The following is a 57,671-nucleotide window of genomic DNA, read 5'->3' on the forward strand; positions in this document are numbered from 1 at the left end:
TGGAATAAAAGAATTAGAAGAGAAATTAAAAGTTCCAGTATTAGGTGTAATACCTTATGAAGAATTGAACATAGAAGATGAGGTAATTATAACTAAAAGGCTTAGAAATAATAAAAGAAGTGGTCTTAATATAGGAATAATAAAATTATCACATATATCTAATCTTACAGATTTTTATCCATTAGAGCTTGAGAAAAATGTTAATATAAGATACGTAAAAACACCGAAGGAATTAGAAGGGGCTAATTTGATAATTTTACCAGGCAGCAAGAGTATAATTTATGATTTAAATGAAATCAAATCAAATGGGTTATATGATAAAATTATAGAGCTATATAAAGAGGGAGCTACAGTTATGGGAATTTGTGCTGGTTTCCAAATGCTTGGTAGAAATATAATAAATAATTTAGATTCAAATAATAGTAGAAAATGTATAACTGGATTCGAAATGTTACCATTAGATACTAAAATATCTTTTGAAAGAAGGACAGTTATTTCTAAAGGAATTACATGCTCTATGGAAAATGAATTAAAGGATCTTTCTAATATAAGAGTATATGGGTATGAAATACAAAATGGATATACTGAGATATTAGATAAAGATGGAGAGGTCCTTATAATAGATAAGAATAATAACATAACAGGTCTTTGCAACGAAAGAGGAGATGTTTTTGGCACCTATGTGCATGGTATATTTGAGATAGAAGAATTTAGGAAGAAGCTTATAAATCATCTAAAAGAAAAGTATAATGTTGTTATTGAAAACAGTAAAGAAGAAAAAGAAAATTATAAGAAATATAAACTAAAGCAATATGATAAATTATGCAAAATACTAGAAGATAATATAGATACAGAAAAAATTCTTAATTTATTTGAAACTAAAGAGGAGGAATCTGAGGAGAGACCCTTAGAGTAATAATATGAATCATATACTAAATGTTCTAGCAATAGCAGTTTGTTTTTATGTCTTTGATTTATTATGGAGACATAGCAATTTATATAAGAAATTAACTTTAAATAAAGTTTTAAATAATAAATCTACGAAAATTATATTGTCCATAATTTCAATACTTTTAATAGGTGTATGTATAATTGTAGAAAAAATATTTAGTGGATATTTATTTGGAGAAGATAATATTAAGATATTAATTAAAGGAATAAGTTTATTAATATTATATATTACAACATCATTTATCTTTATGGATAAGTATATAGAAACAAGCAATACAAAATAATGTATTGCTTGTTTTTGTTTCAAAAAATTAGAATGTTCTATATATTCATACCTTAAATAAAATACTCGTAAATGATAAAAAATAAAATACAAAAAACACATATCAAAGTTAATAAATATATAATTATTTGTAACTAATCAATACAAAATACATATTATGTACTATAAAGCAGATAACAGTTAAGAGTGTGATAAACAAAAGAAAATATATCCTCAAAAAACAAAAGCCAACTTTAATAAAAAGAGGGAAATGATGATAGAGTTTATAAAAGCAAAATAGTAATATGTATAATTAAAAAGTAGTGCAATAATAATAAATTCTATCATCTTTTTATAATTATTATAGGCTATATATACATAATTAAACCCTAAGAGAAATTTTCGCTTAGGGTTTAATTTACTTATAATCTTTTGATGTAAAATAATCGATCAATGATAAAATGAATGATATAAAACATATTATAGCTACAATAATATAAACTTCTTTCATTCCATAAACAAAAATTTCAGGTCTTCCTGGTATTGATCCAAGAACTTTAAAACCTGCAGCTTCACTCATTTTAAAATATAAGTATGACGTTGAAGCAGAAACTCCAAAAGCCAACCCTAAATTTCTAATTAAGGCATTAGTACCACCAGCTATACCAAGCTTTTCTTTTGGAACTGATGACATAATTAAATTTGTATTTGGAGATTGGAATAGACCATTACCAAATCCTAATAATACAAGCATAGATATTAGAGATAGCTTAGAAGTATGTTCTCCAGCAGTTGAAAGTAAATACATACTTAAAGTAGTAATAAATAATCCAGCAAGTGTTAATTTTTTACTACCAATTTTATCTGATAGACTTCCGCTTAAAGGTGCAACTACAAATAAAATTAATGGATAAAATAACATTACAAATGAAATTTCTTCAGCCGTATATCCTAACACATCATTAAGATAAAAGGGTTGTATTATATTAATTGTATTGATAGCTACAAATGATACAAAAGCACAAAATAGATTTAAAGAAAATGTTCTTTTTTTAAATAATGCTAAATATAGCATTGGTGATTTTGCCTTTTTTTCAACTAATAAGAAGAAAATGAATAATATAATTCCAACAATAAATCCGCCTAATATATATATACTAGTATAACCTAAATGCTGTCCAAGCATAATACAAGTGAAGATAAACAGTGTTGATGATGAGAATAATAAAGCTCCTTTACCATCAAATCCTTCTCCGCTTGATTTATTTTCTTTAGGTAGATATTTTCTTGCAAAGAAATAAGCTACTAACCCTATTGGTATATTAATTAAGAAAATAAAATGCCAGCTTAGATAAGTAACAATAAATCCTCCTAATGCAGGTCCTAAAAGTGAACCTAATGCAACAAAAGATCCTGATATACCAAGAGCTTTTCCTCTTTCACTTGGTGGGAATATATCTGTTATAATTCCTTGATTAGTAGACATAATCATTGCAGCACCAATTGCTTGAACTACTCTTGCTAAAACTAATAAAACAATATTAGGAGATAGTGCGCATAGCAAAGATCCAAGTACAAAGCCCAAAATTCCTTTATTAAATATAAGACTTTTACTTTTTATATCTCCAAGACGGCCAAATATTAATATAGCAGCAGATATTACTATTAAATAAGCGCTAACTATCCATTCAGCGCCAGACATTTGAACATTTAGTTTTTGGCTTATGGTGGGAAGTGCTACATTTACAATACTACTATCTAAACAAGCCATAAAGGGCTGGGTAACAAGAACCCCAAGGGCTAGCCATTTAGTTTTGTTAATTGATTTGTTGTTCATAAAGTTTCCTCCAAAAAATTAATACTTCAATATTATAAATTAATTTTTTTAATAGAAAATGAACAAAATATTTATCACTATATTATTAAAAAAATGTACATAAATATTGTCTAGTTATTATTTAAATAAATATAAGAGGAAATAGTACTTAAGTAAATATTATGATAAATATACACTTAAACAAGATACTCGTAAATGATAATAATATAATATAAAAACTTACAAAAATATTTAAAACATAAAAATTTTTAAGCCAAAAACCTGTTAGTGAAATTATAAAACAAGGACAAAGTGAAAAATTCATTGGGTTAGATAAAGAAAAAAGGATTTGAATGAGGATATTGTGATTATAAATGTGAGCTTAAGGTATGTATTTTAAAGACATAGAAAACTTTGTATAGTAAAAAAAGGTAGCAGATTTATCTAGCTACCTTTTTTGATATTCAATATATAAAATTTTATTATCTATTTAATTTTAATTATCCAATCATCATGTTTTGGTTCTATATCACCAAATTGAATACCTACAAGAGTATCATATAATTTTTGAGTAACAGGTCCTACTTCAGTTTCACTGTAGAATACATGAAGATTATCGTTATAGAATATTCCACCTATAGGAGTTATTACAGCTGCTGTTCCGCATGCACCTGCCTCTGAAAACGCATCTAAGTTATCTACAAATACATCTCCTTCTATAACATCCATATCAAAATAATCTCTAGCTATTTCAAGAAGTGAGTATTTTGTTACGCTTGGTAATATTGATGGTGAAAGAGGTGTTATAAATTTATTATCTTTAGTAATACCAAAGAAGTTTGCAGAACCAACCTCTTCGATTTTTGTATGAGTTGCAGGATCTAAGAATATTGCATCAGCAAATCCTAACTTCTTAGCTTTCTTTTGAGCTAAAAGACTTCCTGCATAATTACCACCGACTTTTTGAGCACCAGTTCCATTAGGAGCAGCTCTATCATAATCAGATACCATGAAATTAACAGGTTTCATACCCCCTTTAAAGTATGGGCCTACTGGTATACAGAATACAGAGAAGATAAACTTATTAGCAGGTTTAAGTCCAATATTATCTCCAACACCAATCATAAATGGTCTTAAATATAAAGTAGCGCCAGTTCCATATGGTGGAACATAATCTTCATTAGCTTTAATAACTTGAATACATGCATCAATAAATTTCTCTTCTGGTATCTCAGGCATAAGAAGTCTATCACAACTATCATTCATTCTTTTAGCATTTTTATTAGGTCTGAATAATTGAATTTCACCTGATTTTGTTCTATATGCTTTTAAGCCTTCAAAGCATTGTTGTCCATAATGTAATGCAGGTGCACCTTCTTCGATAATAAGTGTATTATCTTCAACTAATTTACCATTATCCCATTTTCCATTTTCCCAAACTGATATATAACGGAAATCAGTTTTCATGTAATCAAATCCTAAGTTTCCCCAATCGATATGTACTTTACTCATAATTGTCATTACTTTAAGTAGACTTAAAGTAATTTCCTCCCTTCGATTATTGCTTATTATTATTTACTAATACTATAAAATTTATAAAGATAATTAGTATAATAATTATTATAGTACAAAGGGAATGGTAAATAAAGAACTAAATTCAATTATATGTATCAAAATACAGTTTAGATTAGCTATTTATTATTAATCTAACAATTTGATTACTATTTATTAATAGGGTGTATATAAAATTTAAGTACAATAAATATAAATTTATTATTTTATTAAAAGAGGAACATAAAAAATGAATACAGAGAAAAAAATAAGTATAGAGAAAATTAAAAATACACTAAAAGTAGCCGTACCTCCTGCATTGGTATCTACTATTATATTATTTATAAATATATTGTTTTTTGGAACAAACAATATAATAATTGCACCTTATATGACATTAACCTTTATAAGGATGAGAAATTACTTAACTATTGAAAAGAATATTATAAAACCATTATTTATTCATTTAATTATTGGAATTCTATCATCAATAGCAAGTGAAAGTTTATATAGCACATTTATAATCAATTTGTTAGGTGTTGGGATATTGGCTTATTTTTTAACAGATGAATATAATCCAAGTAGCTATTTCCCATATTTAATGGCATTTGTTTTTCTACAACTTTTCCCAACAAGTATTGAAGAAATACCAAAGAGATTAGTAGCAATATTAATATCATATATAGTTGTTTTTATAGCTTTAATAATATTTTCACCTAAAGGGGTATGCTCTAAAATATCTACTTTAATTGAAGACGGAATTAATAATATTAGTTTTCAATTAAAGGCGATATTAGATGGAAATGAAGAAGAATTAGAAAATAAAAGGTTTGATTTATTTGAGATATGCAAAGAATTAAATAGATTTGTTTATTCAAGTGGAAAGAAAAGATACTATCCCTTTGTTATTGTTTTTCAGCATATGAATAATATAATTGATGAAATTGAATCAAATAAAAATTCAGTAAATTTTAATGAAAACTATTTGAAAAATCTTAGAGAATTATTTTTAGTCTATAATACTTTTAATAGGAATAAATATATAAATAATATAGCTGAGTTTATTTCAAAGAATTCTTTTAAAGATGAGAATACTAATTTCTATATTGTATATGTTTTAAATTACTTTATATCTGCTATAAAAGGAACTATGAAACCTAATAAGTTTAATCTAAAAAAATATTTAAACTTTAAAGATTCTAAAGAATATTTTCAGAAATATAGTAAGTATACACTTTCATTAAATGGATTTAAGATTAGATTTGCAATAAGAATTTCAATATTGCTATCCGTATCTTTTACAGGTATTAGATTATTCAATATTCCAAAAGGATATTGGATTCCTATGACAATATTCTTATTAACTTTACCTTTTTATGAGGATAGTAAAACAAGGGTTAAATTAAGATTTAGAGGAACTATAATTGGATTAATAATATCATTTATACTTTTCTCTATTTTTAAGAGTAATATTTCACATGTAATAATACTTATAATATGCACATTTTTCATGTATGCATTTAGTGATTATGGAACTATGACAATATATATAACTTGTTATGCTCTCGCAATGACTACTATACATATGGGAGATGATGAGGCAATAATTTTAAGATTAATATATACTTGTATATCAGCATTAAGTGTTTTATTTGCGAATAATTTTATATTGCCTACTAAAAATCATATTGAACTTATAACTATGATTGATAAGTTAGTAGAATTGGATGAAGTAATAGTAGATAAAATCAGAAGTATATTAGATTCAAGCTTTAATAAGTGTGAAATCAGAGATATTATTTATTCTTCATATCTAATAAGTGGGAAATTACAAATGCATTATTCAAAGGTGGATAATATTAATTTTAAAAATTTACTAGCTAGAAATAATCAACTTACAACATTATTAACTCATTGTTGTATTATATTATGTAATGAGAAGAATTCAGAACTTGATAAAAGGTATATTTATGAATGTCTAAATAATATTGATCATATATTAGAAAATATGAAAATTAACTCTCCTAAAAAAACAATATTAAGAGATATATCTTGCGTTAATGTAAATAACTTAAATCATAAAAATAATTATGAAAATACATTATTATTAAAATGTCTAAAAAAAACAAGTGAAGTTAAAGAAGATTTAGATAATCTAAAAAATGATATATAAAAAGATATAGATTTTAATCTATATTTTTTTATATTATGTTTCTTAATAATATTTTGTAATTGAAATATTAATTATTTATATCTCACACAAATAGACTGACATTCTTTGACTTTTGGCGTATAAAACTTAAATTAATAAATAATGAATTTTTAAAAGATAGTTTTAACTAATTTTGCTATTTTAAATATATAAATTTATTTGTGATATACTTTAGTCAGGTTATAAATAATAAAGAAAGAGGTTGATAATATGAACGATATAGTAAAATCATATTGGGGAATGAATTTAAAACCTTTAGTTATAGGAAAAGGAAGCGATACTTTAGCGGTGATATTACCAGGTATAGGCTATACTTTAGATAGAGTTACTTTAGAATATTCATCACAATTATCATTAGAATTAGGATTCGATGTATTAAAAATAGAATATGGATTCCAAATAGGTAGAAGGGAGTTTCATCCAGATGAAGAATTTAATATTATTGCAGAAGAATCCTTTAAATTACTTAAGAGTACTTTAGCTAATAAATACAAAAACATTGTTTTTATTGGAAAGAGTATTGGAACTTGCGTACAGAATGTTTTAAATAAAAATGTTAAGGGATATAATGTAACGAATATTTATTTAAGCCCTATAAATAAAACAGTACAAATGGAAATAGAAGAAAATTCATTAGTAATTACAGGCAGTAGTGATCCACTGTTATCAAAAGAAAATTTAGAAATTCTTGAAGAGGTTAATGGCACAAAATTAATAAGTATTGATGGTGCAAATCATGCTTTAAATATTGAAGGTAATGCAATAAGAAGTTTAGAAATACAACTTAATATAATTAAGTGTATGAAAGAATATTTAAGTAAATAATAAAAAAGACTTATAGTTAGATACTTAACTATAAGTCTTTTTTCATGAAACACTGTATATTAGAAATTTTTATATACATTGAAATAAATTATAAAATAAAGTATTGTTTATATAATAATACTATAAAGAAAGGAGATGATATAATGACTTTAGATAAATCATATTTTAAATCTGATGCTATAACATTAGCTAAAAGTCTATTAGGTAAGATATTAATTAGAGAAATTGATGGTAAAGTAATAAAAAGCAAAATTGTAGAGACAGAAGCATATATAGGAAATTGCGATAAAGCATGTCATGCATACAATGGAAAGAGAACTAATAGAACAGAAATTCTTTATAGAGAAGGCGGAGTAGCATATGTATATCTTATATATGGAATGTATAATTGTCTCAATGTAGTTACAGGAATGGAAGAAGAGGCGGAAGCTGTATTAATAAGAGCTGTAGAACCACTTAATGAATTTGAGTATATTTCAAATAAAAGATTTAATCAAAGTTATGGTGATCTAAGTAATTTAAAAAAGATTTCACTTACTAATGGGCCAGGAAAATTGTGTAAGGCTTTGGAGATTGATAGGGACTTAAATGGATGCGAGCTTTATAAAAGAGGTGCATTATATTTGAGCGAAGGAAATGATGAGGAGTTTAATATAGTTTCTACTAAACGTATAGGAATAGATTATGCTGAAGAAGCAAAAGATTTTCTATGGAGATTTTATATAGATGGAAATAAATATATATCTAAAAAATAAAAAAATATATAATAAATACAAATGAAAAGGAGTATACAAATGAATTCAAATTATTTTATAGAAAAATTACATATGGAAAAGCATCCTGAAGGAGGATATTATAAGGAATCTTTTATATCAAAAGATATTTTAGATAACGGAGATGGTGAAAGAAAGCTATGGACTAGTATATATTTCCTGTTGCATACAGGAGAAGTATCTAATTTCCATAGATTAAAATCAGATGAAATGTGGTATTTTCATGCTGGAGAGGCACTTACAATATATATGATATCACCAGAAGGTGAATTTATTGAAAAGCAACTAGGATTAAATATATCAGAAGGTGAAACACCACAAGTATTAGTACCAAAAGGATATATATTCGGATCAGCAATGAATAATGATGGATTTTCTTTAGTTGGATGTATGGTATCGCCAGGTTTTGAGTTTAAAGACTTTGAATTATTTAAAAGAGAAGAATTAATATCAAAATATCCAAACTATGAATCTATAATAACAAAATTAACAATTGAATAAAAAAGACACATCAATATTGATGTGTCTTTTTTATTCTGATTTTTGCATATGTAAGTCCATTTGAGGATAAGGAATTGATATGTTATTATTATCAAATTCTATTTTTACTGTTTCTAACAGATCAAAGTAAATTATCCAATAATTCTCAGTATCACACCAAGCTCGTACAATAAAATTAATTGAACTAGCGGCATGTTCACTAACTGCTACAAATGGTTCTGGATCTTTTAGAATTAATGGATTGTTGTCGATTATTTTATTTAAAATAGTCTTTACTTTTAATATGTCATCATTATATCCAACACTAAAAGTTAAATCTACCCTTCGTAATGGTTTAGAAGAATAATTTATTAAGCTCCCATTTGCAAGAGCACCATTTGGTATTAGTATTTCCCTATTATCTGCAGTAACTAAGTGGGAATAGAATATACCGATTTTTTCTACTGTTCCTTGATATGATGAAGTTTCTATATAATTTCCAACTTGTACAGGTCTTAATAATAGTATTATTACACCTCCAGCAAAATTTGAAAGACTTCCTTGAAGAGCTAGTCCCACTGCTAAACCAGCAGAAGCTAATAATGCTGCAAATCCAGCAGTTGGTATTCCTACAAATCCCATAAATACAATTACTAATAAAACTTTAAGTGCAATATCAGCAAAAGCATGGAAAAAAGAAACTAAAGTTAAATCGATATTTTGTTTCTTTAGTAATGTATTTAAAGTTTTAAGCCCTTTATTCACAGCTTTCCAACCTATCCAAAGTCCAATTAAACCAAAGACAAGTTTTACTCCACTTGTAGATATCCAATGAAGTATATTATCAAAGATAACTGTTATATCCAAAAATACACCCCCTTTCGCGAAAAATATTATTTAATTATAACTTTTATAAAAATCAAAAGCAACAGATTAGTTTTAATTCATCAATTGGTAAAATTAATATCAAATCTATAAATATAGAATTACTTTCAAGTATTGTTAATTATAAAGTGAAATACTAAGTACTAAGTACTGGTTTTAATGAGAAAAGGTACTGTATTTAAACAATATAAATAATCTTTAATGGAGATGATAGATATTATTAAATATATAATAAATAATTCATACTCAAGTGTGAAATCAAAGTTGAAAACTCTATATATGTTGAATATAACAGATATAATATTTACTATCATACTACTAAAAACTGGGCTATTTAAAGAAGTAAATGGTATTATGTTTTTTATAGTTGACAGTCTAACTTTAAGTATATTAGTTAAGATCTGCTTAGTGGGAGTATTAATTTATTATTTAATTAAGAGAATGATGAAAGCTACATATAAACAATTAAAAATAAGTAATATTATTATAATAGTAGCCATATTTCTATTTTTAATAGTAAATATATCTCATATAATATATAGTATTTTATATTTGTTTATAGCAAATATGATATAAGTTATAAAAAATTATATACTCTATAATTCTAATTATTAATAGGTATCTCTTCTATGTTTTTAAACTTGATTAATTTATTAATGAAGTATATAATATCTAATTGTAAAATTTAATTGACAGTTCGTAAGCCGCCTGTCATTAAACAAAACTAAGGCATTTTCTAATAAATAAGTATTTAGAGGATGGCTTTATGTCGTCCTTTTTTATTTTTATTAGTTTCTATGCCCTGAAAAAGGAGAAATATAAATGGAAATGCAAAGATATAGCAAAATATTAGGAAAAAATCCAAGAGAAATGGTAATGCTTAAGGGGTTTCCTTGTAAATGGGGAAGATGTAGTTTCTGCGATTACATTGAAGATAACTCTACTTTTGAAGATGATATTATTAAATTTAATAAAGTTGTATTAAGCAATGTAACTGGTGAATTAGAGGTATTAGATGTAATAAATTCAGGAAGTATTTTCGAGCTACCAGAAGAGACATTAAAAGATATAAAAAATATTGTAATTAAAAAAAATATAAAAAAACTATTTGTAGAATGTCATTGGTTATATAAAGATAGATTAGATGAAATTAGAAATTATTTTAATATTCCAATAATATTTAGATGTGGTATAGAATCCTTTGATAACAATTTTAGAATGAAAGTGTTAAATAAAGGTGCTGGATTTAAATCATATGAGGAAGTAAATAAGTATTTTGATTCAATATGCTTACTTGTTGGAATAAAAGGACAAACTAAGGAAATGATAAAAAATGATATAAGTATATTAGAAAACCATTTTAAATATGGATGTGTGAATGTTTATATAGAGAATACAACTCAAATAAAAAGAGATGATGAATTAGTTGAATGGTTTATTAAAGAGTATAGTTATTTAGAAAAAAATAAAAATATAGAAGTTCTTATAAATAATATAGATCTTGGAGTTGGGAGTGAAATAGATGATTAAAAATAGTTCACTAGATATTTTCGTTAAAATAGCAGTAGTTGCTGCAATTTATGTAGTTTTAACTGTTGCAATAGCTCCAATAAGTTATGGACCAATACAAGTTAGAATATCTGAGATATTAGTACTTCTAGCTTTTTATGATAAGAGATATATAGTAAGTTTAACAATAGGATGTTTATTTTCTAATATATTAAGTCCATTAGGAATGGCAGATATAATAGTAGGTACCCTTGGAACATTTTTTTCTGTATATGCCATTAGTAAAACTAAGAACTTATTTATTGCAACTCTTTGGCCAACGATTTTTTGTATTCCAGTAGTAGGTACGCTACATTTACTAATTGGATTACCATTTTGGATATATTTATTTGGATTTATGATTGGAGAATTCATTTCGGTGACTATTGTTGGATATCCGATAGTAAACTTTATTAGTAAGAATTCTAAATTAATTAGTATTATACAATTAACTTAGTCTTACCATGCATTAGTCTGACTTTAACTGACTAATATCATAGTAATATATATTAAAATATTTTCTTAAAGCTTTTATATAGAAATTTATATGTAACTAATATAATATTATATTAAAAGGAAAAGAGGTGTATTTATGATTTCTCATGAAATTGATTTTAATATTTATGGAGATGATATGCAATTTGTAGAAATAGAATTGGATCCACAAGAGTCAGTAGTTGCGGAAGCTGGTGCTATGATGATGATGGATAACTCTATATCTATGGATACTATTTTTGGAGATGGAAGTAAACAACAAAATAATGGGTTATTTGGTAAATTAGGTGGTGCTGCAAAGAGAGTTGTAACAGGAGAAAGTCTATTTATGACTTTATTCACAAATAGAGGAGTAATGAAGGAAAAAGTATCCTTTGCATCACCTTATCCAGGTAAAATTATACCAATTAACTTATCAGATTATGATGGCAAAATAATTTGTCAAAAGGATGCATTTTTATGTGCTGCAAAAGGAGTTTCAATTGGTATAGACTTTAGAAAAAAACTTGGAGCTGGATTCTTCGGTGGAGAAGGATTTATAATGCAAAAATTAGAAGGCGATGGATTAGCTTTTATACATGCAGGCGGAACTATAATTAGAAAAAGATTATTACAAGGTCAAAGGTTAAAAGTTGATACAGGATGTTTGGTGGCTTTAACTCAAACTATAGATTATGATATAGAATTTGTTGGTGGAATAAAAAGCAGTTTATTTGGTGGAGAAGGATTATTTTTTGCTACGTTAACTGGTCCTGGAGAAGTATGGATACAAAGCTTACCATTTAGTAGATTAGCCTCTAAAGTTTTTGCAGCAGCACCAGAGCTTGGTGGTAAAGATGTCGGACAAGGAAGCGTATTAGGTGGGCTAGGAAATTTATTTCAAGATTAAAAATAGAAATTATAATAAGACACTTTTTAATATTAAAAAGTGTCTTATTTATTAAACTTAAATTTTTATTGTATATATTTACAGAAGATGAACAGAATTAGCATATATATGTTAATTTTGGAGGCGAATACTAAGTGAAAAATAAAAAAAAGATTATAGTAGTTTTTAGTATTATCATAGGCTTATTAATAGTTATAATTTTATATAAAAATCAGCAAAGTAATAAAGAATTATTAAATAAGCAGCAATATTCTATTGTAAAAAATGAGAGAAATAATTATACTGTCTTATTTGTAGATAATGATAGAAGTACTTATATGTATAATAATGAAGATAATAATATATATAGTGTAGATAAAGAAGGTAGTAAACCAAATAAATTGTATGATAATGTAACTCCATTATTAAATGAATTTGATGAGAATGGATGGATTATTAGCAATAATACAAAAGAAAATTATTTAAAGTGTATAAACCTTTTAACTAAGAAGGAAATTACAATTCCATGTAACTACTCAAAGTTTGTTGATGATAGCCTAATACAGATTTATCAAGATAATGTTGCATTAATAGAATCTGATGGAATAAAAAAATTTCTAAAGGTATATGATTTAAATAATGGAACTTTAATTAAGAGCAAAAATCTAGATAATAGAATAATTAGTAATTTAGATTTCTATGAAAATAAAGTAGTTTACAATGTAGTTAAAGATAAAGAAATATTAAATGTTTATTATGATATAGATAAAGATGAAGAAAAAATAATAGCTACTGGATATGATGATTTATTTTTATATAAAGATAATATACTTCTTTGTAAGAGTAATCAGTCTGAAGAAATTTATGATGTTTATAATGTTGTAAATAATAAAATTGACAGCATAGGAAAATTTGAAAGTGAGAAGTTTGATAATAAATATGTAAAATCAGGGAAATATATATATTCAACTATTAATAGATCAAAATATATGAATTTAGAAGATTTTAAATTAGCGTTTATTAAAGATGAAACAATAAATACCATTCTAAATAATAGCATTATCTCTACGAATAATACTACAAAAGAAATAAGTTTAAAAACTTTATAGGAAAATTTATCATGTTAATCTTTAAATTTATATTATTTCTTGGTAAGATAAACATATGTATTTTATAAATGTACAAAGGAGTAATAAGTATGATAAATAGAGAGAGAGTTTTGGATAGATTTATTGAATATATTCAAATTTCAAGCGAAAGTAAGAATGAAAAAGTTTTTAGTGAAAAACTTACAGAAGATTTAGAAAAAATTGGACTAGAAGTTTCTAGAGATAATGCAGGAGATATTATTGGAGGAACAACTGGTAATATAATAGCTAAATTAAAAGGAGATGAATCAAGAGAGCCTTTATTATTTAGTTGTCATATGGATACAGTTACACCTGGTATTAATATAAAACCTATAATAAAAGATAATATTATATATTCAGATGGAACAACAATTTTAGGTGGAGATGATAAGGCTGGAATTGCAGCTTTAATAGAAGCTTTAATTAATGTTAAAGAAGAGCAAGTTAATCATCCTACTATAGAAGTTATATTTACAATAGCAGAAGAAATCGGATTATGTGGTTCTAAGAATCTTGATTATTCAAAAATAGAATCAAAAAGAGGATTCGTTTTAGATACTAGCGGCGAGGTTGGAACAATTGTAAATAAAGGACCTGCTCAAGACAAGATTGATATTATAATAAAAGGAAAGCCGGCACATGCAGGGGTTGCACCTGAAAATGGAATCAGCGCTATTAATGTAGCAAGTAAAGCTATTGTAGCGATGAATCTTTTAAGAATAGATGAAGATACAACAGCTAACATAGGAACAATTAAAGGAGGGACAGCTACTAATATAGTTTGTCCAGAAGTAGTTATAGAAGCTGAAGCTAGAAGTACAAAGATAGATAAATTAGATAAGCAAACAAAACATATGGTAGATACATTTAATAAAATTTGTGATGAAGAGAATGCGGAATGCCAAATAAAAGTAACTAGAGTATATGGCCAATTTGTTGTAGATGAAACTGATGATATAATAAAATTAGCTTCAAAATCATTTGAGAACTTAGGATATAATGTTGAAATTAAATCTTCAGGTGGTGGAAGTGATACGAATATATTAAACTGTAATGGAATTAAAGCAGTTAATCTTGCTATAGGTGAAAGAAGTCCTCATACATTAGATGAGCATTATCATATAGATGATTTAGTAAAGGTAAGTAAATCTATTTGTGAGATAATACAAAATGCATAGAAATTAATAAATAAAAGAACTGAAGTATGCATACTTCAGTTCTTTTATTTATTTATTAATTTATTTTAGTTTTTAAAAAATCATCTTTATAGTGAATACCATAGGAGATAAAGGTAATAATTAATAATAAGTTTGAAAGGAGAATTATATGAAAATTAATAATTGTATTTTGTGTAAAGGAAAAGGTGTTATTGAATGTGAATGTATAGAATTCTTCAATAAGCTAGACAATTGCCCAGTTTGTAATGGAGAGGGCGAGCACTATTGTCCTATTTGCAGTAGCAGTAATTTATCAGATTGAAATTTATATAAAATAAAAAACTGTGTATTAAACACAGTTTTTTTCTATATTTCCATCCCATGATAACATTCCTCCACGAATATTAACACCGCTTTTTATATCTAAATCATCTAATAAAGATACTGCATGAGCACTTCTATTTCCACTTTTACAGATAAAATAAATTGGTTTATCAGTTGGTAAATTATCACTATAATCTTCTATATCAGATAATGGTATATTTTTTGCAGATGGTATATGTCCTAGCTCAAACTCCTCTTTTTCTCTTACATCAATTAATAATGTAGAAGGGTCATTTGATAATAATGCTTTTAATTTATTTGTTGATATTTGTTTCATAATTTAAGATCTCCTTATTAAGTCTAATAATTTTTAATTATACCATATTATTAAAAATTATTAGACTTAAATTTTATTATATATAAATAAATTAGTGAAAATAACTCTTGAATAGTTGCATTATTATGTAAAGTTATTATAAAATCATACTTAGGAAAAAAATTAAGGAGTTATAATTTATAATGCAATATATATGTAATAAAGATGAAGATTTAAATAAAGATATAAAAGTACTAATAGAAGAGTATATTAAAAAGTATTTAAGTAAAGATGACACTTATTTATTTATGAATGCACTTGATATATTAATTAAATTAAATGATATTGATATGAATAAAGGTAAGATTGAGTCATGGGCATGCGGAATAGTACATGCTGTATGTAGTCTTAATGATTTAAATATTAAAGTTGGAGATATTTATACGTTTTTTAATGTTAGTAATAGCACTGGATTAAAGAGATCGAAAGTAATAAGAGAATTACTAACAAAACATAATTATAATGAAAATAAATCTAGTAATAAAGAAATAAAGAATAACTTAAACGATATAAACTATATAAATGCGCAAAAGAAGATAAAGGAAGCTTATGAACAAAAAAATTTTAGTAAAAAAGTTATTTTAGCTAAAGAGGCACTAAGTATTTGTGAAAATTGCTCAGATGCATATATCATTCTTTCAAATGATAAAAGTTTAAACAATCAAGAAAAGGAGCAATTATTGAGAAAGGCCGTAGAGGCATCAATAAATATATTAGGAGTTTCTGCTGATATTAAAGATTTATATGATGTAACTGATTCCTCAAAAGAGATTAGACCATATTTAGGTGCTCAATATAGATTAGCAAATCATTTATGGGTTAGCGGAAGTAAAAAAGAGGCAGTAGATATATGTATGCATTTATTGGAGTGTGACCCTAAAGATAGGCTCATAATTAGAAGTATCTTATTAAGCTGGACCTTATTAATAAATGATGATGATAAGACAAATACTATATTAAACAAGTATAATAATGATTATTTAACTGCAACAGTGTATAGTAAAGCGTTATATTTAATAAAATGTGGTGAGCTAGAAAAAGGAAAACGCGAATTAAGAAAAGCAATAAGATATAATAGATTTGTGATACCTTATATATTAAAAATGAAGAGAATACCTAAAGTATTGCCTATAATAACTAGATTTGGTTCAGAGGAGGAGGCTATACATTATATGCTATATGGTTACGATGCTTGGAATAATGTTCCGAAAGCTATAAGTATAGTGAAAGAAACATATAAAGAAATACAAAGGGATTGGGCTTAAGTCCAATCCTCTTTTATTTTTACGAATTATTTTATAATATTATTCATATTAAATTTCCATAGAAGGATAAAATATATAAGATTATTCGTTTATATATATTAATTATTTTAAATACTCAGAGTTCTTTCTTTTAGCTATACTAGGTAGTATTAAGCCTAATCCCAATAATACAAAAATAGTTGCTATATTCATAGATACTTGGAATATCCATGATGTAGAAAATGCTTCAGCATTTGTTGGGAAGATACCCATTATACATGCAAATGCAGTAAAAATAAAGCACCATACACCAAAGCCTAATGCTAACTTATTGTTTTTAACAAATTTATAGTCTGAATGAAAAGTTCCTTTTACAGCTTTTCTAAGCATTATATAAGCTAAGAATACCCATAAATATCTCATAGGCATAACAACAGCATTTAATTTTAATAACCAAGTAAATAGAGAATTAACATCACCAATCCCTAGTGCTGGAACTATTATTAAAATTGAAACTAATATTGTTGTCATTATATAACCGTTTGTTGGAACACCTCGTTTATTAACTTTAGCCAATGATCTTGGTACATATCTATCATCTGTATCAGCTAATAACACTTTTAAAGGAGCATCTATTGAGAAGACTAAAGCAGAAACTTGTCCAGCAAAATTTGCTAAAGCATATAGTATTAAGAAGAAATTACCAACACCATAGTAGTCGCCAAGCATTTGAAATGCATAATATGCTCCGTTCATCATTAAATCATCGGGGATATTTGTAGCATCAAACATTATTCCCATTGCAAAAGATCCTAATATTGCACAAATAGCTACCATTACTGCAAGAGCTATCATACCTCTAGGAAATCCTTTCTTAGGATCTTTCATATTATTTACATATGGAGATATTTTTTCAGCACCTCCAACTGCAAAGACAAGCATAGCTAATGTAGTAAAGTATGTAAAATCAAATTTAGGTATGAAGGTTTGAAAATTTATATTAGGAGTTGCAATATGTACTCCTCTTATAGATGGTGCTGCTATAACTAATAAAATATATAATAAGGACATAATGAAGGTTGCTATACCAGCTACTGTACCTATTTTACCTAATGAATTAATTCCTCTTGATGCAATCCATACAAAAAATAAAAAAACTACCAAACATATAGACTGTAACACTATAGGGTTCATATTATTTAATGTTGTACCATCTTGAAATACAGCCCATCCTAAAGAAATAGCAACAGCTTGTGGCTTTTGAGCAAGATATGGTATATGAACTACCCAATATGTCCAACCTGCCAAATAAGCTATTTTAGGACTTGTTGTTTCTCCAATCCAAGAGCTTACTCCACCTTTACTATCTTTAAATGTTGAACCTAACTCACCAACCATAAGTGCATATGGTATAAAGTAAAGAGCTAAGATTAAGATCCAAGAAGTAATTACGGTAAGACCTTGATTTGCAAAATTGTTAACTATATTACCGAAGCCCCATACAGTAACGAAGGCCATAAGTCCTAAGTTATACCACATAAGTTTTTTAGAATTGTTGTTATCCATGTTGTTTCCTCCTTTATGAATTGTAATTTGTTAATTACAAAATAGTATAAATTTAGCTAAGATTAAGATATATTTTATAGTTAATTGAATCTTGTAACTAAAAAATATAATTCGAATTTCAATGTGAAATATTAATAATATTTTCAAAATATTACAAATATACAATATTATATTAACAAATTTTACTATAGAAGTTGTGTACTTTTTGAAAACATTTTATTTTCTATAATTTCTATGAATAGCATTACATTTAAATATATAAAGAATTATAATGAAAATTTAAATGTGTATAAAATGTATATATTAATAGTGTATGGATAATAATATTAAAAACATTAGATATGATATAAAGTGATTTTAAGATTGGAGAATTATATGTTTGATATTTTGACTATAAATGATCTAATAAATTATTTATCAGAAATGGAAAGAAAGTATGGAGATGAGTTAGTATTAACTAATAGTACAGGATTAATACAAAATATTGATGACTTAATACAGATAAATAATGAAGTTGGAACTATATCGATAAAAGATAATGAAAACTAAATAATAAAGTATTTATCATATATAGTTAGTAAAAAGTAAAGATAATAACTAGGAACGTTATTCTATCTTATTCGTGAATGAAAAATATAAAGGTTTTAATCTTTTAAAAAATATATTTATAAAATGCTAAAAGTATTGAAAGTATGGAGCTTGTAATATATAATAAGAAATGCGAAAATAGAGATGACAGTTCGTAAGCCTCCTGTCAAGAAACAAAACTAAGGCAAAATTGTTTTTTACTTGGATAATGAACTGAAGTCTTGCTTTTAGGGGGAGATTTCATGGATAAAACTATAAGGAAAATAATATTTACAGGTATTATTGCCGCATTATATGCAGCATTAACATTAATTCTAGCACCTATAAGCTATGGACCTGTACAATTTAGATTTTCTGAAATACTTGTATTACTAGCATATTTTAACCCATTATATATAGGTGGACTTACTTTGGGATGTTTTATTGCCAATTTATTAGGGCCAAATGGATTAGTTGATGTAGTCTTTGGTACACTAGCTACTTTTATAAGTGTATATGCAATTTACATAAGTAGTAAAATTAAAATGAAAGATCAATATAAATTATTTATAGCATCAATATGGCCAACAGTAGTAAATGGAGTTATTATTGGATTAATGTTAAGCTATGTATTAAATATTCCTTTTATAATAGCTATGGCAGAAGTTGCAGTAGGAGAGTTTGTAGTTGTTACAATTATAGGAGTTCCATTAATTTATAAGTTAAGGGATAAGATTAGAGGGATGAATATATAAAAGGCTATCATATGATAGCCTTTTTTACTTATGGAAAACTTTTTGTTCCTAAAGAATCACTTCCTATAATTCTTTTTGTATCATTAAGAGATCGATTTAATTTATTTATAGAATTGCCAGATAATTTATATTTTGAACTATTATTTAAAGCATCTACAACTGGAATTACTCTATGGATAAATAGCCCATTATCTTTTGGTTCTCTATACACCCAAGTAGGAATTATATCATAGTTTTTAAGATAAAGTTTATTGTTTCTTAATCCAAGTGTAAATTTTATTAAAAGCCCATCTTCAGTTAAATTTTTTTGAATTTCCTCATAACATTGATTAGATAAAAAATTACCCTGTGAATAGGCAACAAAAGTTGAATGGCCAGAGTCATTTGTTAAAATTTCATATGGCTGTATTACATGTGGATGACTTCCTAAAACAATATCTACTCCAAGTTCATTCATTTTTTTTGCTATATTCCTTTGTGCTTTATTTTCTTTTGTTACATATTCTTCTCCCCAATGAAAGGAACCTATAAGAAATTCAACACCTTGTTTTCTCATCTCTTTTATAGAATTTTCAACATCTTCGTATAATGCAGATAAATTATTATAATCAAATGTATTAATCAATGAATAAACATCTTTAGGTATTTGTATTCCGTTTATAGTATTAGGGCCAGTTTTGTATGTATAAGCAAACATACCAATTTTATGACCATCTATTTCGTAAATAATGTAGTTTTTATCTTGCTTGTCTCTTTTTACACCTATATTGATTAAATTTTTATTTATACTCTTGGTTATAGTATTTTTAACTCCAGAAGAACCTTTATCAATAATATGATTAGATGCATAGTTAATTATATCAAATCCAGTACTTTTTAAAGTGTCTAAAAATTCATCAGGAGAATTGAATGTTGGATAGCCTTGAGGTTTTCCACCATTAAATGTACCCTCAAATACTCCAATAGAAAGATCAGAATTATATATGCTATCTTTTACATACTCAAAATTTTTATCAAAATTATAAGTTCCAGAAGGCTGTTTTGCGCCTGATATTTGAGCATCATGAACTATAAGATTTCCTACAGAAGTTATAGTATATAATTCTTCATTTTCAATTTTATCCTTTTTCTCATCATCAGGTGTATCTTTATTATTAGATATCTCTTCAGGATTACTATAACTATCATTTCTATTTAAAATATAGTTCACAGAGTATATTCCTATTCCTAAAAATATAAAAAGTATTAGCAAAGCAAGGAATCGTCTTATTATATATTTTCTTTTTTTGTTTTTTTTCTTCATTAAACACCTCTAATCCATAGTTTCTAAATCATTTTTCAATAATTTTATTTCAGCATCGAGATCATTTAAGTATTCCTCTAAGCAGAGATCATTCTCAGTTATTTTAGTAGCATGTGATATCCCCACATATCTATAATGCCATGGCTCATATGAATATTTAGTAATATTGATTTTATCTTTAGGATATCTTAGAATGAAGCCATATTTATAAGAATTTTCTTTTAACCAAGTAAATGCTTTAGTATTTTCAAAGCCACTGTCTAATTTCGTATAATCTTTACTAACAATATCTATAGCAAATCCAGTTTCATGTTCACTAGCACCTGGTGGCGCAGAATATTTTAATGCAGCTTCTTTTCCTTTAGCTTTTACATTAGTATTAAACAAATTAACCTGAGTTTGGTGAGTACGATATCCAGATGCACCCATCAAATCTATTCCAGCAAGCTTGGCATCATTAAACATAGCTTTGGCATGTTCAGAAACTGTTTTATTTAATTTTGTAGTAGTAATATGAGATAAAAATGGTAAATTAGATTCTGTAATATCATTAGCGACATAATTATCAGAAAGTAAAGTATCTTTATTTACTAAAAAGATATTTGGATCCTTCCTTTTTTCTTCTAGTGTGCTAAGTTTGTTCTTTAAAGAAGTATTATTACTTGTAGATACACTTTCGATATTAGAATTAATTTCATTTTTTGAAATTAGAAATCCTGATAATGCTATTAATACAAATGCAGTAGAGCATATAAGAATTCTTTTAATAATTTTCTTTCGCTTCATTCACAAATCCTTTCTATATTTAACAATCTTTTTACTTAATATTACCACGTAAACATTATACATACAATAAAATATAGTTTAATTACAAAAAAATGGGTATTTACATTTTAATATTTAAGTAATGAAATTAAATAAAATTTTTGAATTATAATTTATGGGAAGATAAGTTTAAATTAGGATTAAAAAATTAAAGGGCGGAGAATACGCCCTTATTTTTTTGATGTAAAAGAAGTGAATTCAAATTTATCATATCTATGTCTAGAGAATGAATATTCGAAAGCTTTACCATTAGATAGATAAGCTATCTGCTCTACTTCAAGAACAGGCTCATTTTCAGCTAATAGTAGATAATCTCTGTCTGATTTATTACTAGGAGATGCCCTAAGAATCTTTTTAGAGCTAGAAATATTTAGTTTAAGTTCCTCTTCTATATATTTGTATATAGATTTTTCAAGAATCTCTTCTGTTATACCGGATATTATAGTTGCATTCATATAAGTTTTTTCTATTACATATGGAGAATTATTAATATATCTAACTCTAATTATCTCGTATACAGGATCATTTAATTTTATTGATAAAGCATTTTTTATTAATTCTGTTGCAAATATAAGCTTAAATGATATTAATTTATTAACGATATCATATTCTATAGAATGAGTTAATCCAGATATTACTTCATTATTTAATTTAAATACTGGAGAGTATTTAGATGATGTATTATCTCGTATAAAGCTTCCTGAGCCTCTTCTTCTATATATGATTCCTTCTTGAACTAATAAATCAATTGCACGTCTCATTGTCATTCGGCTACAATTAAATTCTTTTGATAATTGTATTTCATTTGGTATTGAATTATTTAAATTATTATAGGTACCAGTATTAATCCTATTTAGTAATTCTTTATATATGGCTAAATATTTATTCATATATCCTCCGTATTAAATTAAATTATATATTATATATTATCATATTAAAATGTATATTCAAATAAGAATATGTATAGACAAATTAATAAATGTAATTGTATAATAAAAATATAATATTTAGGAGGGGATAATATGAGAAATGTAAAATTTCCAGAGAATTTTTGGTGGGGAGCAGCTACATCAGGACCACAGTCAGAAGGAGATTTTAATAAGTTAAATAAAAATATATTTGATTATTGGTACGAAATAGAACCAGATATATTTTATGATAAAATTGGTCCAAAAGTAGCTTCTAATTTTTATAATGATTATAAAGAAGATATAAGTAAAATAGCTAGTATAGGATTAAATTCATTCAGAACATCAATACAATGGACTCGACTAATAAAAGACTTTGAATCTGGTGAATTAGATGAAGATGGAGTTAGATTTTATAATAATGTTATTGATGAATGTATAAAAAACAATGTAGAGTTAGTTATGAATTTGCATCATTTTGATTTACCAATAGAATTATATGAAAAATATGGTGGTTGGGAATCTAAATATGTAGTAGATTTATTTGTGTTATATGCAAAAAAAACTTTTGAGTTATTTGCTGATAGAGTAAAGTATTGGACTACATTTAATGAGCCAATTGTAATCGTTGAAGGTCAATATTTATATCAATTCCATTATCCTAAGATAATTGATGGTAAAAAGGCAGTACAAGTTGCCTTTAATTTAAATCTTGCATCAGCTAAAGCAATAAAGACTTTTAAAGAATTAGGGTATGATAAAAATGGTGGTAAGATTGGTACTATACTTAACTTAACTCCAGCTTATCCAAGATCTGAAGAAAAAGAAGATCTTAAAGCAGCAGAATTTGCAGAGAATTTCTTTAATAGATTATTTTTAGATCCTGCAGTTAAAGGTACGTTTCCTAATGAATTAGTAGAGATATTAAAGAGTGATAATGTAATTTGGGATAGTACTGAAGAGGAAGAGTTAGTAATAAAGAATAATACAGTAGATTTCTTAGGGGTTAATTACTATCAACCATCAAGAATAAAGAGTAAAGAGAGTTCTTTTGATAATACTAAATGGATGCCTGATAATTATTTTGATAGATATGATATGCCAGGAAAGAGAATGAATCCTTATAGAGGATGGGAGATATATCCTAAGTGTATGTATGATATAGCTATAAATATAAGAGATAATTATAATAATATTCCTTGGTACATATCTGAAAATGGTATGGGAGTAAAAGGAGAAGAACAGTATATAGATAGTGATGGAATGATAAATGATGATTATAGAATAGATTTTATACAAGAGCATTTATACTATCTAAACAAGGGTATAAATGAAGGTAGTAATTGTTTTGGATATCACCTATGGACTCCTATAGATTGTTGGTCATGGTGTAATGCTTATAGAAATAGATATGGATATATAGCTTTAGATTTAGAAACAGGGAAAAAAACAATTAAAAAATCAGGATACTGGATTAAAGATGTCAGCAATAAGAATGGATTCGAGCTAACTATAGATATATAATAAATTTTGAATTAAGATAAGAAGATAGATAAAGGAAACTATTAAAGTTTCCTTTGTTGGGTTTTAAATATTTATTTTATAGTAATATTTTAATGATATAATAAGCTTATTAAAGGAGGAGTAATTAGATGAAAAAGTTAATATCATGGAATGTAAATGGAATTAGAGCTTGTGTTAAGAAAGGCTTTTTAGATTTTTTTAATGAAATTGATGCAGATATATTTTGTATTCAAGAAACTAAACTTCAGGAAGGACAAATAGATTTAGAATTAGAGGGATATTATCAATACTGGAATTATGCTGAAAAGAAGGGATATTCTGGAACAGCGATATTTACCAAAGAAGAACCTATAAATGTATTATATGGCTTAGATTTAGAAGAGCATGATAATGAGGGAAGAGTTATAACAGCTGAATTTAATGAATATTACGTAGTTACTGTATATACACCAAATTCTAAGGAAAAGCTTGCTAGAATAGATTATAGAATGCAATGGGAAGATGCTTTTAGAGAGTTTTTAAAGAATCTTGAGAAAAATAAGCCAGTAATAGTTTGCGGAGATTTAAATGTTGCACATAATGAAATAGATTTAAAAAATCCTAAATCTAATAGGAAAAATGCTGGATTTAGTGATGAAGAAAGAGAAAAGTTTAATCTATTATTAGATAGTGGTTTTATAGATACCTTTAGATATTTTTACCCTGAAGTTGAAGGAATATATTCTTGGTGGTCATATAGATTTAACGCAAGAAATAATAATGCAGGGTGGAGAATTGATTATTTCTTAGTATCATCTAGCTTGAAGGATAAATTAGTAGATGCAAAAATACATACAGAAATATTAGGATCCGATCATTGTCCGGTTGAAGTTATAATTAATTAATTTATGTAAATAAGCACCTATTAGATAATTTTATCTAATAGGTGCTTATTTTGCAGTAACTCTAGTGATTGTTGTAGAATAATATATATATTAAGTAATAGCCTTTTACAAGGAGGCATAATATGAAGAAACTAATTATATCATCATTCAAGTATATAAGTTTAGCTATAATTTTTTTATTAGGGTTTATAATAGCTCCTTTTGTATTTAATGATTTTTCTTTTAGTTATTTTTATAGAGTAAATTTTTGGGTTGGAATTTCACCACTTATTATTTTGATTCCTATATTATTTTTTGCACTACTTAAAAGTGATAAATAATTTTTGCGGAGTGTTATTGTAACATTCCGTTTAAACATATTCTCTGTATTTAATTAAAATTTCTTCATGCAATTTATTAAGGGAATTTAATTCCTCTTCAAATTTTCCATATAAGTTAATTGCTATTTCATCCATAGTACTTAAAAAGTTAATATACTTATCTGTTGTTAGTGAATCTAACTTATTCATTATATTTTTAGGAAATATATATTCTTCATCAGTAGAGTATCCTAATATACTTTCTTCTTTCTTAAAATTAATAATTGTTGTAACAATTGTTATAACTTCACTTTCTGTAAATTCATTCATAAAGAGAGCTCCTTTTAATATTAATTATTAATATATAGTATCATAACAATAGAGAAATATAAAGAAATTACCTTACATATTATTACATATGAAAAGTAATTAGAATTCACAGTATGATAGATAGATGCATAATTTTAATAATAAGACTTACTAAATTATAAAAATATAGATTTAAGGAGATTTAATTATGCCAGATAACTATATGTATCTATGTAATCTTATGAAGAATAATTCAAGTGAATTTGAAAAAATGTTTTTTTATGATGGAGATTTGGGCGTAAAGTATACTAAAGAAAAGAGTATATTTTCATTATGGGCACCTTTAGCATCAAAAGTATTTCTTATTATATATGGTAATAAGGGGAGAAATCTAAATTATAAAGAAAAAGATACTATAGAAATGAATTATATAAATAAAGGGGTATGGAAGATAGAGGTAGATGGAGATTTAAACTATCAGTATTATAATTATTTAGTATTAAATGGTGATGTTGTAAATGAAGTTGTGGATCCATATGCAAAATCAGTTTCGTTGAACGGCCTTAGATCACAAGTAGTAAATCTAGAAGAAACTAATCCAGAAAATTGGAATGATGATGTAAAGCCTAATTTTATCTCATTTCAAGCATCGAGTATATATGAGATTCATATAAGAGATTTTACTATTGATGCAAACTCAGGTGTTTTAATGAAAAATAGAGGTAAATTTCTAGGATTTTGCGAAGATAATACTACTATACCAGGTATTCATACAAAAACTTGTTTATCTCATTTGAAGGAACTAGGTATTACTCATGTTCATTTATTGCCTGTTTATGATTTCTCTTCAGTTGATGAAAGTAACTTTGGTATTAATGAATATAATTGGGGATATGATCCTCAAAATTATAATGCGTTAGAAGGTTCTTATTCACTTGATCCAGGACATGGTGAAATAAGGATTAATGAATTTAAGACTTTGATTAAAAAACTTCATGATAGTAATATACGAGTTGTCTTAGATGTTGTTTATAATCATACATTTAAAAGTGAGGATTCAAATTTTAATAAGATTGTTCCTAAGTATTATTATAGAGAAAATCTTTTTGGTGGATTTTCTGATGGATCTGGTTGTGGAAATGAATTAGCTTCTGAGCGAAGTATGGTAAGAAAATTTATAATAGATTCTATAAAATATTGGGCTGCGGAATATCATATTGATGGCTTTAGATTTGATTTAATGGGATTACATGATTTAGAAACTATTAAAACTATTAGAGATGAGTTAAATAAAATTGATAAAACTATACTAATATATGGAGAAGGATGGGTAGGAGGGGATACTCCATTAAATTATTATGATAGAACTATAAAAGATAATCTAAATAGAGTTGGTAATAAACAAATTGCTTTATTTAGTGATGATATACGAGATGGAATAAAAGGTAATGTATTTTATAGATCTTCTCAAGGTTTTGTTAGTGGTGGCAGTGGACTTGAAGAGACTATAAAATTTGGAGTTGTAGCATCTACTTTCCACAAAGATGTTGATATAAGCAAAGTTAATTATTCTAATTTCTTTTGGGCAAATGAACCGTATCAAACTATAAATTATGCTTCCTCACATGATAATTTTACATTGTGGGATAAATTACATTTATCAAATGGCTATGATGATGAAATAAATAGAGTATTAATGAATAAGCTTGCAGCAACTATAGTATTTACTTCACAGGGAATTCCATTTATGCAGGGTGGAGAAGAGCTTCTAAGAAGCAAAAAAGATAGTAATGGTAATATAATAGAAAATAGCTATAATTCATCAGACGAAGTAAATAAGATAGATTGGAATAGAAAAAACTTATATAGTGAGGTATTCTCATGTTATAGAGAATTAATAAAGATAAAAAAGGAACATCCTGCATTTAGTATGGGAACATCACAATTAATACAAGAAAACTTAGTATTTTTACGAAAGGATTGTGATTTCTTTAAGGATAATCTTGTTTCATTTAGAATAAATGGAATGGCTGTTAAAGATTCATGGAGTGATATTATAGTTATTTATAACTCTAATAAAGATTATACAAATATAAAATTGCCTGATGGAAAATGGGAATTAGTATTTGATAGCCATTTTACAACAGTATCTCATTCAAGTGACCTTTTTGAGAATATTTTTAATGCTGCTGGAATAGGCGGATATATTTTAGTTAAGAAATTATAAATTTATAAAATAAAGAGGAATTTCTGTTTTTTTATCGAATTAGTAAAATTGAGAATAAATTTATTTTACAAAAGTTGAATTAGGAGGGGATTATTATGGGGAATGTTATAGGATGCTCAATAATACTTAAAGATGATTTTAATAATGTATTAATAATAAAAAAGGGATCAAAGAAAAGTTTAGAGCCTTGGAAATGTGTTGGTAGATTAAAAAAAGGAAAAGAATCTAATGAGAAATGTATTACAAATTCAATAAAGGAGGATTTGAATACTCTAGTATTTGATTTAGAACCATTAAAAGAATTTGTAGTAAATAGCGAAACTAATGATTCGATTATGATATATGAAGGAAAAATTAAGGAGTATATGAATCTTGGGAAAAAGGTTGTAGACATGAATTGGATATCTGAGAGAGAAATTGATAAGTACGATTTTATAGATGGTGAAAAAGAAGTGCTTTTAGAGTACTTTAAACTTAATAAATAGTCTGATAAATTAAGCTAAATGAATATAGTCATTTAGCTTTTATTTTCTAAGACTGAGATTATAGTCAAAATATATTAAAAGTATTTCCTTGGAAATAATTGGATAAATATTTAGCGATTTATAAAGTATTGTTAATATATAATGATAAAGATATAATATATAATAAAAAGACGTTAGGTTGTGAGCATATGATAAAGGTACGTATAGATAAGAATAGATGTGGGGAGCCAATATTTAAAATAAAGCTAGAAGAAGAGAAAATAAAAGATAATAGATTGTTATATAGAGGTATATTGGCCGGGAAAAGAATATCAGGGTTATATAATTTTCAGATTCCAATGAAGTATTTTATACCTATATATAATAATTTGGATAAGAGTGAAGTTATTTTAGATACAAGAAGTATCTATTCATATTTAGAGTTTTCAGATGAAATAGAAGAAAATTACTATTACTCAATTATAGCTACACCTAAATACATGAGACGTTGGAGAGAGGAAAACTGTCAAAATATTTATAAAATAACTATAGATAAAGAGACAAAAGAATTAGAAAAACGTATAGCTTTTAAGAAAATAGAGGTAGCTATATAGTATTTAAATGGTATGGAGGGTATATATGAATAAACTTATTAGTAATATAGAAAAGGAAATGTTAGAATTAAATAAAATTACATTAGAGGATATAAGTAGTAATGTAAAAGATGATACTGCATTAATAGTAGTTGATATGATAAATGGCTTTTATACAGAGGGTATGTTAGCTTCAGATAGAGTTGAAGGTATAATAATTCCCATAGTTAATTTAATTGATAATATGAAAGAATGTGAGAAAATAATATTTGTTGATAATCATACTATAAATTCAACAGAGTTAAATACATACCCATTGCATTGTATAGAAAATAGTTCTGAAGTAGAGATAATTTCAGAGATTAAAGAAAGAGTTTTAGATAGCGAAAATTATGAAATAATTAAGAAAAATTCTATTAATGGATTCCATGCTGCAGAATTTAAAGAATGGCTAGATAAGAATAATCAAATTAATAATTTTATTATTGTCGGAGTATGTACTGATATATGTGTAGAAACTCTTGCTATATCTTTAGTAACCTATTTTAATGAAAATAATATAGATAAGAAAATTATAATTCCAAAAGACTCTGTAGAGACGTATTCTGTAGGCAATCATGATGGAGATCTTATGAATATTTTATCTTTATTCAAAATGAAATCAAATGGAATTAATGTTGTTGAAAGTATAATAAGTTAGGTTAAAACCTAACTTATTTTTTTATATCATAATATTTACCTATAACTATACCTTTTGATTCTATATTATGACCTATTTCGTTAGTTTTAATTAAAGGTATATCGTGTTTTGTACATATATCTATACATAGTTTTTCAAGATCATTATATTGTCCTTTAAGAGTTATCTCTGTGAACTCACCTATTATTAGACCAGATATATTTTCTAATACTTCTAACATATTATATTGAGCAAGAAAACTTCTTATTTTATTTATATCTCCTCCATTACTTTCTAAGAAAAGAATATTATTTTTAAAAGAAGGTATATATTCTGTGCCAGCCAGTTTAAGAGTACATCTTACATTTCCACCTAATATAATCCCAGTCATACTATCACCTAATAACCATTCGTAATTCCATGAAGAGAACAATGAAAATTTACTGTTTTTATTTAAAAATGTATTATAGAAATTTTCTAATCCTTGAGGAGATAAGATAGTTTTTATATTATAATAAAATGAATGTTTATCAGATTTTTTATATATTGCATTTAATAATACAGATAAATCGCTATAACCAAAGTAAATAGCAGTAGATTCTTTTATAATATCAAAATCTATATAAGGTAATATCTCATTACATAGATCTCCTCCAGATACATCAAAGATATGGGTTATTGATTTATCTTTAAATACAGTATTCAGTTCAGCGCCCCTAGTTTTTCCGTTAGATAAAAACTCACTATTTCTAAATATATTTTTAGAAACAACTACATTTAAATTAAATTTTTTAAGTAAATAAACTATCTTATTTAAATTAGCTTTATAGCTTATAGGAAGCTGATTTGAACACGCAATTAAATATATTTTAGTTTTAGAATTAAAAATCATAGTATCACCTCTAAAGTTTATCTTTAATACGATTATATACTAAAACTTTAATAATAGGTCTAAATTTGTTAGAATAGTACTAATTAAATAATTAGAGGAGTAAAAAAAAATGAATTTAATTACATTAGAGAATATAAATAAAAGTTATAGTGAAAAAATATTGTTGAAAGATGTTTCATTAGGAATTAATGAAGGGGACAAAATAGGTTTAATAGGCTTAAATGGAGCTGGTAAATCAACATTTTTAAAAATAGTTGGTGGGAGAGAAGATTTTTTTGAAGGTACAAGAATCCAGGGAAAGAATGTTAGAATAGAATATTTATCACAAGACAATGAATTTGATAATAATACTACTGTTTTAGAACAAATATTTAAAGGTGAAACAAGAGAAATGAAGCTTTTGATGAAATATGAAGAGGTTCTAAATAAAATAGAAAATGGAGAAGCTGTTTCAGATGATAGTTTAATAAATCTTCAAGCTCAAATAGATAACCAAAACCTGTGGGATTTAGAAAGTGAAGCAAAAAGTATATTGAATAAATTAGGAATTACTAATTATTCAGAAAAAATGGGTAATTTATCAGGAGGACAATGCAAAAGAGTATTTTTAGCTTCTGCACTTATTACACCTTGTGAATTATTAATATTAGATGAACCAACTAACCATCTAGATTCAGATTCTATTGAATGGCTAGAAGAGTATCTAAATAATAGGAAGGGTTCATTACTTATGATCACTCATGATAGATATTTCTTAGATAGAGTATCTAATAGGATTATTGAATTGGATAGAGGTATTTTATATTCATACGAAGGTAATTATACAAAATATTTAGAAAAAAAGATTGAGAGAATAGAAACTGAAAAATCTCAAGAAGCAAAACGTCAAGCGTTAATTAGAAATGAATTAAAGTGGGTTAAAAGAGGTGCAAAAGCTAGAACTACTAAGCAAAAGGCTAGATTGCAACGTTTTGATGAATTAGTAAATAAAGAATATATTGAAAATAATACAGATATACAGATTAATTATGTTGGAACAAGATTAGGGAAAAAGATAGTTGAAATAAGCGAGTTAAATAAATCCTTTGATAAAAAGCAACTAATAAAAGATTTCTCTTATATATTTACTAAAGAAGATAGAGTAGGTATAGTTGGACCTAATGGAGCAGGAAAAACAACACTCTTAAATATATTATTAGGGATAATACCTAGTGATAGTGGAGTAATAGAGGTTGGAGATACTGTTAAGTTTGGATTCTTTTCACAAACTGGAAAAGAGCTTAATGAAAATTTAAGAGTAATAGATTTTGTAAGAGAAGGTGGGGAATATATCCCTACAGATGATGGAAGCAGAATAACAGCATCTACTTTATGTGAAAGATTTTTATTTGATGGTAGTATGCAATATTCACCTATAAGTAAATTATCGGGGGGAGAGAAGAGAAGATTACAACTACTTAGAGTCCTTATGGAGTCACCAAATTTCATTATTTTTGATGAGCCTACTAATGATTTGGATATTGAAACATTAAAAATTTTAGAGGGATTTTTAGATGAATACGTAGGTGTAGTGGTAGTTGTTTCTCACGATAGATATTTCTTAGATAGGGTATGTAATAAAATATTTGCATACGAAGAAAATGGATCAATAAGAGTGTTTCATGGTAATTATAGTGACTATTTAATTCAAATGGAAATGGATGCTAAGGAAACACCAAAGGCTATAGAAAATAAACCTAAAAAAGAAAAACCTAAAAAGGAAAATAATGTTCCAAAGTTTTCATTTAAAGAACAAAAAGAATTTCAAGAAATTGATAGTATAATAATTGAGTTGGAAAGTAAAATTGATAACTTACAGAAGGAGATAGAAGAAAATTCATCGAATTATTCAAAATTAGAAGAATTATTAGAGGGTAAGGAAGAATTAGAATTAACATTATTAGATAAATATGAAAGACAAGAATATTTATATGATATTGCAAAGAGGATAGAGGAATATAAGAGAGCATAACCTAAAATTAAGAATGTATCTTCTGAATGAATCAGAAGAGATATATTATATAAGGAATTGAAAGAATCTCATATAATAACCCTATAAGGTGCTAAAAATAATATAGCAAGAAAATTAATTTTAGTAATTAATGAAAACATTAAAATAAGAGGTCTAAATAAAAAGCTTTAGATTACTCTAAAGCTTTTTATTTGATTAAAGTTTATTAGTAATATATAATATAATAAACTATAAAACTTATTATATTTTGTTTGATTTTGTACTTAAATGGGAGTTGATATAATGGAAATTAAAATATCGTTAAAAGGAAAGAGAGATTTTCTTAAATTTTCTGGTGATAGGATTGATATTTTAGATTTTGAGATGAATGGAACTAAATATAAACAAATCAGAATATTTAAAAAAGGTTTTTCTAAATCTGAGTATATTGATGATGAATTGATAAATTGGATAAAGGAAGTAAAGTAGGGTTAAAAGAAGGAACTGTTCTTCTTTTTTTTATATAAGGAATTATTATTAGGTTTGTTGCATAAGTATTAATTGTAAAGGTATTTTACAGCTATAAAACTTATGTATACCTTGTTTTGATAAAGACACATACAGCTTCTACTAATATTTCTCTGTGTCTTGTAGATTAAGGAGTGAATTAAAATGCCGTTAAAATTGTTAAGCAGATTAAAAGAAGAGATATTAAATATTGATGCTGATATATATCAAGAGATATATGAGGATCAAGAGTATGAAAAAGAGAAGGGTAATTTTAGTATTAAATTACTGGATTTATATAATGAAATATTGGATTCTATAGGTGATAATAGCTTGTTAGAAAAAAGTTTGCTTAAAGAGTCACTAGATGAAGACTATATCTCCACTATAAAACTATTATTTTATACTAGAGATATAGAATATGGGCTAGGAAGGCGAGATATTTTTAGGGATGCAATAAAATATACAGCATTAAATTATAGTGAAAAACTAAAGGATTACATTTATTTAATACCTAAGTACGGAAGATGGGATGATTTATATTCTTTATTTGACACTCCTTGTCAGGAAGATGTAATAAATATTTTTAAAGAGCAAATTAATAAGGACATAGAATCTGATAGTCCGTCAAATCTTGGAAAATGGCTTAAATCTATAAATACATCATCTGAAGCTAGTAGAGAGCTTGCAAGAAAAACTGCTAAAGGGCTTAATTTATCTTATTCAGAATATAGAAAATTAACAAGTGAATTAAGGAAAAAAATTGGGGTAGTAGAACAGAAAATATCAAATAACGAGTGGGATAAGATTAAATATGGAGATGTACCAGCGTTAGCATATAAAAAGTATAAAGAAGCATTTATTAAAAATGATTACGAAAGATTTCAAGACTATGAAAATATAAGTAAAATAAATAGATCAACAAATTTTGATATAAAGAATAATAATGATACAATAAGCTTTATAAATTATTTAAGGATACTCCTAGATATAGATTATAAAGGAGAGGAAAGCAGTAAATATGAAGAGGAATTGATTAATTTTATAAAGTCAATGGATATACAATCTGGAAATTGGATTACAGCTCTTTCTATAAGTAAAAGTGATTTATCAAATCAAAGTAATTATTTAATAGAGAGTTTATATTTTTCATTATACTATCTATATAATAACACTGGTTTATTTAAAGATTATATAATGAAAACAAGTAAACCTTGTAATTTTAAAAAGATAAAAACTGATGATATGTTGGAAAAAATAAAGGAGATAATAAGTAATTCTATAAGTGATTATATAAATATTGAAAGTATATTAGATTTAATACTTTTGGCTGCTATAAAACATGGGATAGATGATGAAAATCTTCCGGCAGGTGTATTAATTATAGTTGATGATATAGATAAAATCAAAGTAGCGAACATATGTTCAGAACAAGAAAAAGAGCATTTTGGATATAATAAGCTTCAAGAAAAATGGAGATCGGCAGGATATACAGTACCGGAAATAAAAATACTAGAATTGAATAGAAAAAGTAAATTTAGTATAAAAGAATTAAATAAAAATTTTCATGTAATAACTGGATTTGGAGAAAAAATATTTGATACAGTTATTAATGATGAATTGGATTTAATGGATGAAAATTTAAATATAAATAATAATATAGAAAATGGATGTAATATAAATAATAACTTAGATGAAATATTAAATAATGAAAGATATAATATATAAAAGTAAAATAATACAAAAGGCATAATAAATTTATTATGCCTTTTGTATTATTTGTATTATTTGAAATTATAGAAAATATGAAATTTAAATAAAAAAATATTGATAGGAAAGTACTGCTAAGCAAAAGTTGAAATTCTAAATTTGTATAAAATGATCAGTGGTTTATTTTATATAAAATGAATAATGAAGTTAATAAATAAAAGGGTGTTGTTACATATATAAATAAAAGAAAAATGAATAAAATTTATATAAATTATTTCGCTAAATAACCATTTAGCGAAATAATGTTGAAAAATAAGTAGAAAATTTCTAAAACAATATAGTTTTTATAAAAATACTAGTTTAATATTAGCTGCTTAATTATAATTTCAAAATATTCTATATATTTATATTATTTTCAATACACTAACTATTCTTTATATTTATAATATATTTAATTTATAAAATATTATAAATATTACGACTTTTAAAGGTTAAATAAGATCAGTAATTCTCCTGTTGATTATTAAATTTATTATAGAAAATTTCTATATTTTTAAAAGATATAAATATATCTAATAAATATATTTATTTATAACAACTAAATATCTATAATTTTAATTAGATATTGGGTATATACAGATAAATATGCCAAAATTGGATATTTAGAACATATGTTTGCATAACCTTCTAATTCATAATAAAATATGCTAAAATTAGATGTAAATACATTATAAAGAAGGTGTTAACATGTTATACGATTTTAAAGACTTAAAGAAAAGTGAGTCTCTCCCACCTATTGTAGTGGATTTTTTGAATTATTTAGAAACCATAAAAGCTAAATCTATAAATACAATAGATGCTTATAAAGTAGATCTTACTATGTTTTTTAGATTTCTTAAATTATATAGAGATGAAGTTATAGATAAAAACACAGAATTTGAAGATATTATTATAAATAATATAGATAATGATTTTATTAAAAAAATTAAGTTATCAGAATTATATGCATTTATGAGCTTTTTAGAGAAATATAGAAATAATAGCGCTTATGCTAGGGCTAGAAAAGTTGCAACTTTAAAATCTTTTTTTAAATATCTTCAGAATAAAGCTAAAATAATAGATGAGAATCCTACATTAGAATTGGAATCCCCTAAAATTAATAAAAGACATCCAATATATTTAAATTTAAACGAAAGTATACAGCTATTAAAATCTATGGATAAAAATAATAAAAATTATTATAGAGATTATTGTATTATAACATTATTTTTAAATTGTGGAATGCGATTATCTGAACTATGTAATATAAAGCTAGATAAAATATCAGGAGATACTTTAACTATTATAGGAAAAGGTGATAAAGAGAGAACTGTTTATTTAAATGAAGCATGTATGAAAGCTTTGTCTGATTATTTAGCACATCGTGATGATTCTAAAAGTAGCGATGATAATAAAAAATATTTATTTTTATCTAACAGAGGTACTCCTATAAATAAGAGAACTGTTGAAATAATGGTCAAAAATTATACAAAACGCGCTGGTCTTAAAGATGAAAAGTATACTCCACATAAACTTAGGCATACCGCTGCTACATTAATGTACAAGCATGGAGATGTAGATATAAGGTCATTACAAACTATTTTAGGTCATGAAAATATATCTACAACACAAATATATACACACGTTGATGATGATACTTTAAGAGAAGCTGTAAAATCTAATCCTTTATCAAAAATTTAAAATTAAAAAAGACCAACATTTTTGTTGGTCTTTTTTTACTATCCCATAATTGGATTTCCTAATATTTCATTTAAAGCTTTTATTATTTCTTGAGAGTTTCCATCGTATACAACTAATACTCTCCCCTTTTTATAAAAATGAGGAGCAGTAGTCCAGGTCATTGTTACTCCGTTTATTGTTTTTCCGTTATTTTGAATTGATTTAATATCTTCTTCTAACTTTCCTTTTGCATCCATTGGATATTCATATAAAGATAATTCTCCACCCTTTATTTTTACAATTTGCTTATCAACTGAAAAAATCTTTGTATTATCATTAGCTTTAGTGCTAGTTACTTCAGGATTAAAGCCTTTTTCTTTTAAGTCTTTTATTATAGCATTTTTATCATATTTACCTTCAGCATCAGTAAATTTTTTTATTGTTTCGTTTGTCGCATTTTTAACGTCATTAACTCCTTGCTCCACTTTGTCTTTAGTTTCATTGGCACCCTGTTCCACTTTCTCTTTTGTATCATTTACTGTTTTATTATTTGTACATCCTATTAATGAAAAAGATGATAATATTATACTGCTTGCTACAATAAGTTTGGTTAATTTTAATTTATTCATATTAATCTCTCCTATTCTTATCATAATTTCAGTATTAGTATTTATCAATTTTATTTAATTTATTCTGAATAAAAAAATAAGTGGTTTAATTCCACTTATTTTTTTATTGATTATTCTTTTTTATTAATCTTCTTACACCTGGGAAAATTTCTTCCGTTTCTTCTTCAAGTGTATCTTCTAACAAATCTGCCTCATCTAAATATTCAATAAATTCAAAGGCATCTATATATTTTTCCTCACTTTTAGATTCTATATTAGAATTAAAAGTATTTTCATCTATTTTTAATGATGAATAAGCTTCTTTTAGAGCCTTTTCTAAATCTTCTTTATCAAGTGTAGGATCAATATTTTGTGCTTTTGCAATCATATTTTTCCATTCTTCTTCTAAGAATTTATTTTCTTCAATATTTTTTGCTATATCTTCTATTTTTATTGCTCTTATATCGATACCATCTTCTTCAAGGCATTTTCCACAGTTATCGCATAGCTTATTTTCATATAAATCGCAATAATCATCATCAGTATATTTTTTTATCATTGTTACACCACCCTTTTTAGTGTATAAAATCAAATTATATTATAACAAATTAAATTTATAAATACAAATAGAACATATGTTTTAAGAACATAAGTTTGATATATACTTACTCATATGATATAATTAATTCAAAGAATGTGAGGTGCTATGCAATGTTAGAGGGTAAAGATAAACAAAGTCAAATATATGATTTTTTAAAAAATTATACCGAGAATAAGGGTTACCCACCATCTGTAAGAGAGATTTGCGAGGCTGTAAGCTTAAAATCAACATCAACAGTACATGGTCACTTAAAAAGATTAGAGAAAAAAGGTCTTATAAAGAGAGATCCTACTAAACCAAGAGCTCTTGAAATAACTGAATTTTCACAACCTAAACGTGAAATGATTAATATACCTATAATAGGTAATATAACTGCTGGCGCTCCAATTCTAGCCACAGAAAATATAGAGGATACTTTTACATTACCAATTGATTTTATAAAACATAATAGAGAATTATTTATGCTTAAAGTTAATGGTAATAGTATGATTAACGTAGGAATAAATGATAATGATTTAGCTATAATTGAAAGAACACAAACAGCTATTAATGGTGATATAGTAGTCGCTTTAATAGATGATACTGCTACTATCAAAAGGTTCTTTAAGGAAAAGGATTATATACGTCTTCAACCAGAAAATGATAGCATGGATCCTATAATTGTAGATGATTGTAAGATATTAGGGAAATTAGTTGGTATTTTTAGAGCTTACTAAAGAATACGTTAAATAAGAGAGTCATATATATATATGACTCTCTTATTTTTATTCTTAAAGGAGGATTTATGAAAATTTTAAAATATAAAACAAATAATAATTCTAGAAAAGAAATATTTAAAAATAGATTTTATATATTTCTTTTTATATTTTTTCTAAACTTTTTTTCTTTTGGATACAAATTATTTTTTTATAAAGATGCTTTTATAGCAACACTTTTATCATATTTATTATTAATGTTTTTATGTATATTTTTATGCATTCCAATACATTTATTTATCCAAGGTGTTGCATATAAGAATTTTAAAAATATTAATTTAATAATGTGGATAGATAATTTTCATATTTCAATTTATTATAGTAAATATGCAAGTAATAAAAGACATATATTAGCCTTAATATTACCTTTTATAATACTTACTATTATACCGCTATTTATAATAACTTTTTTATATAATAGCATAGTTTTAGTTAGTATTGCCTCTGCTAATATATTAATTTCATCATTAGACTTATATAATTTGTATAGATTTATAAGATATAATAATGATAAATTTATTTTTAATGGCATTGATATTATAACTAAAGATAAGCATAAAAGCTTATCTAAACATTTTAAAGAAGTTACTAGAAGTGAAGATACAAATATAGAACTTAATTTAGATTTAAACAAAATGGCTTAGAGTATTTTCTCTAAGCCATTTTGTTTAAGAATTTAAAACTTTATTTAAAGCAATTAATACACCAATTTTAGCATGATCAAATGTAAGTCCACCTTGAATATAAGCAATATAAGGTTCTCTAATAGGAGCATCTGCAGATAGTTCAATTGAAGAACCTTGTATAAATGCTCCAGCGGCCATTATTACTTCATCTTCATAACCTGGAGTTGGAATTGGAATACAATGAACAAATGAATCAATTGGTGATCCTTGTTGTATACCTTTGATAAATTCAATTAATTTTTCTTTGTTTCTAAATATAATTGTTTGAACTATATCTGTTCTTTTCTCTTTTGCAGCGGGTTTAGCTTCAAATCCAGCAAGTTCCATAACTCTTGCACAAAAAATAGAACTTTTTACAGCTTCAATAGTTACATGAGGGGCCAAGAAGAATCCTTGGAATAATGTTCTCATAACTCCAAGTGTGGCACCACATTCACCACCTATTCCTGGAACAGTTAATCTATATGAAGCATTATCAACATATTTCTGCTTACCTACTATATATCCACCAGTTGGAGAAATCCCTCCTCCTATATTTTTTATTAGAGAGCCAGCCATTAAGTCTGCACCAAAATCTGTAGGTTCTATTATATCTACAAATTCACCATAACAATTGTCAACAAAAACTATTATATTTTCATTTAAGCTTTTAACTAATTCAATCACTTCTTTTATTTGATTAAGTTGAAGTGAACTTCTAGTACTATATCCAGTACTTCTTTGTATATGTACCATTTTTATTGATAAATCATTTAGTATAGCTTTTTTTATTTTTTCTAAATCAAAATATTTTTCATCTATTAAGTCAATCTCATTATACTTAATCCCGTATTCTATAAGAGATCCCATTCCAGTATCTTTACTTATTCCAATTACTCCGTGTAATGTATCATATGGTTGTCCTGATATTGCAAGTAATGTATCTCCAGGACGTAGATTACCAAATAAAGCGGTACCAATAGCATGAGTACCATTTACAAAGTGTGGTCTAACAATAGCAGCTTCTGTATTAAATACTCTTGCATATACTTTGTCTAAACCATCTCTACCCATATCATCATAAGCATATCCTGTAGTATTTGTAAAATGGCTATCACTTATTCTTTCATCTTGAAATGCAGAAAGAACTTTTAATTGATTATATTCTCTAATTTCATCTAACTTTTTAAATTCATCTTCTACATCTTCTAAAGCTTTTTTATAAAGCTCAAATGCATTATGTTTTATATTATGTTTTTTTATAATTAATTCCTCTGTTGCTTTTAACATATTAGCCTCCTGTATAAATTAAACACAAAAATAAATAGGCAACAATGTGCCTATTTATTAAGCGTTATCTACGTCATTATTTGCAAATAGAATAGGTTTCGCTGGAGTTATTGTTGTAACAGCATGCTTATAGACTAACATTTGTTTACCATCACAATCTAACACAACTGTAAAACTGTCAAATCCTTTAACATATCCTTTTAGCTTATATCCATTTGTAAGATATACTTCTACTGAAATTTTATTTTTTCTTGCACCATTTAAAAAAATATCTTGCAAATTATTTTGTTGTTTATTCATAAGACACCTCCAAATTACCAATACACCTTAAATATATTATACAACTACTTCATATTAATGTCATTACTTATTTTCTCTACTATTTCCTCTTCTGTCATAATATCTTTATCTAGAAAAATCACTCTAGGATCTCTTCTAAACCAGGTTAATTGACGCTTAGCATAATTTCTTGATCCTTTTTTTATCATTTCAATAGCTTCATCTTTTTTAATCTTACCTTCAAGATAATATAACATCTCTTTATACCCAATACCTTGCATTGATTGCATAGATGAAGTATATCCCATTTGCTTTAATTTTATGCATTCTTCTTCTAGCCCCCTATCTATCATGATATCTACCCTCTTATTTATTCTAGAATATAAATTTTCTCTATTCATTGTTAATACATAATAGTAAATATCATAATCAGATTTATAAAAATCATTTCCAGCATTAAATGAACTAAATGGTTTTCCAGTAAGCTTAAAAACTTCAAGAGCCCTTATAACTCTTTTTCTATTATTATAATGTATCTCCTTATAACTTATAGGATCTATATCTTTTAATAAATCATGTATATATTCATTTCCTTTTAAGTTAGCCTCATTTTCTAAGTAATTTCTATAATTCTCATCAATTTCAGCATCGGTAAAATCCATATTACAAGTTAATGCATTTATATAAAGACCAGTTCCCCCAGTAATTATAGGTAGTTTATTTTTATCCACAATTTTCTTTATAAATTTATCACCTAAATGTTTATAATCAGATACTGAAAATTTAATATTTGGATCTACTATATCAATCATATAATGATTAATATCTTCCATCTCATCTTTAGTAATTTTAGCAGAACCTATATCCATGTATTTATATATTTGCATTGAATCTGCTGAAATAATTTCTCCATTCAAATTTTTTGAAAGCCTTATGGATAGAGCTGTTTTTCCTACAGCTGTAGGTCCACCTAAAACTAATATCTTTTTCTTTGTCATAAAAAATTTCATCCTTTTATTTTAAACTATTCTTCTAAATTTCTTCTCTAATTCAAAGTTTGTAAATTTTATTATTGTTGGCCTGCCATGCGGACAATGAAATGGATCTTCAATAAATCTTAAGTCTTCAATTAATTTAATCATTTCTCTTTCGTTTAAGAAATCATTTCCTTTTACAGCAGATTTACAGGCCATGGTTGCAATTTTATTATATTTTATATCAATTGTTTTTCCGCTTCCTAAACTTTTCAAATCATCTATAATACTTAAAAATAATGATTTAGAATCTAATTTACCTAAAAAGTAAGGAACTTCTTTTAATGCTAAAGTATTTCCACCAAAATAATCTATTTTAAATCCAGCATCACTAAAAACAGTGCTGTTCTCTTCATAAAAAGCCAATTCATCTACTGTTAATTCTATAATAGTAGGTACTAGTAAAGGTTGAACTACAATTGACCCATTTTTTATTGAATTCATATATTTTTCAAATAATATTTTTTCATGAGCTGCATGCTGATCAATTAAATATAATGTTTCATTAAATTCTCCTATAATATACGTCTTGTTAAATTGTCCTATTATCCTTAATGGCGGAAATTTTGCGATCCTTTCTACAGTAATAGAACTTTCTGTATCTGTATTTATATCTATAGATACAGTAGGCTTTGAATATTCATGTTTTTCATATAATATATTCGAAGAACTATCATTAGTATCTATAGGAGAATGATTTGTATCATAGCTATATTCAATATTTATATTATCATCATTTAAACTATGTATAGGAATATCTTTATTTATTAGCTTTTCTTTTAATTTATTAAGTTCTTCTTTCTGCTCAGTTATTGCTGCTGAATAGTCAAGAGAATCTCTATTTAACTTCTCATTTTTTTCAAATGAGTTAAACTTAATATTATCATCATTTATATTTAAATCCATTTCAAAGTTTTCTATTCTTGTAGAGTTAGCAATTGTTTCTTCTGGTAATTTAAATTCATTAAATACATCTTCTTTAAGTGCTTTGTGCACTGCATCAAATACACATTTAAATATAACTCTATCATCTTTAAATTTTATTTCTGCCTTAGTTGGATGTATATTAACGTCAATATATTCAGGATATACATTAATGAATAATACAAAGAAAGGAAATTTATTCACTGTACTAAAAGATTTAAATGCATTTTCTACCGCTGCAACTAGTGTTTTATTTTTTATATATCTTCCATTAACGAAGATACTTTGATTATTTCTAGAACCTCTAGCTATCTCTTCTTTCCCAATAAAACCATCTACTGAAATAAAATCTCTATCATTCTTAAAATAGATCAAATTATCACTAATTTTTTTCCCATAAATAGATCTTAGAACATCTTTTACATTTCCATTTCCAAAAGTATTTACAACCTTTTTGCCATTATTAAATAGTTTAAAGCTTATATCAGGGTTAGATATAGATATTCTATTTATTATATCTGTAATAATAGATCCTTCTCTTGTAAAAGACTTTAAAAACTTTTTCCTTGCTGGTACATTAAAAAATAAGTCTTTAACTTCAATTGCAGTTCCATTATTAGTTCCACAATCAGTTTCTTTTAAAATCTCTCCACCTTCTATATATATTTCTCTACCAAACTCATTATCAGAAATCTTAGTTTTTAAATTAACTTTAGAAACAGATGCAATAGAAGCCAAAGCTTCACCTCTAAACCCTAAAGTATTTATTGAAAATATATCTTCAACACTCTTTATTTTACTTGTTGCATGAGGAAGAAAGGCCTTCTTTATATCATCTGGATGTATACCATCCCCATCATCGATTATTTTGATTAAGTTACAGCCACCTTCAATTATTTCAATAGTTATATTTTTAGCCCCGGCATCTATACTGTTTTCTACTAATTCTTTTACAACAGAAGAAGGTCTTTCGACTACTTCTCCTGCTGCTATCTTATTTGCTGTATTATCATCAAGTAAATTTATTCTTTTCAAAGTTTATCAACCCCTATTTTAACTTCTTAGCATCACTAACTAATTTATAGAGTTTATTCATAGCTTCAAGAGGATTTAATTCTAAAATATCCACTTCTGAAAGCTCCTTTATAAGATTTTCTTTTTCCATGAAAGAGAAGTCAAGTTGCATATTGTCATTGTTAGTATTATTAATTTTTTTATTTACAATAGATTCTTCTACTCTTTCTTCTTCAATTCTTTCAACTGCAATTTCTTTTTCATATTCTTTCTTTAATACTTCTTTAGTACTATTTTCATAAGTATTATTTCCTTCTAACTCATCCAATATTTCTTTTGCTCTATCTATTACTTCTTTTGGAAGACCAGCAAGTTTTGCAACTTCTATACCATATGATTGGTCTGCTCCACCCTCAATAATTTTTCTTAAGAATATTATATTATCTTCTAGTTCTTTAACTGCAACAGAGTAATTTTTAACTCCTGGTATTTTACCTTCAAGCTTTGTTAGTTCGTGGTAATGAGTTGCAAATAATGTATTACATTTTAAATTATTATTCTTTGAAATATGTTCTATAACTGACCAAGCTATACTAAGTCCATCATATGTTGATGTACCTCTTCCGACTTCATCTAATAATACTAAGCTTTTGTGGGTCGCATTATTTAAAATATTTGATACTTCCCACATTTCAACCATAAATGTAGACTTTCCTCCTGCAAGATCATCAGAAGCACCTATTCTTGTAAAAATCTTATCGCATATTGATATATCTGCTTCCTTAGCTGGAATAAATGATCCTATTTGAGCCATTAATGTTATTAGTGCTACTTGTCTCATATAAGTTGATTTACCAGCCATATTAGGTCCAGTTATTAATAAAAGTCTATTATCATTACTATTTAGTAATGTATCATTAGAAACAAATTCACCTCTGCCGATTACTTTTTCTACAACAGGATGTCGTCCATCAGTTATTTTTATTAATCCATTTTCATTAATATTAGGTCTTACATAATCATTTTCTAAAGCAATGATTGATAAAGTTGATATTGAATCTAAGTTACCAATGATTCTTGCACTCTTTTTTAATTTTGATATTTTTTCAGATACAATGCTTCGTATATCTAAAAATAAATTATACTCAAGATTAACTAGCTTTTCTTCTGCACCTAAAATTTTATCTTCCATTTCTTTTAAGTCTTGAGTAATGTATCTTTCAGCATTCGCAAGAGTTTGCTTTCTTATATATCTACCTTCTGGTATTGATGAATAATTAGCCTTTCTAATTTCAATATAGTAACCAAAGACTTTATTGTATCCAACCTTCAAAGATTTAATTCCAGTAATTTCTCTTTCTGAGTTTTCTAAAGATGCAATCCATTCTTTACCGTGAAGTTTTGCTTTTCTTAATTCATCAACTTCTTCTGAATAACCATCTTTAATTATATTTCCTTCTTTAATACTCATTGAAGGATCATCTAAAATTGCATTATATAATAATTCCTTTAAATCTTTTAATATATCTAACTCTTCATAGTATTCATTAAGCAAACTAGATTTACAATATCCCAAAGTTTCTTTTATATATGGTAATTTATCAAGTGAAGCTCTAAGAGAAACTAAATCTTTTCCATTAACATTTCCATTTGCTATCTTTCCTACAATTCTTTCTATATCATATATATCTTTAAGTGCAATTCTGATATCTTCATTTAGACTTATTGCATTATAAAGTTCTTCTACAGCATCTAGTCTATTTTCTATTTCAAACTTAGATATAAGAGGTTCATCTATCCATTTTCTTAAGACTCTTGCTCCCATTGAAGTACATGTTTTATCCATCACCCAAAGTAAAGAACCTTTTTTATTCTTCTCTCTTATATTTTCAGTAAGCTCTAAATTTCTTCTTGAGCTACCATCAATAGTCATATAATTAATTATATCGTATTTCTCAAGAAAATTTATATTTGCAAGACTCATTTTTTGTGTTTCATAAACATATTTGAGTAATATTTTACATGCTGTTTTACTGGCACTATCTAACTCTGAAAGTTCTGCTTCACTGAATTGTGATACTAATTCATCATCAGTAGTTCTAAAGCTAGATAAATCCTTTTTGGTTAATAATGCAGTTGTATAACTTGATAATTCATCTGTAAATTTATCAGTTATATTTATATCAACTATTATTTCTTTTGGATTAATTTTTGTTATCTCATCAAATAATGTACTTTTAATAGTAGTAAATGATGTTGTTTTAAATTCTCCAGTACTTATATCAGTTAATGCAATTCCAGTATTATTATTTTCTTCATATATAGCTAATAGATATGTATTAGAATTATTTTCACTATTACTATCTACATATGTACCTGGTGTTATAACTTTAATTACATCTCTTTTTACTATACCTTTAGCTACACTTGGATCTTCAACTTGCTCGCAAATAGCTACTTTATAACCCTTAGCAACTAATCTTGATATATATCCTGAAGAGGCATGAAATGGTATACCACACATAGGTGCTCTTTCATCTAAACCACAATCTCTGCCTGTTAATACTAATTCAAGTTCCTTTGATGCAGTTTTAGCATCATCAAAGAACATTTCATAAAAATCCCCTAATCTAAAAAAGACTATACAATCTTTATAATTTTCCTTTATTTCAAAGTATTGTTTCATCATGGGAGTTAACGCCATACACTTTCACTTCCTTTAACTTTTTTATACTTAATCCTTTTAATATCAAGGATTAGAGACACTTACCATATATTTCATATAGAATAAAATCCACTTATTTTAACGTTTTTTTACTTATTATTTATGACGGATTTATGACGAATTACATAATTTGAGAAATCGTCATAAATAAGTACTGAATCAATGATATTTACTTATTTCTATAAGATTATAACATAATGAAGTATAACATAAAAATTTAATTGAATAAATAAAAGCACTTTTAAACATAGCATTTTCAAATTATTTTAGGTAAAAAACATATAGTATAATATATTTTCTTTTGATATTATACAATAATATCTATTACTTATATTTATTTAACACCTAATTTATCTTGTTTTAATTATACTATAATTAAAAATTCTCTGTATAAATATATGAAGTGCCATTTTTAAATAATTTAAAGCTTTATATTCACTTATTGATATTTTAAAGTTATGTTATAGTGCAATTCCTCTCACTTCTAAAACAAATTTAGCCTAATTAATAATTTTAGATTGGTTAAACTATCTTGTAATAAAAAACAAGACAATACCTTAGATTCGCAGGTATTGTCTTAATCTAATGAAATTTTATGAGTTTTTATAAATCTCTATCAAAAAGTTTTAGTATATTTTCATTAGATAGATTACTAAATAATTTATTATTTAAAGAATCTTTGCCTATAAGATTCTCAATAAGTTCTCTTTTACGATCTTGAAGATTGATAATTTTTTCTTCAATAGTACCTTCAGAAACAAGTTTTATAACTTCAACAATATTTTCTTGACCAATTCTATGAGCTCTGTCAGTAGCTTGCTCTTCTACAGCTGGATTCCACCAAGGATCAAAATGTATAACAACATCTGCACTTGTTAAATTTAATCCAGTACCGCCAGCCTTTAATGATATTAAGAATACCTTTGTATCATCTTTATTAAACCTATTAACCAATTCTTGTCTAGTAGATGATTTCGTAGATCCATCTAAATAATAATAAGATAACCCATCACTTTGCAACATGTCTTTAATTTTATTTAATACAGAAGTAAACTGAGAAAATACTAATATTTTATGTCCATCAGAAGTCATATCAATTAATAACTCCCTTAATGCAGATAATTTACCACTAGCACCTTTATAATCTTCCATTACAAGAGATGGATCTAAACAAATTTGTCTTAATTTAGTTATATATGATAATATCTCAATCTTACTTGTATTAAGTTCATCATTTTTAACCTTATCTTCTATTATATCATTTATATATTTTGCATAAGATGCATATATCTTTTTTTGCTCTTTATCCATATCTACTTTGATTATCTTTTCAATTTTATCAGGCAATTCATTTAAAACATCCTTTTTACGCCTTCTTAAAATAAATGGGGATATTAATAATCTTAATTCGTTTAGTATAACTTCATCTTCATCTAGAGTTCTATTAAATTTAGAGTTGAAACTATCTTTATCATATAAGAAACCAGGCATAATAAAATCAAAAATAGACCATAACTCCATTAAATTATTTTCAATAGGGGTGCCTGTAAGTGCAAATCTATTGGTTGCATTAACTCTTTTACATGCATTTGTATTTTTAGCTGAAAAATTTTTAATATATTGAGCTTCATCTAAAAAACAAAAATCAAATTCAATATTTTTATACAACTCATAATCTATTCTAAACAAGTTATATGTAGTTATTATTACATCATACTCTTTAATATTATTTAGAATTTCTAACCTTTTTTTCTTAGTATCATTTATAAGACCTACTTTAATACTTGGAGCAAACTTTAAAAACTCATCTCTCCAGTTATATATTAAAGAAGTTGGAGCTATAATTATTGACTTGCTTTTTTCTTTTGATAATATAAAGCTAATGGCTTGAAGAGTTTTACCTAATCCCATCTCATCTCCTAAAATTCCACCAAACCCAAGATCTGATAATTCTTTAAACCAATGCAACCCATAAACTTGATAGTTTCTTAGATTAGCATTTAATCCTTTTGGTATAATTGATTTTGATAGATTATTAGAAGACAATCTATTTGATATATCATTTAAAATAGAATTTCCTTTAAATACTCCAAATAAATCTGTTAACTTTTTATTTACATATAAACTTTTTCCTTTTGTAAAAGCAATTGTATCATCAGAGAGTTTTTTATCATTTAAAGTATCAATTAATCTTAAAAATTCTTTTATTTGGATTTCTTCTAAATCTAAAAAATCTCCATTTTTTAATTTGTAATATTTTTTATTTTCTTTAAAACTTTTTAGTATGTTATAAAATTCTTCTTCTGATATATTTGATATTGAATATTTAAATTCAAAATAATCATTTTTGCCTCTGCGGACCTCAACTTCAAAATTATTTTTATTAAGTTTTAGTACACCTTTAAAGCTTTCAGAATAGAATACCTCCCCTAACTCTTGCAGAATATGCACTTTGGTCTTAAAGAAATCAAATATAACATCATCATCACGCAAAAATGCAAAAAGCTTATTATCGATTTTTTCTATACCAATACTTTTTAAACTATTTATAACTTTAGTCTCATTTATAGTATCTCTATAAATATATACATCCTTAATTTCATCGAATATATTGAATTCATAATCACCATATTTAACATTTACTTTTAAAAAAATCATTTTATCTCTGTCAAAATAAAATTTAAATTTTACAGGAGTTGATACAATATTTTTAGTTATATTTTTATCAAGTATTACTGTATTAGATAAATCATTAATAGTAGGTATAAGCTCTTTATATACTCTATCTTTCTGGCTTTCTAAAAAAGTAATCTCATCTGTATTAATAAATGTGTTGATAAGTGGATATAATTTTTCACATTGCTTCATTGATGGTATATATATTATAGTATCATAAAGAAATACATCACCACTTCCTCCTAAATCTTCTGGAAGTCCTCTAGGAAGTATAAAAGAAATAAGATTATTTTTTTCTTTTAATTCTATAGGAAGAGGAATATCATCAACAATTATTTCACTCTCTATTTTTCTAGAATAAAAACCAGTATTTAAAAATATTCTATTTTCCTTAATGATCTCAAAAAACATTCTTAACATACCTTTAGGTATCCAAATTTCCTTGCCATTAATATGTTTATCTTGACTTCGTTTAAAGTTATTTGAATTTACATCTATATCTTTTAACATTTCAATAAATTTAAAAAGCTGTACATCATTATAAGAAAATTTTTGTTTAGTTATGTCAAAAGTGAAATCTTTTCCATATGAAATAGGGATAGAATTATATTTATTTAAAAGAAACATATTTATATCTTTTAATAAGTACATTTTTGAATTCCTAGAATTTTTAAACCCAACTTTAAATTCAGCACCTATTTTATGAGACCAAGAATTTCTATTTATATAAACATCAATTTTTAATAAATCCTTATTATTGCATAATAAATCTAGCATAGTATTAGATTTATTACTATCTAATAATTTATTTAGCTCAAAGAAATTATTCTTTTTAAGGTTTTCTTTTAAAGTAGAATCATCTTCTAATTTTTCTAAAAATCTATAAAATGAAGCACAGAGATGTTTACAAGCATAGTTTTTAGATTTAAGCTCATTATTCTCAAAATCTCTACATGTACATTTGATATTAATAACCTCATAAAGGTTTGAATCTATATTTATATTACAATTATATTTACTATAAAGGTCTTCTGAAATAACATTTGTACTTATATTTATCTCATTTATTGAGCTATTATATAAATAATCTATATTTTCAACTAGATCATTATTTAGAACCCTCATACCATCATTTATCTTTCGTGTAGTTACGCTTCTATTAAATCCTTCTATAAAATTTTGTTTTATCATTAAATTCACCTACATTTTTGAATATATACATAGAATAAATTAAAGTTAACTTATATGCAACCTATATACAATAAAAAGGATAGCTAAATAACTAAGCTATCCCTTATTTTAAAATTTTATAATAATTCTCCTACTAGTGAGAATGGCTGAGCTCTAACAATTTTTAAATTAATCAGTTGGCCTATTAGTGACTTATCACCTGCAAAATTAACTAATTTTCCATTTCTAGTTCTTCCCATTAATTTTGTTTCATCATTCTTACTTGGTCCTTCTACTAAAATTTCTACTATTTTCCCTTCATATTCCTTATTGCTTCTTATAACACCTTCATTAACAGCTTGTACAAGCTTATTAAATCTTTCATGTTTTACATCATCTGGAACTTGATTTTCCATTCTATCTGCAGGAGTATGATTTCTTCTTGAATAAATAAATGTATAAGCAGCATTATAACCTACTTCTTTAACTAATGATAATGTATCATTAAAGTCTTCTTCAGTTTCACCTGGAAAACCAACTATTATATCTGTAGTTATAGTTGCATTAGGTATCTCTTCTTTAATTTTATTAATTAGATACATATATCTCTCTCTATCATAATGTCTATTCATTTCTTTTAAAATTCTGTTTGATCCACTTTGAACTGGTAAATGAATTTGCTCGCAAAGTTTATCACATTCTTTTATAGCAGAAATTACATCTTCATTTAAATCCTTTGGATGTGAAGTCATAAATCTAACTCTTTCTAATCCATCTATCTCATTTATTAATCTAAGTAATTTTGCAAAGTCTATTGTTTCTTCTAAACCTTTTCCATATGAATTAACATTTTGTCCTAAAAGAGTTATTTCCTTATAACCTTTTGATACTAATTCTTTAATTTCTTTTATTATTTCTTCAGACTTTCTACTTCTTTCTCTACCTCTTACATAAGGAACTATACAATATGTGCAAAAGTTATTGCAACCATACATTATTGTAACAAAAGCCTTCGTACTATTTTCTCTATCTATTGGAATTCCTTCTATTATTTCAGTTTCTTTATTTAATATTTCTTTAACTTGAACACCTTCAGTTTTTACTCTATTAAGATATTCAGGAAATTTATATGAATTATGAGTACCAAAAATAATATCTACATATGGGAATGTTTTTAATACCTTATCGGCCATTCCTTCCTGTTGCATCATACATCCACATATTCCTATTATCAAATCTGGATTTTTCCTTTTGTATTTTTTCATCATACCTAAGTTTCCAAAAACCTTATTCTCCGCATTTTCTCTAACACAACATGTATTAAAAAGTACAATTGAAGCATCCTCAATACTTTCTGTTTTTGTATATCCTATTCTTTTTAACATTCCAGAAAGTTTTTCAGAATCTTCTTCATTCATTTGACATCCATATGTAGTGATAAAGAAATGTTTTCCTGTATTACTTTTCTTAGTATCTTTGTACTTTTTTATATCAAATTCCATTATATTTCCTCCGACTTATAAACATATTTATATTTTAAAATTACCTAATGTATTATAGCATAAAAAAATGAAGAAATAAAACATAGATAATATTTAATATTATCTATGTTTTATTTAGTTTTTACTTTAATATCTAAATTCTAATTAAAACTTTTATAGTTATATAAAGTAATAAATATTACGTATTCTATATACTCTTATTATGCCTTTATCCATGTATTATAATATCCTATAAATTTAAAACCTATTTTATTATAAAGATTTAGTGCCTTATAATTTGAATAGTCGACTCTTATATATAGTTCAGATAGCTTTATGTCATAGGATAGATTTATAAGATATTCTAATAGATACTGTCCATATCCCAATCCCCTATATTTTTTTAAAATACCAAAGTTAACTACCATATACATATTTTTATTATATACAATTTGTCCATATCCTATTTCTTTGTTATTTAATAAGATAAAAATACATAAATCTTTTTTATAATACTTCTGACTTTCTTCATATTTAATATCTTTTATATGAAGAGGTTCTCTTCCCGTATCATTAAAAATCTCATTTTGTATTTTACATCGTAACTCCTCATCAGTATTAGGTATAAAGGTTCTAAATGAAATATTAGTATTATTTGATATTTTTATTTTAGAATATAAATCATATTTTAATAATTTAGTTATTCTACTCTTACTAAAACAATTGTTAATAAGAATCTCTTTTGTTATTTCATCTTCATAAGTTTGATAAGCTATAATTTTATTTTCAAATTTTTTTATATTATCTATATTCACTAATTTTACGAACTCATTTTTTATATATAAATCATTAATAACAATAGTATCTATAGAAGATTGTTCAAAATATATATAACCTATATATTGATTATCAAATAGTATCATTATTATTTGATTTTTATAAAACATTCTTTTTATGAAGTTTAAATCATTATAAAGTGAAATTATATTGTATCTATATTTATTTATATAAAAAAACTCATTTACTAACGTTGTAAGATTAGAGAAATTTTTATTATTTAATTTCTCATAATGTACCATATAAGAATACCCACCTCATAAATTATTATTTTAAAATAACCCCTAAAATAGGGGTTATAATATATTAAACATCTTTCATGCTTAAACTTATTCTTTTATTTTCTTCATCTACAGCTAATATTTTAGCTTTTATTTCATCACCTATTTTTAGGACATCACTCGGGTTATTAATTCTATCATGACTTATTTTAGATATGTGAACAAGTCTGTCTAAGCCAGGCTCTAATTCGACAAATGCTCCAAAATCATTTATTCTAACAACTTTACCTAGTACAACTGAGCCTTCAGGATATTTATCTGAAGCATTTTTCCAAGGTTCAGGAGTAAGTTCTTTAATGCTAAGTGACAATTTTTTATTTTCTTTATCTAGTTCAATAACCTTAACATCAATTATATCTCCACTCTTTAGATAATCTTCAGCCTTTTTCACATGATTCCATGATATTTGTGATAAATGAATTAATCCATCTACACCATTTACCTCTGCAAATGCTCCAAAATTAGTAAATCTTTTTACTTCAGCCTTTACTATATCTCCAACTTTTAAAGATCCTAAAACTTGTTGCTCATTAATCTCCTTTGCCTCTTCTTGAATAATTCTTCTTGAAGCTACAACTCTTGAAGGATTTTCTTTATTAAAATCTATTAGTTTAACAACTAAAGTTTGACCTTTATATTCATCTTTATTATTAACAAATCTCATATCTATTTGTGATGCAGGAACAAATATTCTTATTCCATTATAATAACCTACTAGCCCTTTTTCTTTTATTTCAGAAATTTTTAGTTCAAAAGTTTCACCACTATTAAATAGTTTTTCAAGTGAAGAAACTATTTCTTCTTTTTCATATTCTAATCTAGATAAAACAACAAATCCATTCTCATTGTTGAGTTTAATTACTTTAGCTTTTATTGTATCACCAACATTAAGATTTGAAGCATATTCACTAGGATCAACCTTTGCAGTTAATTCTCTAAAAGGGATTATACCATCAGATTTATAACCAATAAGTGATACAACAACTTCATCTCTAGCTATAGATAATATCTCTCCTTCTATTTCATCCCCAATGTGGAATCTTTTGTCCATTTCATTCATTAATTTTAATTGTTCATCATTTTTAATGTTTTCACCTTGCATAATATCAATAACCTCCCTAATTATCCAATCTGGTGTTGAAGCACCAGCTGTAATACCAATCTTTTTAAAGTTTTTATTTATAAATTCACCTGTTAATTCTAATGAATTTTCAATATGAATAGTATTCTCACAATTTGCTTTAGATATTTCATAAAGCTTTGTTGTATTTGAACTATGTTTACCACCTATAACAATCATAGCATCTACTTGATTAGATAATTCATATGCACTTTTTTGTCTTACCTCTGTAGCTGAGCATATTGTATTAAATGATAGAAGTTCATCTGTCATAGTAGCTAAATTATTAATAGTAGTATTCCAGTTTTCTTCTTTTTCTGTAGTTTGTGATACTACACATATTTTATCAGAAATTTTTGTATCAAATTCTCCATTTGGCGTAATTGTTGCTTTATTATTGCACCATCCATTTATTCCAATAACTTCTGGATGATCTTTATCACCCAATATAACTATGTTATATCCATCACCTGAATATTTTTCAACTTTCTTTTGTATATTAGTAACAAATGGACAAGTTGCATCTATAACTTCAAGACCTCTAGACTTAAGATTTTCAACTACGTCCTTTGGTACCCCATGTGACCTTATTACAATAACATCACCATTTACTAATTCATCTATATTATTGTAGTCCATTGAATAAATATCATTTTCTTCTAAATATTTAACAACATCACTATTATGAATAAGTGGACCTAAAGTATAAATTTTTTTCCCATATTGATTTTTTATATCAATAGATTTTTCTACTGCCCTTTGTACACCAAAACAGAAACCAGCATTTTCTGCTAATATTACTTTTCTCATAATTGTACTCCTAATATAATACTAATTAATCTTAGATTTTATAAACTCATTTATTTTGTTTGTAACTTGCTCAATATTTAGGCCAGTTGTATCAATTTCAACGGCATCATCAGCTTTTCTTAATGGATCTATGGCTCTTGTACTATCTTCATGATCTCTTCTTATTATATCTTTTAATATTTCATCATAAGAACATTCTATATTTCTATTTACTAATTCCGTATATCTTCTTTCTGCTCTTTCTTCTGGAGTTGCAGTTAAGAAAATTTTAAAGTTTGAATCCTTTAATACAACTGTTCCTATATCTCTACCATCCATTATAACATTATATTTATTTGACATATCTCTTTGTAGTTTTACAAGCATTTTTCTAACTTCTGGTATTGAGGCGTATGCAGAAACTATTGAGCTAATTTCTGGCATAGTTATTTTTTCTTGTATATTCTCACCATTTAAAATTAAATCATCGTTTTCAAAATGCATTTCCATATTTAATATTAAGTTGCAGATTTCTGAAATGTTTTCTGCTTTCAAATTATTTTCTGATGCTTTTAAAGCAACAGCTCTATACATAGCACCAGTATTTATATACATTAAATCAAATTCTTTCGCTACAAGTTTAGCTATTGTACTTTTTCCTGCTCCCGCTGGACCATCTATTGCAACTGATAATTTCAAATTATTTTCCACCTTTCTAAATAACAACTATAAGTATCATTATATAATTATATTCTTTTTATAACAAGCATTTTAGATACTACTTCCAGCTACATATCCAGTAGATAATGCTATTTGTACATTATATCCACCAGTAAAAGCATCAACATCTATTACTTCTCCTGCAAAAGATAAATTATCTATAATTTTACTTCTCATTGTTGAAGGATCTATCTCTTTTGTATCTACTCCTCCAGCTGTAACAATAGCCTCTTCTAAAGGTCTTAGACCTTTTACTGTAAGTTTAAAGTTTTTTATTAAATGAACTAAATTTCTTCTTTCTTCCTTAGTTATTTCATTAACCTTTTTATTTTCATTAATTTTTGATAGTTTTATAATTATAGGTAAAATCTTTTTTGGTAATAAATCATCTAAAGAATTTTTAAAATCTTTATTTATGTATTTTTTAAAATCTTTTTGTATTCTTAAATCTAAGGCTTTTATATCTAGAGCGGGCTTTAAATCAATTATTACTTCATAATTTTTATTATTTTTAATAAATCTACTCCCACTTAAAACTAGAGGTCCTGATATACCAAAATGAGTAAAGAGCATTTCTCCAAAATCTTTAAATACCTTCTTATTATTCTCATATATAGCTAGCTCAATATTTCTAAGAGATAGACCCATTAGATCTTTTACTATTTCATCCTTTATCTCTATTGGAACAAGTGATGGTTTTAATTCTTTTATTTTATGGCCAAGTTCTTTAGCAAATCTTTGACCTTCTCCTCTAGAACCTGTAAGGGGATATGAAGCACCACCTGTACATATTATAAAGTGATCTCCTTCGATTATATTACTATTATTTATTTCAACTCCAGTTATTTTATTACAATTTTTTATTATTCTAGTTACTTTACTATTAAGCATTATTTTTATATTACATTTTGTAATAGCTTTTGATAAACCTTTAATAATATCTGAAGATTTATCAGAGTTTGGAAAAACTCTCCCTCCTCTTTCAACCTTTAATTTAATACCTTCATCCTCAAAGAAATTAATAGTATCTTCATTAGTAAAAGTATATAAAGAACTATATAAAAAATAAGGATTCCCAGGAATATAGTTGAAAAATTCTGAAATATCTTTACTATTAGTTACATTACATCTTCCCTTACCTGTAATAAATAACTTTTTTCCTAATCTATCATTTCCTTCTATTAAAATCACTTCATTATTTTCACTTGCAGTTATTGCTGCCATCATTCCCGCTGGGCCAGCTCCTATAACTACTATTTTACTCATTTAATCAGCTCCTTAATTAATTGCTAAAACAATTGTACTACACTAGAAAAAAAAAGTTAACTAAAATAAGATATTTATAAATATAATCTAAATAACATATTGTTATTTAGATTTTTTTGTTTATATTATCCAAATATATTTTTTAGATAAATATATTTGGATAATATACGTATAAATTGAACTTTTCTATATAACAAATGACTCTATGAATATTCATAAAGTCATTTGTTATATAAATATATTAATTTCTAAAAAGTCTATATAAAATAATATGGACTAATCATCATTTTCACCTATAGTTTTATTATTTATTTGGTATATATTATAATCTTGCCAAATTGCTTCTAAAGAACCAAATGTATTTGCAATATTCTCTTTCTCTCTCATTCCAACTGCTATAATTAAAGCATTAACTAATGATAATGGGGCAACAAGGGAATCTACAAATGATGCCATATTACTCTGAGCAATTAATGCTAAATCAGCTTTAGATGCTAATGGAGAAATTAAACTATCAGTTAATGCAACTACTTTAGCTCCTTTTGCTTTTGAAAAATCTAATGCATCGATTGTTTTTGAAGCATATCTTGGGAATCCTATACCAATTACTAAGTCCCCTTCTTTAACATTTATAATCTGCTCAAATATATCTGAAATTCCATAGCTTACAGTTCTAACATTTTGAAGAATTATATTTAAATAAAATCCTAAAAATTCTGCAATAGCTGTTGAACTTCTTAGCCCTAATATGTAAATGTTATTAGCTTTAAATATTTCATTTACAACTTCCTCAAATACATTAGGATTAATCTTTTCAA

Annotated in this window: 53 protein-coding genes (2 of these 53 running past the window's edge); 29 read left to right on the forward strand and 24 right to left on the reverse strand. The window is 25.7% G+C overall.

What is annotated here, in order from left to right; genetic code table 11:
• Together K5V21_RS09070 and K5V21_RS09075 are read left to right on the forward strand one after the other, a co-directional pair.
• Window positions 1-916, forward strand: the 3' portion of a protein-coding gene (locus tag K5V21_RS09070; protein WP_221860981.1) for a cobyric acid synthase. Its footprint begins 620 nt before the window's first position; only the last 916 of its 1,536 coding nucleotides appear in the window; its start codon lies off the left edge, out of view; its stop codon occupies window positions 914-916.
• 4 nt (window positions 917-920) lie between these two features.
• Window positions 921-1,235 carry a hypothetical protein gene (locus K5V21_RS09075; protein WP_204595317.1) on the forward strand — a complete coding sequence of 105 codons (315 nt, stop codon included), beginning with the start codon at window positions 921-923 and terminating at the stop codon, window positions 1,233-1,235.
• Window positions 1,236-1,631: 396 nt separating this feature from the next.
• Here the strand turns inward: K5V21_RS09075 and K5V21_RS09080 are convergent, their stop codons facing one another.
• A complete protein-coding gene (locus K5V21_RS09080) occupies window positions 1,632-3,050 on the reverse strand; it encodes an MFS transporter (protein ID WP_221860983.1) in 1,419 nt (472 codons plus the stop codon).
• A gap of 465 nt (window positions 3,051-3,515) precedes the next feature.
• Entirely contained in the window at window positions 3,516-4,541 is a 1,026-nt protein-coding gene (locus K5V21_RS09085) for a branched-chain amino acid aminotransferase (protein WP_221860985.1), read from the reverse strand.
• Between the two features lie 289 nt (window positions 4,542-4,830).
• Here K5V21_RS09085 and K5V21_RS09090 point away from each other — a divergent pair, with 289 nt between their 5' ends.
• The 4 genes from K5V21_RS09090 (at window position 4,831) to K5V21_RS09105 (ending at window position 8,891) form a co-directional block, all read left to right on the forward strand.
• The gene (locus K5V21_RS09090) at window positions 4,831-6,753 is read left to right on the forward strand and encodes an FUSC family protein (RefSeq protein WP_221860987.1); all 1,923 of its coding nucleotides are present in this window, start codon (window positions 4,831-4,833) and stop codon (window positions 6,751-6,753) included.
• 249 nt (window positions 6,754-7,002) lie between these two features.
• Window positions 7,003-7,617, forward strand: coding sequence for an alpha/beta hydrolase (locus tag K5V21_RS09095; RefSeq protein WP_204595321.1), 615 nt, complete (start codon window positions 7,003-7,005; stop codon window positions 7,615-7,617).
• A gap of 143 nt (window positions 7,618-7,760) precedes the next feature.
• The gene (locus K5V21_RS09100) at window positions 7,761-8,372 is read left to right on the forward strand and encodes a DNA-3-methyladenine glycosylase (RefSeq protein ID WP_221860989.1); all 612 of its coding nucleotides are present in this window, start codon (window positions 7,761-7,763) and stop codon (window positions 8,370-8,372) included.
• A gap of 39 nt (window positions 8,373-8,411) precedes the next feature.
• Window positions 8,412-8,891 carry a cupin domain-containing protein gene (locus K5V21_RS09105; RefSeq protein ID WP_245000685.1) on the forward strand — a complete coding sequence of 160 codons (480 nt, stop codon included), beginning with the start codon at window positions 8,412-8,414 and terminating at the stop codon, window positions 8,889-8,891.
• Window positions 8,892-8,921: 30 nt separating this feature from the next.
• Here the strand turns inward: K5V21_RS09105 and K5V21_RS09110 are convergent, their stop codons facing one another.
• The gene (locus K5V21_RS09110) at window positions 8,922-9,737 is read right to left on the reverse strand and encodes a mechanosensitive ion channel family protein (protein WP_245000686.1); all 816 of its coding nucleotides are present in this window, start codon (window positions 9,735-9,737) and stop codon (window positions 8,922-8,924) included.
• Between the two features lie 297 nt (window positions 9,738-10,034).
• On the opposite strand from K5V21_RS09110, the gene K5V21_RS19745 reads away from it, so the two are divergent.
• The 7 genes from K5V21_RS19745 to K5V21_RS09145 all read left to right on the forward strand — a co-directional run bounded on the left by K5V21_RS19745 (window position 10,035) and on the right by K5V21_RS09145 (window position 15,275).
• A complete protein-coding gene (locus tag K5V21_RS19745; protein ID WP_221860991.1) occupies window positions 10,035-10,331 on the forward strand; it encodes a DUF5658 family protein in 297 nt (98 codons plus the stop codon).
• A gap of 252 nt (window positions 10,332-10,583) precedes the next feature.
• Window positions 10,584-11,285: a radical SAM protein gene (locus K5V21_RS09120; RefSeq protein WP_221861050.1), complete on the forward strand. Its 702-nt coding sequence runs from the start codon at window positions 10,584-10,586 to the stop codon at window positions 11,283-11,285.
• Window positions 11,278-11,760: a QueT transporter family protein gene (locus K5V21_RS09125; RefSeq protein ID WP_221860993.1), complete on the forward strand. Its 483-nt coding sequence runs from the start codon at window positions 11,278-11,280 to the stop codon at window positions 11,758-11,760. The genes K5V21_RS09120 and K5V21_RS09125 overlap by 8 nt, the downstream gene beginning before the upstream one ends.
• A 135-nt stretch (window positions 11,761-11,895) precedes the next feature.
• Entirely contained in the window at window positions 11,896-12,687 is a 792-nt protein-coding gene (locus tag K5V21_RS09130) for a TIGR00266 family protein (RefSeq protein WP_221860995.1), read from the forward strand.
• Window positions 12,688-12,821: 134 nt separating this feature from the next.
• Window positions 12,822-13,775: a hypothetical protein gene (locus K5V21_RS09135; protein WP_221860997.1), complete on the forward strand. Its 954-nt coding sequence runs from the start codon at window positions 12,822-12,824 to the stop codon at window positions 13,773-13,775.
• Between the two features lie 89 nt (window positions 13,776-13,864).
• A complete protein-coding gene (locus K5V21_RS09140; protein ID WP_221860999.1) occupies window positions 13,865-14,974 on the forward strand; it encodes a M20/M25/M40 family metallo-hydrolase in 1,110 nt (369 codons plus the stop codon).
• 148 nt (window positions 14,975-15,122) lie between these two features.
• Window positions 15,123-15,275, forward strand: a complete 153-nt coding sequence (locus K5V21_RS09145; RefSeq protein ID WP_204596838.1) for a hypothetical protein — start codon at window positions 15,123-15,125, stop codon at window positions 15,273-15,275.
• 27 nt (window positions 15,276-15,302) lie between these two features.
• Here the strand turns inward: K5V21_RS09145 and K5V21_RS09150 are convergent, their stop codons facing one another.
• Window positions 15,303-15,614: a rhodanese-like domain-containing protein gene (locus K5V21_RS09150; protein WP_221861001.1), complete on the reverse strand. Its 312-nt coding sequence runs from the start codon at window positions 15,612-15,614 to the stop codon at window positions 15,303-15,305.
• Between the two features lie 182 nt (window positions 15,615-15,796).
• Here K5V21_RS09150 and K5V21_RS09155 point away from each other — a divergent pair, with 182 nt between their 5' ends.
• Window positions 15,797-16,918 carry a DUF6398 domain-containing protein gene (locus K5V21_RS09155; RefSeq protein ID WP_221861004.1) on the forward strand — a complete coding sequence of 374 codons (1,122 nt, stop codon included), beginning with the start codon at window positions 15,797-15,799 and terminating at the stop codon, window positions 16,916-16,918.
• A gap of 102 nt (window positions 16,919-17,020) precedes the next feature.
• Here the strand turns inward: K5V21_RS09155 and K5V21_RS09160 are convergent, their stop codons facing one another.
• Window positions 17,021-18,463, reverse strand: coding sequence for an amino acid permease (locus K5V21_RS09160; RefSeq protein WP_221861006.1), 1,443 nt, complete (start codon window positions 18,461-18,463; stop codon window positions 17,021-17,023).
• A gap of 375 nt (window positions 18,464-18,838) precedes the next feature.
• Here K5V21_RS09160 and K5V21_RS09165 point away from each other — a divergent pair, with 375 nt between their 5' ends.
• Window positions 18,839-19,012, forward strand: coding sequence for a hypothetical protein (locus K5V21_RS09165; protein ID WP_221861008.1), 174 nt, complete (start codon window positions 18,839-18,841; stop codon window positions 19,010-19,012).
• 281 nt (window positions 19,013-19,293) lie between these two features.
• Window positions 19,294-19,785 (forward strand): QueT transporter family protein, encoded by a 492-nt coding sequence (locus K5V21_RS09170; protein ID WP_221861009.1) that lies wholly within the window; start codon window positions 19,294-19,296, stop codon window positions 19,783-19,785.
• Window positions 19,786-19,813: 28 nt separating this feature from the next.
• On the opposite strand, the gene K5V21_RS09175 is transcribed toward K5V21_RS09170, so the two are convergent.
• The 3 genes from K5V21_RS09175 to K5V21_RS09185 form a co-directional block, all read right to left on the reverse strand.
• Window positions 19,814-21,088: a CapA family protein gene (locus K5V21_RS09175; RefSeq protein WP_221861010.1), complete on the reverse strand. Its 1,275-nt coding sequence runs from the start codon at window positions 21,086-21,088 to the stop codon at window positions 19,814-19,816.
• A gap of 9 nt (window positions 21,089-21,097) precedes the next feature.
• Window positions 21,098-21,874: a M15 family metallopeptidase gene (locus K5V21_RS09180; protein ID WP_221861011.1), complete on the reverse strand. Its 777-nt coding sequence runs from the start codon at window positions 21,872-21,874 to the stop codon at window positions 21,098-21,100.
• 209 nt (window positions 21,875-22,083) lie between these two features.
• Window positions 22,084-22,803, reverse strand: coding sequence for a GntR family transcriptional regulator (locus K5V21_RS09185; RefSeq protein ID WP_221861012.1), 720 nt, complete (start codon window positions 22,801-22,803; stop codon window positions 22,084-22,086).
• Between the two features lie 132 nt (window positions 22,804-22,935).
• Between K5V21_RS09185 and K5V21_RS09190 the strand changes: the two genes are divergently transcribed.
• From K5V21_RS09190 to K5V21_RS09200, 3 genes are all read left to right on the forward strand, one after another.
• Window positions 22,936-24,345 (forward strand): glycoside hydrolase family 1 protein, encoded by a 1,410-nt coding sequence (locus tag K5V21_RS09190; protein ID WP_221861013.1) that lies wholly within the window; start codon window positions 22,936-22,938, stop codon window positions 24,343-24,345.
• Window positions 24,346-24,473: 128 nt separating this feature from the next.
• Entirely contained in the window at window positions 24,474-25,229 is a 756-nt protein-coding gene (locus K5V21_RS09195) for an exodeoxyribonuclease III (protein ID WP_221861014.1), read from the forward strand.
• Between the two features lie 122 nt (window positions 25,230-25,351).
• Complete coding sequence (locus K5V21_RS09200) at window positions 25,352-25,549, forward strand: hypothetical protein (protein WP_204596736.1); 198 nt, start codon at window positions 25,352-25,354, stop codon at window positions 25,547-25,549.
• Between the two features lie 30 nt (window positions 25,550-25,579).
• Here the strand turns inward: K5V21_RS09200 and K5V21_RS09205 are convergent, their stop codons facing one another.
• Window positions 25,580-25,858 carry a hypothetical protein gene (locus K5V21_RS09205; RefSeq protein ID WP_221861015.1) on the reverse strand — a complete coding sequence of 93 codons (279 nt, stop codon included), beginning with the start codon at window positions 25,856-25,858 and terminating at the stop codon, window positions 25,580-25,582.
• Between the two features lie 187 nt (window positions 25,859-26,045).
• Here K5V21_RS09205 and pulA point away from each other — a divergent pair, with 187 nt between their 5' ends.
• From pulA to K5V21_RS09225, 4 genes are all read left to right on the forward strand, one after another.
• Window positions 26,046-28,064, forward strand: coding sequence for a type I pullulanase (pulA, locus tag K5V21_RS09210; RefSeq protein WP_221861016.1), 2,019 nt, complete (start codon window positions 26,046-26,048; stop codon window positions 28,062-28,064).
• Between the two features lie 95 nt (window positions 28,065-28,159).
• Entirely contained in the window at window positions 28,160-28,549 is a 390-nt protein-coding gene (locus tag K5V21_RS09215) for a hypothetical protein (protein WP_204596733.1), read from the forward strand.
• Window positions 28,550-28,737: 188 nt separating this feature from the next.
• Window positions 28,738-29,142 carry a hypothetical protein gene (locus tag K5V21_RS09220; protein ID WP_204596732.1) on the forward strand — a complete coding sequence of 135 codons (405 nt, stop codon included), beginning with the start codon at window positions 28,738-28,740 and terminating at the stop codon, window positions 29,140-29,142.
• Between the two features lie 25 nt (window positions 29,143-29,167).
• Complete coding sequence (locus tag K5V21_RS09225; protein ID WP_245000687.1) at window positions 29,168-29,821, forward strand: isochorismatase family cysteine hydrolase; 654 nt, start codon at window positions 29,168-29,170, stop codon at window positions 29,819-29,821.
• 13 nt (window positions 29,822-29,834) lie between these two features.
• Here K5V21_RS09225 and K5V21_RS09230 read toward each other — a convergent pair whose 3' ends face one another.
• The gene (locus tag K5V21_RS09230) at window positions 29,835-30,692 is read right to left on the reverse strand and encodes an LD-carboxypeptidase (protein WP_221861017.1); all 858 of its coding nucleotides are present in this window, start codon (window positions 30,690-30,692) and stop codon (window positions 29,835-29,837) included.
• 109 nt (window positions 30,693-30,801) lie between these two features.
• On the opposite strand from K5V21_RS09230, the gene K5V21_RS09235 reads away from it, so the two are divergent.
• The 4 genes from K5V21_RS09235 to K5V21_RS09250 all read left to right on the forward strand — a co-directional run bounded on the left by K5V21_RS09235 (window position 30,802) and on the right by K5V21_RS09250 (window position 36,639).
• The gene (locus tag K5V21_RS09235; RefSeq protein WP_221861018.1) at window positions 30,802-32,703 is read left to right on the forward strand and encodes an ABC-F family ATP-binding cassette domain-containing protein; all 1,902 of its coding nucleotides are present in this window, start codon (window positions 30,802-30,804) and stop codon (window positions 32,701-32,703) included.
• 282 nt (window positions 32,704-32,985) lie between these two features.
• A complete protein-coding gene (locus K5V21_RS09240) occupies window positions 32,986-33,171 on the forward strand; it encodes a hypothetical protein (protein WP_221861019.1) in 186 nt (61 codons plus the stop codon).
• A 183-nt stretch (window positions 33,172-33,354) separates the two neighbouring features.
• The gene (locus tag K5V21_RS09245; protein WP_221861020.1) at window positions 33,355-34,917 is read left to right on the forward strand and encodes a DUF2828 family protein; all 1,563 of its coding nucleotides are present in this window, start codon (window positions 33,355-33,357) and stop codon (window positions 34,915-34,917) included.
• A gap of 729 nt (window positions 34,918-35,646) precedes the next feature.
• Window positions 35,647-36,639 (forward strand): tyrosine recombinase XerC, encoded by a 993-nt coding sequence (locus K5V21_RS09250; protein WP_204596727.1) that lies wholly within the window; start codon window positions 35,647-35,649, stop codon window positions 36,637-36,639.
• Between the two features lie 38 nt (window positions 36,640-36,677).
• Here the strand turns inward: K5V21_RS09250 and K5V21_RS09255 are convergent, their stop codons facing one another.
• Both K5V21_RS09255 and K5V21_RS09260 read right to left on the reverse strand, forming a co-directional pair.
• The gene (locus K5V21_RS09255) at window positions 36,678-37,247 is read right to left on the reverse strand and encodes a hypothetical protein (RefSeq protein WP_221861021.1); all 570 of its coding nucleotides are present in this window, start codon (window positions 37,245-37,247) and stop codon (window positions 36,678-36,680) included.
• A gap of 103 nt (window positions 37,248-37,350) precedes the next feature.
• A complete protein-coding gene (locus K5V21_RS09260; protein ID WP_221861022.1) occupies window positions 37,351-37,785 on the reverse strand; it encodes a hypothetical protein in 435 nt (144 codons plus the stop codon).
• Window positions 37,786-37,937: 152 nt separating this feature from the next.
• Between K5V21_RS09260 and lexA the strand changes: the two genes are divergently transcribed.
• Window positions 37,938-38,543 (forward strand): transcriptional repressor LexA, encoded by a 606-nt coding sequence (lexA, locus tag K5V21_RS09265; protein WP_204596724.1) that lies wholly within the window; start codon window positions 37,938-37,940, stop codon window positions 38,541-38,543.
• A 68-nt stretch (window positions 38,544-38,611) separates the two neighbouring features.
• Entirely contained in the window at window positions 38,612-39,226 is a 615-nt protein-coding gene (locus K5V21_RS09270; protein WP_221861023.1) for a DUF3267 domain-containing protein, read from the forward strand.
• Between the two features lie 24 nt (window positions 39,227-39,250).
• Here K5V21_RS09270 and K5V21_RS09275 read toward each other — a convergent pair whose 3' ends face one another.
• From K5V21_RS09275 to K5V21_RS09330, 12 genes are all read right to left on the reverse strand, one after another.
• The gene (locus K5V21_RS09275; protein ID WP_221861024.1) at window positions 39,251-40,537 is read right to left on the reverse strand and encodes a methionine gamma-lyase family protein; all 1,287 of its coding nucleotides are present in this window, start codon (window positions 40,535-40,537) and stop codon (window positions 39,251-39,253) included.
• 57 nt (window positions 40,538-40,594) lie between these two features.
• Window positions 40,595-40,837, reverse strand: coding sequence for an RNA chaperone Hfq (gene hfq, locus K5V21_RS09280; protein WP_204596312.1), 243 nt, complete (start codon window positions 40,835-40,837; stop codon window positions 40,595-40,597).
• A gap of 44 nt (window positions 40,838-40,881) precedes the next feature.
• Window positions 40,882-41,814 carry a tRNA (adenosine(37)-N6)-dimethylallyltransferase MiaA gene (gene miaA / locus K5V21_RS09285; protein WP_221861025.1) on the reverse strand — a complete coding sequence of 311 codons (933 nt, stop codon included), beginning with the start codon at window positions 41,812-41,814 and terminating at the stop codon, window positions 40,882-40,884.
• Window positions 41,815-41,835: 21 nt separating this feature from the next.
• Window positions 41,836-43,809: a DNA mismatch repair endonuclease MutL gene (gene mutL, locus K5V21_RS09290; RefSeq protein WP_221861026.1), complete on the reverse strand. Its 1,974-nt coding sequence runs from the start codon at window positions 43,807-43,809 to the stop codon at window positions 41,836-41,838.
• A 13-nt stretch (window positions 43,810-43,822) separates the two neighbouring features.
• Window positions 43,823-46,492: a DNA mismatch repair protein MutS gene (gene mutS, locus K5V21_RS09295; RefSeq protein ID WP_221861027.1), complete on the reverse strand. Its 2,670-nt coding sequence runs from the start codon at window positions 46,490-46,492 to the stop codon at window positions 43,823-43,825.
• A gap of 624 nt (window positions 46,493-47,116) precedes the next feature.
• The gene (locus tag K5V21_RS09300; RefSeq protein WP_221861028.1) at window positions 47,117-50,380 is read right to left on the reverse strand and encodes a DEAD/DEAH box helicase; all 3,264 of its coding nucleotides are present in this window, start codon (window positions 50,378-50,380) and stop codon (window positions 47,117-47,119) included.
• Between the two features lie 116 nt (window positions 50,381-50,496).
• A complete protein-coding gene (gene miaB / locus K5V21_RS09305; protein ID WP_221861029.1) occupies window positions 50,497-51,861 on the reverse strand; it encodes a tRNA (N6-isopentenyl adenosine(37)-C2)-methylthiotransferase MiaB in 1,365 nt (454 codons plus the stop codon).
• A 200-nt stretch (window positions 51,862-52,061) separates the two neighbouring features.
• Entirely contained in the window at window positions 52,062-52,919 is an 858-nt protein-coding gene (locus K5V21_RS09310; RefSeq protein ID WP_221861030.1) for a GNAT family N-acetyltransferase, read from the reverse strand.
• A gap of 64 nt (window positions 52,920-52,983) precedes the next feature.
• Window positions 52,984-54,888: a bifunctional 4-hydroxy-3-methylbut-2-enyl diphosphate reductase/30S ribosomal protein S1 gene (locus K5V21_RS09315; RefSeq protein ID WP_221861031.1), complete on the reverse strand. Its 1,905-nt coding sequence runs from the start codon at window positions 54,886-54,888 to the stop codon at window positions 52,984-52,986.
• 21 nt (window positions 54,889-54,909) lie between these two features.
• Window positions 54,910-55,566 (reverse strand): (d)CMP kinase, encoded by a 657-nt coding sequence (cmk, locus tag K5V21_RS09320; RefSeq protein ID WP_221861032.1) that lies wholly within the window; start codon window positions 55,564-55,566, stop codon window positions 54,910-54,912.
• Window positions 55,567-55,638: 72 nt separating this feature from the next.
• On the reverse strand, window positions 55,639-56,853 hold the full coding sequence (locus K5V21_RS09325) for a BaiN/RdsA family NAD(P)/FAD-dependent oxidoreductase (RefSeq protein WP_221861033.1): 1,215 nt from the start codon (window positions 56,851-56,853) through the stop codon (window positions 55,639-55,641).
• A gap of 276 nt (window positions 56,854-57,129) precedes the next feature.
• Window positions 57,130-57,671: the 3' portion of a MurR/RpiR family transcriptional regulator gene (locus K5V21_RS09330; RefSeq protein ID WP_221861034.1), read on the reverse strand. It continues 358 nt past the right edge of the window; only the last 542 of its 900 coding nucleotides appear in the window; its start codon lies beyond the right edge, outside the window — the gene reads right to left on this strand; its stop codon occupies window positions 57,130-57,132.

The sequence above is a fragment of the Clostridium sardiniense genome (assembly GCF_019753795.1).
GTDB classification, from domain to species: Bacteria; Bacillota; Clostridia; order Clostridiales; family Clostridiaceae; genus Clostridium; species Clostridium sardiniense.

Excerpts from the sequence above, each read along its gene's own strand:
- K5V21_RS09075 (WP_204595317.1), top strand. The coding sequence starts at position 921 with ATGAATCATATACTAAATGTTCTAGCAATAGCAGTTTGTTTTTATGTC.
- K5V21_RS09080 (WP_221860983.1), bottom strand. The coding sequence starts at position 3,050 with ATGAACAACAAATCAATTAACAAAACTAAATGGCTAGCCCTTGGGGTT.
- K5V21_RS09085 (WP_221860985.1), bottom strand. The coding sequence starts at position 4,541 with ATGAGTAAAGTACATATCGATTGGGGAAACTTAGGATTTGATTACATG.
- K5V21_RS09090 (WP_221860987.1), top strand. The coding sequence starts at position 4,831 with ATGAATACAGAGAAAAAAATAAGTATAGAGAAAATTAAAAATACACTA.
- K5V21_RS09095 (WP_204595321.1), top strand. The coding sequence starts at position 7,003 with ATGAACGATATAGTAAAATCATATTGGGGAATGAATTTAAAACCTTTA.
- K5V21_RS09100 (WP_221860989.1), top strand. The coding sequence starts at position 7,761 with ATGACTTTAGATAAATCATATTTTAAATCTGATGCTATAACATTAGCT.
- K5V21_RS09105 (WP_245000685.1), top strand. The coding sequence starts at position 8,412 with ATGAATTCAAATTATTTTATAGAAAAATTACATATGGAAAAGCATCCT.
- K5V21_RS19745 (WP_221860991.1), top strand. The coding sequence starts at position 10,035 with ATGTTGAATATAACAGATATAATATTTACTATCATACTACTAAAAACT.
- K5V21_RS09120 (WP_221861050.1), top strand. The coding sequence starts at position 10,584 with ATGCAAAGATATAGCAAAATATTAGGAAAAAATCCAAGAGAAATGGTA.
- K5V21_RS09125 (WP_221860993.1), top strand. The coding sequence starts at position 11,278 with ATGATTAAAAATAGTTCACTAGATATTTTCGTTAAAATAGCAGTAGTT.
- K5V21_RS09130 (WP_221860995.1), top strand. The coding sequence starts at position 11,896 with ATGATTTCTCATGAAATTGATTTTAATATTTATGGAGATGATATGCAA.
- K5V21_RS09140 (WP_221860999.1), top strand. The coding sequence starts at position 13,865 with ATGATAAATAGAGAGAGAGTTTTGGATAGATTTATTGAATATATTCAA.
- K5V21_RS09145 (WP_204596838.1), top strand. The coding sequence starts at position 15,123 with ATGAAAATTAATAATTGTATTTTGTGTAAAGGAAAAGGTGTTATTGAA.
- K5V21_RS09150 (WP_221861001.1), bottom strand. The coding sequence starts at position 15,614 with ATGAAACAAATATCAACAAATAAATTAAAAGCATTATTATCAAATGAC.
- K5V21_RS09155 (WP_221861004.1), top strand. The coding sequence starts at position 15,797 with ATGCAATATATATGTAATAAAGATGAAGATTTAAATAAAGATATAAAA.
- K5V21_RS09160 (WP_221861006.1), bottom strand. The coding sequence starts at position 18,463 with ATGGATAACAACAATTCTAAAAAACTTATGTGGTATAACTTAGGACTT.
- K5V21_RS09165 (WP_221861008.1), top strand. The coding sequence starts at position 18,839 with ATGTTTGATATTTTGACTATAAATGATCTAATAAATTATTTATCAGAA.
- K5V21_RS09170 (WP_221861009.1), top strand. The coding sequence starts at position 19,294 with ATGGATAAAACTATAAGGAAAATAATATTTACAGGTATTATTGCCGCA.
- K5V21_RS09175 (WP_221861010.1), bottom strand. The coding sequence starts at position 21,088 with ATGAAGAAAAAAAACAAAAAAAGAAAATATATAATAAGACGATTCCTT.
- K5V21_RS09180 (WP_221861011.1), bottom strand. The coding sequence starts at position 21,874 with ATGAAGCGAAAGAAAATTATTAAAAGAATTCTTATATGCTCTACTGCA.
- K5V21_RS09185 (WP_221861012.1), bottom strand. The coding sequence starts at position 22,803 with ATGAATAAATATTTAGCCATATATAAAGAATTACTAAATAGGATTAAT.
- K5V21_RS09190 (WP_221861013.1), top strand. The coding sequence starts at position 22,936 with ATGAGAAATGTAAAATTTCCAGAGAATTTTTGGTGGGGAGCAGCTACA.
- K5V21_RS09195 (WP_221861014.1), top strand. The coding sequence starts at position 24,474 with ATGAAAAAGTTAATATCATGGAATGTAAATGGAATTAGAGCTTGTGTT.
- K5V21_RS09200 (WP_204596736.1), top strand. The coding sequence starts at position 25,352 with ATGAAGAAACTAATTATATCATCATTCAAGTATATAAGTTTAGCTATA.
- K5V21_RS09205 (WP_221861015.1), bottom strand. The coding sequence starts at position 25,858 with ATGAATGAATTTACAGAAAGTGAAGTTATAACAATTGTTACAACAATT.
- pulA (WP_221861016.1), top strand. The coding sequence starts at position 26,046 with ATGCCAGATAACTATATGTATCTATGTAATCTTATGAAGAATAATTCA.
- K5V21_RS09215 (WP_204596733.1), top strand. The coding sequence starts at position 28,160 with ATGGGGAATGTTATAGGATGCTCAATAATACTTAAAGATGATTTTAAT.
- K5V21_RS09220 (WP_204596732.1), top strand. The coding sequence starts at position 28,738 with ATGATAAAGGTACGTATAGATAAGAATAGATGTGGGGAGCCAATATTT.
- K5V21_RS09225 (WP_245000687.1), top strand. The coding sequence starts at position 29,168 with ATGAATAAACTTATTAGTAATATAGAAAAGGAAATGTTAGAATTAAAT.
- K5V21_RS09230 (WP_221861017.1), bottom strand. The coding sequence starts at position 30,692 with ATGATTTTTAATTCTAAAACTAAAATATATTTAATTGCGTGTTCAAAT.
- K5V21_RS09235 (WP_221861018.1), top strand. The coding sequence starts at position 30,802 with ATGAATTTAATTACATTAGAGAATATAAATAAAAGTTATAGTGAAAAA.
- K5V21_RS09240 (WP_221861019.1), top strand. The coding sequence starts at position 32,986 with ATGGAAATTAAAATATCGTTAAAAGGAAAGAGAGATTTTCTTAAATTT.
- K5V21_RS09245 (WP_221861020.1), top strand. The coding sequence starts at position 33,355 with ATGCCGTTAAAATTGTTAAGCAGATTAAAAGAAGAGATATTAAATATT.
- K5V21_RS09250 (WP_204596727.1), top strand. The coding sequence starts at position 35,647 with ATGTTATACGATTTTAAAGACTTAAAGAAAAGTGAGTCTCTCCCACCT.
- K5V21_RS09255 (WP_221861021.1), bottom strand. The coding sequence starts at position 37,247 with ATGAATAAATTAAAATTAACCAAACTTATTGTAGCAAGCAGTATAATA.
- K5V21_RS09260 (WP_221861022.1), bottom strand. The coding sequence starts at position 37,785 with ATGATAAAAAAATATACTGATGATGATTATTGCGATTTATATGAAAAT.
- lexA (WP_204596724.1), top strand. The coding sequence starts at position 37,938 with ATGTTAGAGGGTAAAGATAAACAAAGTCAAATATATGATTTTTTAAAA.
- K5V21_RS09270 (WP_221861023.1), top strand. The coding sequence starts at position 38,612 with ATGAAAATTTTAAAATATAAAACAAATAATAATTCTAGAAAAGAAATA.
- K5V21_RS09275 (WP_221861024.1), bottom strand. The coding sequence starts at position 40,537 with ATGTTAAAAGCAACAGAGGAATTAATTATAAAAAAACATAATATAAAA.
- hfq (WP_204596312.1), bottom strand. The coding sequence starts at position 40,837 with ATGAATAAACAACAAAATAATTTGCAAGATATTTTTTTAAATGGTGCA.
- miaA (WP_221861025.1), bottom strand. The coding sequence starts at position 41,814 with ATGACAAAGAAAAAGATATTAGTTTTAGGTGGACCTACAGCTGTAGGA.
- mutS (WP_221861027.1), bottom strand. The coding sequence starts at position 46,492 with ATGGCGTTAACTCCCATGATGAAACAATACTTTGAAATAAAGGAAAAT.
- K5V21_RS09300 (WP_221861028.1), bottom strand. The coding sequence starts at position 50,380 with ATGATAAAACAAAATTTTATAGAAGGATTTAATAGAAGCGTAACTACA.
- miaB (WP_221861029.1), bottom strand. The coding sequence starts at position 51,861 with ATGGAATTTGATATAAAAAAGTACAAAGATACTAAGAAAAGTAATACA.
- K5V21_RS09310 (WP_221861030.1), bottom strand. The coding sequence starts at position 52,919 with ATGGTACATTATGAGAAATTAAATAATAAAAATTTCTCTAATCTTACA.
- K5V21_RS09315 (WP_221861031.1), bottom strand. The coding sequence starts at position 54,888 with ATGAGAAAAGTAATATTAGCAGAAAATGCTGGTTTCTGTTTTGGTGTA.
- K5V21_RS09325 (WP_221861033.1), bottom strand. The coding sequence starts at position 56,853 with ATGAGTAAAATAGTAGTTATAGGAGCTGGCCCAGCGGGAATGATGGCA.